This is a genomic window from Pseudomonas sp. P5_B2, assembly GCF_056400445.1.
Genome location: NZ_JBFULH010000008.1, coordinates 1 through 41,992, shown reverse-complemented (window position 1 = coordinate 41,992; position 41,992 = coordinate 1). Strand labels below are relative to the sequence as shown.

Annotated in this window: 36 protein-coding genes and 1 pseudogene; 17 read left to right on the top strand and 20 right to left on the bottom strand. The window is 59.6% G+C overall.

Translation table 11 applies throughout. The annotated features are described in order from the left end of the window. Positions 1 to 55: 55 nt before the first annotated feature. The 3 genes from AC1DRJ_RS02265 to AC1DRJ_RS02255 form a co-directional block, all read right to left on the bottom strand. Positions 56 to 1,744, bottom strand: coding sequence for an ATP-dependent DNA ligase (locus tag AC1DRJ_RS02265; RefSeq protein WP_477800624.1), 1,689 nt, complete (start codon positions 1,742 to 1,744; stop codon positions 56 to 58). Continuing rightward, the gene (locus tag AC1DRJ_RS02260; RefSeq protein ID WP_477800623.1) at positions 1,741 to 2,775 is read right to left on the bottom strand and encodes a ligase-associated DNA damage response exonuclease; all 1,035 of its coding nucleotides are present in this window, start codon (positions 2,773 to 2,775) and stop codon (positions 1,741 to 1,743) included. Before AC1DRJ_RS02260 ends, AC1DRJ_RS02265 begins: the two co-directional genes overlap by 4 nt. Positions 2,776 to 2,975: 200 nt before the next feature. Further along, entirely contained in the window at positions 2,976 to 5,426 is a 2,451-nt protein-coding gene (locus tag AC1DRJ_RS02255; RefSeq protein ID WP_477800622.1) for a penicillin acylase family protein, read from the bottom strand. Between the two features lie 404 nt (positions 5,427 to 5,830). On the opposite strand from AC1DRJ_RS02255, the gene AC1DRJ_RS02250 reads away from it, so the two are divergent. Then, the gene (locus AC1DRJ_RS02250; RefSeq protein ID WP_477800621.1) at positions 5,831 to 6,382 is read left to right on the top strand and encodes a cysteine hydrolase family protein; all 552 of its coding nucleotides are present in this window, start codon (positions 5,831 to 5,833) and stop codon (positions 6,380 to 6,382) included. A gap of 139 nt (positions 6,383 to 6,521) precedes the next feature. Here the strand turns inward: AC1DRJ_RS02250 and AC1DRJ_RS02245 are convergent, their stop codons facing one another. The 4 genes from AC1DRJ_RS02245 to AC1DRJ_RS02230 are packed head-to-tail and all read right to left on the bottom strand — an operon-like array spanning position 6,522 to position 8,263. Beyond that, the gene (locus tag AC1DRJ_RS02245; protein WP_477800620.1) at positions 6,522 to 6,740 is read right to left on the bottom strand and encodes an SEC-C metal-binding domain-containing protein; all 219 of its coding nucleotides are present in this window, start codon (positions 6,738 to 6,740) and stop codon (positions 6,522 to 6,524) included. Continuing rightward, positions 6,737 to 7,231: an LEA/WHy family protein gene (locus tag AC1DRJ_RS02240; RefSeq protein ID WP_477800619.1), complete on the bottom strand. Its 495-nt coding sequence runs from the start codon at positions 7,229 to 7,231 to the stop codon at positions 6,737 to 6,739. Before AC1DRJ_RS02240 ends, AC1DRJ_RS02245 begins: the two co-directional genes overlap by 4 nt. A 53-nt stretch (positions 7,232 to 7,284) precedes the next feature. Continuing rightward, the gene (locus tag AC1DRJ_RS02235) at positions 7,285 to 7,761 is read right to left on the bottom strand and encodes a YchJ family protein (RefSeq protein WP_027925655.1); all 477 of its coding nucleotides are present in this window, start codon (positions 7,759 to 7,761) and stop codon (positions 7,285 to 7,287) included. A gap of 4 nt (positions 7,762 to 7,765) precedes the next feature. Then, complete coding sequence (locus AC1DRJ_RS02230) at positions 7,766 to 8,263, bottom strand: DUF6231 family protein (protein ID WP_477800618.1); 498 nt, start codon at positions 8,261 to 8,263, stop codon at positions 7,766 to 7,768. 187 nt (positions 8,264 to 8,450) lie between these two features. Between AC1DRJ_RS02230 and AC1DRJ_RS02225 the strand changes: the two genes are divergently transcribed. The 4 genes from AC1DRJ_RS02225 (at position 8,451) to AC1DRJ_RS02210 (ending at position 11,124) form a co-directional block, all read left to right on the top strand. Continuing rightward, complete coding sequence (locus AC1DRJ_RS02225) at positions 8,451 to 9,140, top strand: PA1041 family peptidoglycan-binding anchor lipoprotein (RefSeq protein ID WP_477800617.1); 690 nt, start codon at positions 8,451 to 8,453, stop codon at positions 9,138 to 9,140. Positions 9,141 to 9,229: 89 nt separating this feature from the next. Next, the gene (locus AC1DRJ_RS02220; RefSeq protein WP_477800616.1) at positions 9,230 to 9,949 is read left to right on the top strand and encodes a PA1041 family peptidoglycan-binding anchor lipoprotein; all 720 of its coding nucleotides are present in this window, start codon (positions 9,230 to 9,232) and stop codon (positions 9,947 to 9,949) included. Positions 9,950 to 10,094: 145 nt separating this feature from the next. Continuing rightward, the gene (locus AC1DRJ_RS02215; protein WP_477800615.1) at positions 10,095 to 10,373 is read left to right on the top strand and encodes a DUF1145 domain-containing protein; all 279 of its coding nucleotides are present in this window, start codon (positions 10,095 to 10,097) and stop codon (positions 10,371 to 10,373) included. Continuing rightward, positions 10,366 to 11,124, top strand: coding sequence for a collagen-like protein (locus AC1DRJ_RS02210; protein ID WP_477800614.1), 759 nt, complete (start codon positions 10,366 to 10,368; stop codon positions 11,122 to 11,124). Before AC1DRJ_RS02215 ends, AC1DRJ_RS02210 begins: the two co-directional genes overlap by 8 nt. A 77-nt stretch (positions 11,125 to 11,201) precedes the next feature. Here AC1DRJ_RS02210 and AC1DRJ_RS02205 read toward each other — a convergent pair whose 3' ends face one another. Beyond that, entirely contained in the window at positions 11,202 to 11,666 is a 465-nt protein-coding gene (locus AC1DRJ_RS02205) for a CopD family protein (protein ID WP_477800613.1), read from the bottom strand. 98 nt (positions 11,667 to 11,764) lie between these two features. Here AC1DRJ_RS02205 and dinG point away from each other — a divergent pair, with 98 nt between their 5' ends. From dinG to pdxH, 5 genes are all read left to right on the top strand, one after another. Continuing rightward, positions 11,765 to 13,909 (top strand): ATP-dependent DNA helicase DinG, encoded by a 2,145-nt coding sequence (gene dinG, locus AC1DRJ_RS02200; protein ID WP_477800612.1) that lies wholly within the window; start codon positions 11,765 to 11,767, stop codon positions 13,907 to 13,909. 95 nt (positions 13,910 to 14,004) lie between these two features. Then, positions 14,005 to 16,515 carry a beta-agarase gene (locus tag AC1DRJ_RS02195; RefSeq protein ID WP_477800611.1) on the top strand — a complete coding sequence of 837 codons (2,511 nt, stop codon included), beginning with the start codon at positions 14,005 to 14,007 and terminating at the stop codon, positions 16,513 to 16,515. Between the two features lie 236 nt (positions 16,516 to 16,751). Continuing rightward, positions 16,752 to 17,897, top strand: a complete 1,146-nt coding sequence (locus tag AC1DRJ_RS02190) for a serine hydrolase domain-containing protein (protein WP_477800610.1) — start codon at positions 16,752 to 16,754, stop codon at positions 17,895 to 17,897. 113 nt (positions 17,898 to 18,010) lie between these two features. Continuing rightward, positions 18,011 to 19,120 carry an OmpA family protein gene (locus tag AC1DRJ_RS02185; protein ID WP_477800609.1) on the top strand — a complete coding sequence of 370 codons (1,110 nt, stop codon included), beginning with the start codon at positions 18,011 to 18,013 and terminating at the stop codon, positions 19,118 to 19,120. Positions 19,121 to 19,144: 24 nt separating this feature from the next. Next, complete coding sequence (pdxH, locus tag AC1DRJ_RS02180; RefSeq protein ID WP_477800608.1) at positions 19,145 to 19,792, top strand: pyridoxamine 5'-phosphate oxidase; 648 nt, start codon at positions 19,145 to 19,147, stop codon at positions 19,790 to 19,792. A gap of 5 nt (positions 19,793 to 19,797) precedes the next feature. Here pdxH and AC1DRJ_RS02175 read toward each other — a convergent pair whose 3' ends face one another. Next, positions 19,798 to 20,034, bottom strand: coding sequence for a hypothetical protein (locus AC1DRJ_RS02175; protein ID WP_477800607.1), 237 nt, complete (start codon positions 20,032 to 20,034; stop codon positions 19,798 to 19,800). Between the two features lie 166 nt (positions 20,035 to 20,200). Between AC1DRJ_RS02175 and AC1DRJ_RS02170 the strand changes: the two genes are divergently transcribed. Further along, positions 20,201 to 20,665 (top strand): outer membrane lipoprotein, encoded by a 465-nt coding sequence (locus tag AC1DRJ_RS02170; protein WP_477800606.1) that lies wholly within the window; start codon positions 20,201 to 20,203, stop codon positions 20,663 to 20,665. An 81-nt stretch (positions 20,666 to 20,746) separates the two neighbouring features. Here the strand turns inward: AC1DRJ_RS02170 and AC1DRJ_RS02165 are convergent, their stop codons facing one another. The 3 genes and pseudogenes from AC1DRJ_RS02165 to nhaA form a co-directional block, all read right to left on the bottom strand. After that, positions 20,747 to 20,977: a DUF7683 domain-containing protein gene (locus AC1DRJ_RS02165; protein WP_477800605.1), complete on the bottom strand. Its 231-nt coding sequence runs from the start codon at positions 20,975 to 20,977 to the stop codon at positions 20,747 to 20,749. Continuing rightward, positions 20,974 to 21,510: pseudogene (locus AC1DRJ_RS02160) on the bottom strand (colicin E3/pyocin S6 family cytotoxin); the annotation flags it as partial. The gene AC1DRJ_RS02165 and the pseudogene AC1DRJ_RS02160, both read right to left, overlap by 4 nt. Positions 21,511 to 21,718: 208 nt before the next feature. Then, positions 21,719 to 22,906, bottom strand: coding sequence for a Na+/H+ antiporter NhaA (gene nhaA / locus AC1DRJ_RS02155; protein WP_477800604.1), 1,188 nt, complete (start codon positions 22,904 to 22,906; stop codon positions 21,719 to 21,721). Between the two features lie 245 nt (positions 22,907 to 23,151). Between nhaA and AC1DRJ_RS02150 the strand changes: the two genes are divergently transcribed. Beyond that, positions 23,152 to 24,249, top strand: coding sequence for a PLP-dependent cysteine synthase family protein (locus AC1DRJ_RS02150; RefSeq protein WP_477800625.1), 1,098 nt, complete (start codon positions 23,152 to 23,154; stop codon positions 24,247 to 24,249). Positions 24,250 to 24,382: 133 nt separating this feature from the next. Here the strand turns inward: AC1DRJ_RS02150 and AC1DRJ_RS02145 are convergent, their stop codons facing one another. From AC1DRJ_RS02145 to AC1DRJ_RS02135, 3 genes are all read right to left on the bottom strand, one after another. Continuing rightward, positions 24,383 to 25,996 (bottom strand): NAD(P)/FAD-dependent oxidoreductase, encoded by a 1,614-nt coding sequence (locus tag AC1DRJ_RS02145; protein ID WP_477800603.1) that lies wholly within the window; start codon positions 25,994 to 25,996, stop codon positions 24,383 to 24,385. Between the two features lie 95 nt (positions 25,997 to 26,091). Beyond that, positions 26,092 to 26,745: a COG3650 family protein gene (locus tag AC1DRJ_RS02140; RefSeq protein ID WP_477800602.1), complete on the bottom strand. Its 654-nt coding sequence runs from the start codon at positions 26,743 to 26,745 to the stop codon at positions 26,092 to 26,094. Between the two features lie 59 nt (positions 26,746 to 26,804). Continuing rightward, positions 26,805 to 27,404: a short chain dehydrogenase gene (locus AC1DRJ_RS02135; RefSeq protein WP_477800601.1), complete on the bottom strand. Its 600-nt coding sequence runs from the start codon at positions 27,402 to 27,404 to the stop codon at positions 26,805 to 26,807. A gap of 104 nt (positions 27,405 to 27,508) precedes the next feature. On the opposite strand from AC1DRJ_RS02135, the gene AC1DRJ_RS02130 reads away from it, so the two are divergent. Continuing rightward, positions 27,509 to 28,423 (top strand): LysR family transcriptional regulator, encoded by a 915-nt coding sequence (locus tag AC1DRJ_RS02130; protein ID WP_477800600.1) that lies wholly within the window; start codon positions 27,509 to 27,511, stop codon positions 28,421 to 28,423. A gap of 75 nt (positions 28,424 to 28,498) precedes the next feature. Here the strand turns inward: AC1DRJ_RS02130 and mapR are convergent, their stop codons facing one another. The 3 genes from mapR to AC1DRJ_RS02115 form a co-directional block, all read right to left on the bottom strand. Next, on the bottom strand, positions 28,499 to 29,908 hold the full coding sequence (mapR, locus tag AC1DRJ_RS02125; protein ID WP_477800599.1) for a GntR family transcriptional regulator MpaR: 1,410 nt from the start codon (positions 29,906 to 29,908) through the stop codon (positions 28,499 to 28,501). A 133-nt stretch (positions 29,909 to 30,041) separates the two neighbouring features. Further along, a complete protein-coding gene (gene ccoG, locus AC1DRJ_RS02120; protein ID WP_477800598.1) occupies positions 30,042 to 31,472 on the bottom strand; it encodes a cytochrome c oxidase accessory protein CcoG in 1,431 nt (476 codons plus the stop codon). Between the two features lie 195 nt (positions 31,473 to 31,667). Beyond that, entirely contained in the window at positions 31,668 to 31,901 is a 234-nt protein-coding gene (locus AC1DRJ_RS02115; protein WP_477800597.1) for a DUF3203 family protein, read from the bottom strand. Positions 31,902 to 32,024: 123 nt separating this feature from the next. Between AC1DRJ_RS02115 and AC1DRJ_RS02110 the strand changes: the two genes are divergently transcribed. Continuing rightward, positions 32,025 to 32,525 (top strand): MgtC/SapB family protein, encoded by a 501-nt coding sequence (locus AC1DRJ_RS02110; protein WP_477800596.1) that lies wholly within the window; start codon positions 32,025 to 32,027, stop codon positions 32,523 to 32,525. 10 nt (positions 32,526 to 32,535) lie between these two features. Here the strand turns inward: AC1DRJ_RS02110 and AC1DRJ_RS02105 are convergent, their stop codons facing one another. Continuing rightward, positions 32,536 to 32,700, bottom strand: coding sequence for a hypothetical protein (locus AC1DRJ_RS02105; protein WP_477800595.1), 165 nt, complete (start codon positions 32,698 to 32,700; stop codon positions 32,536 to 32,538). 197 nt (positions 32,701 to 32,897) lie between these two features. Here AC1DRJ_RS02105 and AC1DRJ_RS02100 point away from each other — a divergent pair, with 197 nt between their 5' ends. The 3 genes from AC1DRJ_RS02100 (at position 32,898) to glgB (ending at position 40,599) form a co-directional block, all read left to right on the top strand. Next, on the top strand, positions 32,898 to 34,892 hold the full coding sequence (locus tag AC1DRJ_RS02100; RefSeq protein ID WP_477800594.1) for an alpha-1,4-glucan--maltose-1-phosphate maltosyltransferase: 1,995 nt from the start codon (positions 32,898 to 32,900) through the stop codon (positions 34,890 to 34,892). A 131-nt stretch (positions 34,893 to 35,023) separates the two neighbouring features. Next, on the top strand, positions 35,024 to 38,365 hold the full coding sequence (gene treS, locus AC1DRJ_RS02095) for a maltose alpha-D-glucosyltransferase (RefSeq protein ID WP_477800593.1): 3,342 nt from the start codon (positions 35,024 to 35,026) through the stop codon (positions 38,363 to 38,365). A gap of 2 nt (positions 38,366 to 38,367) precedes the next feature. Continuing rightward, the gene (gene glgB / locus AC1DRJ_RS02090; RefSeq protein ID WP_477800592.1) at positions 38,368 to 40,599 is read left to right on the top strand and encodes a 1,4-alpha-glucan branching protein GlgB; all 2,232 of its coding nucleotides are present in this window, start codon (positions 38,368 to 38,370) and stop codon (positions 40,597 to 40,599) included. A gap of 141 nt (positions 40,600 to 40,740) precedes the next feature. On the opposite strand, the gene AC1DRJ_RS02085 is transcribed toward glgB, so the two are convergent. Then, complete coding sequence (locus AC1DRJ_RS02085) at positions 40,741 to 41,814, bottom strand: autotransporter domain-containing protein (RefSeq protein WP_477800591.1); 1,074 nt, start codon at positions 41,812 to 41,814, stop codon at positions 40,741 to 40,743. Positions 41,815 to 41,992: the final 178 nt, after the last annotated feature.

Here is a 41,992-nt window from a genome sequence, read left to right as displayed (position 1 = left end):
GGATGTGGCTGACACTCCCTCTTCGCGAGCAAGCCCGCTCCCACAAGGAATCAGGTCAGCCCAACAATTTCTGCAATGTGCCCAAGTCGTCAGCCTCTTCAACCGACTTGTCCTGGCGCCAGCGAAGCATCCTCGGAAAACGCACGGCGATCCCGCTCTTGTGCCGTTTTGACAGGGCAATGCCTTCAAATCCCAGCTCAAAGACCAGGCTCGGTTTCACACTGCTGACCGGGCCGAATTTCTCTACGGTGGTTTTGCGCACGATGCTGTCGACCTGGCGCATTTCTTCATCGGTCAGCCCTGAATAGGCTTTGGCGAAGGGCACGAGCGTGCGTTCGCTGGCGTCGGCTGGACCATCCCAGACTGCAAACGTGTAATCGCTGTAGAGGTTCGCTCGGCGTCCGTGACCTCGTTGCGCATAGATCAGCACCGCGTCGACGCTGAACGGGTCGACTTTCCATTTCCACCACACGCCCATGTCCTTGGTGCGGCCGACGCCGTACAGCGCATCTCGCGCCTTGAGCATCATGCCTTCGACGCCAAGACGGCGGGAGGCTTCTCGTTGGCGTGCGAGGTCGAACCAGCTTTCGCCGGTGAGTACCGGGGAGGCGAGTAACACCGGGCTGTTGCAGGTGGCGACGACCGTTTCCAGCTGAGTGCGACGCGTGGCCTGCGGTTGATTGCGCCAGTCGGCACCTTGCCATTCCAGCAGGTCGTAAGCGAGGACCACCACGGGCACGTCGTCGAGGATTTTTTTGCTGAGGACTTTACGTCCGATTCGCTGTTGCAACAGGGCGAACGGTTGTACGGCGGGAGCGGCAGGTGAGGAGGGATCAAAGGCATCTTCGGTGTCGGGATGCGCAGTTTTCCAGGCTACGATTTCGCCGTCGATTACGGTGCCGTCGGGCAAGCTATGAACCAGATGCTCAAACTCGGGGAAGCGCTCGGTCACCAACTCTTCTCCCCGCGACCAGATCCACAAACGCCCGTCGCGCTTGACCACCTGGGCACGGATGCCGTCCCATTTCCATTCCACCAGCCATTGGCTCGCGGGGCCGAGCAACGCTTCGAATTGCTCGACCGGTTGCGACATCGCATGGGCCAGGAAAAACGGATAAGGCTGCCCTCCACGCTGGGCGTGTTCATCACTGGATTCAGCCGCGATCAATTCCAGGTAGCTGGCAGCACTTGGACGATGTGACAGGTCGGTATACCCCACCATTCGCTGCGCCACGCGCTTGCTGTCGAGCCCGGCCATGGCTGCGAGGGCGCGAGTTACCAGCAGCTTGGAAACGCCCACACGAAAACTGCCGGTGATCAGTTTGATGCAGAGCATCAGGCTGGTGCGGTCCAGCTGCGACCAGAGTGTGGGCAGTTGTTGGGCAAGCACTTCGGGGGACTCGCCGCGCAAGGGCAGCAGCTTGTCTTCAATCCATACTGCCAACCCGTCGGTGGAACGGTGTGGCGATTCGGGCAGTACCAGCGAGATGGTTTCTGCCAGATCCCCTACCGCTTGATAACTCTCTTCGAACAACCAGGGTTGAAGGCCGGAAAACTCTACGGCCAGTTCTCGCAGCACGCGCACGGGTACCAATTGCCGAGGTCGCCCACCGGACAAAAAATAAACTGCCCATGCGGCGTCTTGCGGGGCGGCCTGCGCAAAGTAATGTTGCATGGCAGCCAGTTTGGCGTTGCTCGACGTGGTGGCGTCGAGTTCGGCATACAACTCGGCGAAGGCCTTCATGGCAACGCCTTGTCTTGCACGGGGTCGACCCCTGCGTTTTCTTCGTCGTCGTCGCCGTACTCGGTGTTGAAGCTCTGGGCATCCAGACCCTGTTCACGCAGATGGCGCACCAGCACGGCGACCGAACCGTGGGTCACCATCACTCGCTCGGCGCGGGTTTGTTCAATCGCCCAGAGCAGGCCCGGCCAGTCGGCATGGTCGGACAGCACAAAACCCCGATCGACACCGCGCCGACGGCGGGTGCCACGCAAGCGCATCCAGCCACTGGCGAAGCCATCGCTGTACTCACCGAAACGACGCATCCAGGTACTGCCACCCGCTGAAGACGGCGCGATCACCAGCGCTTTGCGCATCATCGGGTCATTCTTTTGAACGTCACCGGCATAGATCGTTGGCGGCAGGTAGACGCCGCTTTGGCGATACACCTGGTTGAGCGGTTCTACAGCTCCGTGCACCAGAATGGGGCCGAGACTGGCGTCGAGACCGTGAAGAATTCGCTGAGCTTTGCCGAACGAGTAGCAGAACAGCACGCTGGCTATGTCGGCGGCGGCGTTGGCCTGCCACCACTGATTGATCTCGGTGAATACCTGCGCCTGAGGTTGCCAGCGATAAATCGGCAGGCCGAAGGTCGATTCGGTGATGAAGGTATGGCAACGGACCGGTTCGAAGGGCGCACAGGTGCCGTCCGCTTCGGTCTTGTAATCCCCCGAGGCGACCCAGACCTCGCCACCGTATTCCAGCCGCACCTGGGCCGAGCCGAGCACGTGGCCGGCGGGATGAAAGCTGAGGGTGACGCCATGATGTTTGAGGGGCTGGCCGTACGGCAGGGTTTGCAGGTTGATGTCTGCACCGAGGCGAGCTCGCAAGATGCCTTCGCCGGCTGATGCTGCCAGATAGTGTTGATTGCCGCTGCGGGCATGGTCGCTGTGAGCGTGGGTGATGACCGAGCGCTCGACGGGCCGCCACGGGTCGATGTAGAAATCCCCGGCAGGGCAATACAAACCTTCAGGACGCGCGATAACAAGATCCATGGCGTTGCCAAGATGGAGGGACTTGTTAGGTATGAGGTAGGTGTGAAACCAGAAGTTCTATCGAGATGTCATCGGCGAACAACATTCCAATGTGCGAGCCTGCTCGCGAATGCGGTGTGTCAGTTACCAGAAATGGTGACTGACACACCGCTATCGTCGGAACGCCGCCCGGAGCCGGCTCACTCCTACAGGGTCGGGGGTTATTTGCCAGGTGTCAGGGTCAATTGTGTCTTGCCATACACCTTGTCAAAGTTCTGCGGCTGCATCGGCAGGCTCATGTATTGCCCTTTGAGCCAAGGTTCGATGCTGTTGAGGTAGTTCGGGCTGGCAGGGTTGCCCGACTGACCGGTGCTGTTCTGGCCCATCAGTGGCTCGGCCTGGCCGAAGTCGACGATAAAGCGCATGGCCGGCGCCAGCGTGGTGTTGAAGTCTTGACCCCAAGTGAAGGCCGCCGTGTTCAGCGTAGTGTGGTCCCCGCCCGCCGCGACTGGGCCGCGAACTGTCTGGCCGTTGGCGTTTTTCCATTCGTAGCGGTGCAGTTTGCCCCACTGCCAGGCTTTGTGATCGCTGCCCAACTGACTGTCACCGGCGCTGATCGCCGCTGCCAGACTGCGAGCGAGGATCGCCGGCTTGTCTTCTTTTTGCGGTGTGCGCGCGTCATCCCAGAATGGGCTGTCTTCGCGCCCCAGCAGATGATCGGCCTGAGCGGCGTAGGACAACTTGCCATTGGCCACGAAGGCTTTCCACGCCGGGCTACTTTGCGGGCCGAGTTCGTCGAGGAATATTTGTTTCATGCTTTCTTGCAGAAACAATTCATACATTGCTGCATCGGCGGAGGTCGCGCTGAGCTTGCCGTCGAACGCCATCAGGCGTGTATATGCCTCACGCGCCAAGCCACGCTCTGTCGCCGGCAACGCTTCAATCGCCTGCTTGAGTGGCTGGGCCATGCCCGGGGCTTCAAACATTTTCTTCAGTTTCGCGGCGAAAGTGGTGGTCTGGTCATACTGCATCGCGATCACGCTGCGCGCGTCGTGTTTGCCCGCGCCCGCCAGTTCTGCCAAGCGCTCGCCACGCTCCGGTGCGGCCCAGGAATTGGACAATTGCATGCCGTAGCCATGGGGGATGACGCGCTGGTTGGCGGTGCCGAGCCAGCCTTGGGCCGGGTCCTGGTCGTAGGGATGCAGCATCGGGTCGGCGTAACCGTCCCAATCGTAGCGACCTTCCCAGCCCGGCGACGGCAACAGGCCTTCGCCTTCGCGGCGGTTCGGGTAGCGGCCGGTCACTTGCCAGGCGATGTTGCTGGCGTTGGCGAAGACCAGGTTCAGTGGGATGGCGCGGATTTCGCGGCTGGCGTCCGATGCTCTCTCGACGGTCTGGGCCCGGGACAGGTCGAAAAACGCGTCCAGGGTTTTGTCGTCGGTGAAGTTCGGCATTTGCAGGGCCAGGCCGAAACCGTTCGCCAGCGTCGTGCCTTGGGCACTGTTGAGCAGCGGACCGTGACGGGTTTCGTACACGACTTCGCGAATGGGCCGCTGGCCTTTGACAAAGTAGGTTTCGTTGCGCACGACGGCGGGCTGCCATTTTCCGGCCACTTCGTACGTGAGGCTGTTGCCCTGACGTTTGATTTTTTCCAGGAACAGGTCCTGGTTGTCCCCCATGACCGCGGTCATGCTCCAGGCCACTTTGCCGTTGAAACCACCGAGCACCATCGGCAAGCCCGCAATGGTCACGCCCGAGGCCTGATATTTCGGCGCGCGCAGCTGCACGTAACTGAACAACGACGGCACACCGAGCGAGCCATCGCTGTCGCTGGCCAGCAGGCTTTTACCGCTGCGGCTGCGTTGCGGACCGATCGCCCAGTTGTTCGACGAACTGGCGCCCAACAGATTCAGATCGGACAGTTGGCCCGTGGCTTTGTTGATCTCGGCCAGCCCAGGGATGGCCCCGTTGAGCTTGATCCCTTGCAGTTTTTCGGCTTCAGCCAGTGGCAGCTTTTCATCGGGCGCGGACGGCGTCAGCCAGGAGAGTTTGTCGGTGGTGACGGTCTGCGCCAGCATCAGCGAGGAAATTTCTTCCGGCAGGTTGGCTGATTGACTGAAGTTCAGCAGGCAAAAAATCAGCGCCGAATCTTCCGGTTTCCAGTATTCCGGTTTGTAACCGGTGGCCGCGAGGTCCGCCGGCAGTTTGTCGCGGTAGCGGAACAGGTAGGCGTTGACGCCGCGAGCATAGACTTCGAAGAAGCGTTTGAGGCGCGGCGAAGAGGCTTTATACAACTCGCCCGCGCTTTTTTTCAGGTTGACCGCGCGCATATAGCGATCGGCATCCAGTAAATCAGCGCCGGACATTTCCGCCAGACGTCCTTCGGCCAACAGGCGCAATGTGACCATTTGCGTGATGCGGTCGCTGGCATGGACGTAACCCAAGGCGAACAACGTGTCGTGGAAGCTATTGCCTTCAATCAATGGCATGCCCATGGCATTGCGACGCACCGAAACGTTTTGCGCCAAGCCCTTGAGCGGCTGCACGCCGGAGGTCGGCGGGAGGGTGTCCTGAGCGTTCATGGTCTGACAACCGGTCAGACTCAAGACACTGGACACTGCTGCGGCAACGCCGAACCGGGGAAGAAAATGTGTAAGGGCTGGCGAGGCCATGGCAAAGCTCCTGCGGGGGGTAGAGGCGCAATAAAGGCGCTACGTTAGTGAGCAGGAGGAGGGCGCGCAAGCGGCGGGCGGGGTTATTTCAAGATTTGCCTGATAAACCCCAAATTCAAGGTCGCTGAGGTCCTTGTGGCGAGGGGACTGCTGTGGCAAGGGGGCTACTGTGGCGAGGGGGCTTGCCCCCGTTGGGCAGCGCAGCGGCCCCAAAAGCTGGGAGCGCTGCGCACTCCAACGGGGGCAAGCCCCCTCGCCACAGGGGTTGCGTAGCTCTCAGGATTCTGGAGTGATTGAACCGACGCAATAGATTCGGGAGTCCTCCAGCGTTCTATGCCTTGMCTGTTAAAGGAGGTGATGCTGAAGTGCGTGAAACTCAATGACCTTGCATGAGAGAAACCGGCATGGAGCTCAAGACCCACGCAGCGCTGATCATCATTGATCAACAAAAAGGCATTCTGCATCCGCGACTCGGTCGCCGAAATAATCCACAGGCCGAGGAACGAATCCTTGAATTGTTGGCGTTTTGGCGTCGAACCCGGCGACCGGTGATTCATGTGCAGCACCTGTCGCGCTCAGCGGATTCAGTGTTCTGGCCGCAGCAATCAGGCGTGGAATTTCAGCAACGGTTTGAGCCCATGGCGGGCGAGCAGTTGATTCAGAAACAGGTGCCGGATGCTTTTAGTGCAACGGGGCTGGAGGCGCATTTGCGCGAGGCGGGAATCGAGCAATTGGTGATTGTCGGCGTGGCAACGAACAACTCGGTGGAGTCCACGGCGCGAACGGCCGGAAACCTGGGGTTTGAAACGTGGGTGGCGGAGGATGCGTGCTTTACCTTCGACAAGGCGGATTATTTTGGTAATGCCCGATCAGCCGAGGATGTGCATGCGATGTCGCTGGGGAATTTGCAGGGGGAATATGCGACGGTCGTCAGCACTGCGCAGATCCTGAATTGATGTGACTTTTAGTCAGTCATCGCGAGCAGGCTCACTCCTACATTTAACCGAGTTCTTCCAGGAAGAGTGCGATCCAATGTGGGAGTGAGCCTGCTCGCGATAGCGATTCAACAGGCGAAGAAACTCTTCGCCCGCAACATCAAGCGCCGTGGCACTTCTTGAATTTTTTGCCGTTGCCGCACGGGCAAGGGTCGTTGCGGCCGACGTCTTTCAGGGCGTTGCGCACCGGTTCCTGAGGGGCGTGGCCACAGTTCGGGCCGTGAACATGGCCGTGGTCGTGATCATGGTGGTCGTGATGGTCGTGATGGTCATGATCGTGGTTGCAGTCAGGGCCATGGACGTGGGGTTGCTGGGTCATTGGATGTGCTCCGGAATTAAATCGGCGGGGATTATCACGCCATTGCGCACCAGGTGCACGTCATGAGGGGTGAAAAAACCGGTTTTCAGTTCACCTTCCAGACGATAGGGAATGGATTGGTCGGGATTTTTCAGCATTTTCACCAGGTCTCGCACCTTGGGCCACAGGTTGGTACGGATCGGCACTTTTACGTAGGCGCTGTGCTTGGGGCCAATGGTGAACCAGTTGTCGTACTCGCCTTCAGTCAGCAGGATGTCACCCAAGTGAATCCGGTATTCGAGGCTGCGCACGGTCAATTCGCTGTCGTTGGGGTTGTCGATACGAAAGTGCAGGAGGAATTTCTGTTCCAGCAGCTTTGCCCGCACGACTTCAACCTTGACCAGATGCACCTCGGGGTTCGGCTCATCGTCATAGAACCAGGATGCACAGCCGGTGAGCCCCAAAAACAGCAGCAGGCTGAGCAGATAAAGTGCGTGTCGCCGGGTGATCATGGTCGTGTATCTCCCTTGTAGCAGCAGGCTTCGCCAGCTGCAGGTCACTCACCTCAACTGTTGAAGTACCCCGCACAACACTTCTTGAATTTTTGCCCGCTGGCGCATGGGCAAGCGTCATTGCGCCCGGCCTTGAGTTGCACAGTAGGGTCAATGAAATACCAGTGGCCAGCATTCTGTACGAATGACGAGCGTTCGCGGTGGCTGTGTTCGCCGCTGCCATCGTGCCAGCGCGCGGTGAAGGTCACGAAGGCATGCTCCGGTTGGCCGCCAAAGACTTCGGAACTTTCGACTTCCAGGCCCAGCCAGGTGCTTTGCGCACTCCAGTCGCTGATGGACTGACGATTCAGGCCGGCCTGTTGCGCAGGCAGTGTGGTCGCCACCAGATAGTCGATCAGCCCCAGCACGTAGGCGCTGTAGCGCGAACGCATCAAGGCTTCGGCACACGGCGCCGGATGTCCGGCATGGTAATGACCGCAACAGGCATCGAGCAGGGTGCCGCTGCCACAAGGGCAAATGGATGTACTCATGGCATTACCACCAATATTTCCCGAAGTTTTCCGGATTGGCCCAAAAGCGTGAGTTGAGCCAGTCGGGTACTTGCTTGTATTCAAGCAGATCGTAGGTAAACAGCGTCAAGACTTGTTCGTCTCGCTGGAAGCGCTCGCTCGCTTGCAGGGCCAGGGAGAAAAAATCCGTCTCCTGCCAGCCACTGGCCGACAAGTCCGCCAGCACGGCAATTCGGCTGGCGTTGAGGTTGCGGATCCCGCCGAGCAGGTTCAGGCCATCGCGCTTGGGCAAATGTTCGAGGCAATCGACTGCCAGCGCCAGGTCAAACCGGCGCGCCGCCAGCTCCTCCGGCAGCGGCCCCGGTGCCGCATGGGCCACACACGTATCCGGGTGGGCAAGTTTGAATGCTGCCAGCGCGGGGAACTCACTGGCGCCGATCAGCAACAGCTGTGCGGGGGCATAACGATCCAGCAAAGCAGCCAATGCCTGCTGCGGTGTGCGCGAAGAAATACCTGCAATCATCAAAGATCCTCAATCAGAGCGCCAAGACTAGCGTGCCTAAACGTCCGGGCCTAGCGCAGGTTTACAGCAAATACACCAATCCTTGGTGAACACGCTTAAAACAGCCATGGCGGTTGCTGGCGCAGATTAATACTCGGGTCTTTACTACCAGAATCGGTTCTAAGCCGATCCCTCAGGAGAAAACTAGATGAGCATAGTTCGGACAGCATTACCCTTGGTTCTGCTAACCAGTGTGTTGACTGGTTGCGCAGGTTTGCAGAAAACCGACTGGCCGACCTGTGCGTTGGTCGGTGGTGTCGTGGGTGCGGGTCTCGGCGCGACCGAGAGCGCGGCATGGGCAGGCTATGGTGCGCTGCTTGTCGGCGGCACGGCAGCGGCCTATTGCTGGGTGCACGGTGATGGCGACGAAGATGGCGATGGTGTACCGGATAGCCGCGACAAATGCCCAGGCACACCTCACGGCGTGCATGTCGATGCCAACGGTTGCCCTCCACCTGCACCTGTGGTCGAAGAGGCTGTTGTGGTCAAGGAAGAAACCATCGTCATCCGCGATGTTCACTTCCAGTTTGACAAAGCTACGCTCACCGAGTCTGACAAGGAGGTACTCGACAAGATTGCCACTCGCTTGAAAGCCGAAGCACCTACTGCTCGATTGACCGTTACCGGTTATACCGACAGCGTGGGCAGCGACGCCTACAACCAGAAACTATCGGATAAACGCGCTCACTCGGTGGTTGAATACCTCATCCAGGAAGGCGTTCCACGCAGCAGCTTCGTGTCTGTGGTCGGTGCGGGTGAAAGCAATCCGGTCGCCGATAACAGCACCGCTGACGGCCGCGCGCAGAACCGTCGCACGGAAATCCATATCGAGCGCTAAGCCCCTCCGCTCCGCGGCTTGTGTAGTCGCGGATGCGGGTCTTTACTCCTGTGTAACCGGTATAAGCCGGTACCACAGGAGCTTTCAACATGAGCGTTCTCACAAGGACCGTCTTGCCGATTTTGCTACTTGGCAGCCTCTTGACCGGTTGCGCAACTCACAGTGATGGCACCGCCCCTCTTAATCAACGAACCTGGCCGATCTGCAGCGTCATTGGCGGTCTGGTGGGCGGAGGTTTGGGCGCCATCGAAAGTGGTGCCTGGGCGGCCGGAGGTGCAGCGCTCGGAATCTTGACCGGTGGCTTGATCTGTTACGCCCAGGATGGTGACCAAGATAGCGATGGTGTCTTCGATCGACGTGATCGTTGCCCCGATACCCCTGCCGATACGCCCGTCGAACATCATGGTTGTCCGCGGCCGCAATACCCGGGCGGCGTGACAGAACCGGTTATTGAATCGCAAGTCATCACCCTCAGCGATGCGGGCGATGTGCTGTTTGCCACCAACCAATCGGACCTGACCCCAGCAGCGAAAAGTCAGCTGGATGCCCTGATGTCCAGGTTGCAAGGCGCCGATGTAGCGAGTATCAAAGTGATCGGCCATACCGACAACGTCGGCACCGATGCCTACAATCAGGCGCTTTCGGAACGGCGCGCCAACAGTGTGGCGGACTACCTGTTGAGTCAGGGCGTGGCGCCGAACAAAGTCAGCAGTGAAGGCAAAGGCGAAAGTGAGCCTGTGGCTGATAACGATACCTCGGAAGGACGCGCGAAAAACCGTCGCGTGGATTTGCACATCAATGTGACCTGAGCCACGAAACAGAGCCGTCGATCACCCGCGCGGCGGGCCGACGGCCATTCGGCAGACTTCATGAAGATTTTTCTGTTGCCCTATGGCGTATTCCTCGTGGAAGCCGCTACTGTGCTCGCAAAGAATAATGATCTGCGGGGGGCGTATGAAGGTGTTTTGGTGGCTAGGGAAGTTATTGACCCTGCTGTTCTGGTTGGTGGTACTGGTCAATCTGCTCACGCCGTTTGTCTATCCCCTGCACTCGTTGGTCGAGCTGGCCGGTGGCGCGCTGGCACTGTTCCATCTTCTGGAGCTGGTGTTCTGCAACCGCAGCCTCAAAGGCCGCGCCCATCCTTGGCGTGATCGACTTCAGATTGCCATTTTCGGCGTGTTTCACTTGCAAACCATTCCAGCTCCCTCCGCATCTAAGGCTTCCCATGCGTAATCTCTGTCTGCTCGCCGCCTTTATCAGTCCACTGGCCTGCGCTCAGGTTGTCAGCGTCGAAACCAATTCGCTCATGCGCCTGCCCAACACGACCAGCACGCTGCAACTGGAACGGCTGGAAGTCGCTGATTACGGCACGTTGCTGATCCCTTCGAATGTGACGGAATTGACGGTGGGCGAATTGCATCTAGGGCGTGAGGCGCGAATTGCCATAGTGCCGAGTGAACAAACGCTGGCATTGAAAGTGCACCGTGCCGAGTTGTCTGAAGGCAGCCAGATCACCGCGAGGGGCGCACCGGGAAGTTTCCAGAAAGCGGCACGGTCGGGGCGCAATCTGAACTTGCAGATCCATGCGTTGAATGCACCGCAACTGTCGGTAGACGCTCGCGGCGGCGCCGGCGCACCGGGGTTTTTCGGTCTTGATGGCGCCAATGGCCAGGCACCGGGTTGCACCTGGGGTCAGGCCGGTCGCGGTGCCGATGGCAGCGATGGCAGTGACGGTCAGCCGGGTGCATCGGGTGCGCAGGTGAGGCTGGAAGTGCCGCGCGAATACCCGGCGGATAAAATCAAGGTGCAGGTGGCGGGTGGTGCCGGTGGCCTTGCCGGTCCTGGCGGCAAACCCGGGGCGGGTGGCAAGGCCAAGGGCTGTCTCGTGTACACCACCGATGGTGGCAAGAGTGGCCATCCGGGTGCTGATGGCCAGCCGGGGCCTGCCGGTGCGGCGGGGTCGGTGACGGTCCAGCGTCTATAAAAACAACCAAAGTCCACTGTGGTGAGGGGGCTTACCCCCTCACCACAGAACCCCCCTCACCACAGGATTTGAAGGGTTCAGAACATCGGTCGCGCCGAAGCAACGGCCACCAGCAACAGACCCACCAGCAGATTAATCCCCACCAACCGCCGAATCTTCCCGAGCACCGCCGCCCCTGCCGGCCAATCCTGTGCCGTCACCGCTGCGCGCAACTGCGGCAACATCAACGCCTGGATCCGGATAAACATCGCCGTCATCACCACGTACAACCCCATCATCACCTGCACATAGCGCGGCGCGGTCTCGAACCCGATGTGTTGCAGATGAATCATGCCGACACCGCTGATCGGCAACAGCACCACCGCGAGCCAGACCCAGCGGAAAAATCCTTGAAACACTTCCACCCACAACTTCAACCGGGCTGGGCCTTCCAGCGCTGACACTGCGGCGGGGCGCAAAACCATCCAGGCGAAAAACATGCCGCCCACCCACACGAGGGCGGACAGCACATGCAGGGTATAAACGATGCCAAAAGGTGTCATTGGGGTACTCCGTTCTGCGCAGGATTAATTAGCGGGGTATGATAGCGGCGATCCGAACCACTGAAAATTTATCCAGCGTTTTTTGCGCCCGACAATCCATGATCAGCACCGAACTCAAAACCACGATCCAGGGCGCCTACTCGCGTTTTCTCGAAGCCAAGAGCCTCAAGCCACGCTACGGCCAACGCCTGATGATCGCCGAAATTGCCAAGGTCCTCGGGGATATCGACACCGACGACGAAGGTCGGCGCAGTGGCGACCCCGCGATTGTCGCGGTGGAAGCCGGCACCGGTACCGGCAAAACCGTGGCCTATAGCCTGGCGGCGATTCCCACAGCCAAGGCTGCCGGGAAGCGCCTGGTGATCGCCACGGCCACCGTGGCCCTGCAAGAGCAGATCGTCTACAAGGATTTGCCCGACCTGATGCGCAACAGCGGTCTGAATTTCAGCTTCGCGTTGGCCAAGGGGCGTGGGCGCTACATGTGCCTGTCCAAGCTCGACATGTTGTTGCAGGAAGGCCACGCGCAAACCGCTACCTCGCAGTTGTTCGAAGAAGAAGGTTTCAAGATCGAGGTCGACGAGGCCAGTCAGAAGCTGTTCACCAGCATGATAGAAAAGCTCGCCGGCAATAAATGGGACGGTGACCGTGACAGTTGGTCCACGGCCCTGGAAGACGCCGACTGGGCGCGCCTGACCACCGATCACAGCCAGTGCACCAACCGTCATTGCCCGAACTTCGGCCAGTGCGCCTTTTACAAGGCCCGCGAAGGCATGGGCAAGGTGGACGTCATCGTCACCAACCACGACATGGTACTGGCCGACCTGGCCTTGGGCGGCGGCGCGGTTCTGCCGGACCCGCGCGACACCATCTACGTGTTCGACGAAGGTCACCACCTGCCGGACAAGGCGATCGGCCACTTCGCCCATTACACGCGCCTGCGCTCCACCGCCGACTGGCTGGAAACCACCGCGAAGAACCTCACCAAATTGCTCGCCCAACACCCGCTGCCAGGTGACCTCGGCAAGCTGATCGAGCAAGTGCCGGAACTGGCCCGCGAGATCAAGACCCAGCAGCAATTCATGTTCACCGCCTGTGAACAGGCCGCCGATTTCAAACCCGGTGAAGACGTCGAAGGCCGCGAGCGGCCGCGTCACCGGTTCGTCGGCGGGGTGATTCCCGAGCACATGCGCGAGATGGGTGTTGAGTTGAAGAAGGGCTTTGCCCGTTTGACCGACCTCTTCACCCGGCTCACCGAGTTGCTCAAGGAAGGCATGGACGGCGAGGTCAACATTGGCATCGCCAGCAATCAGGCCGAAGAGTGGTATCCACTGTTCGGCAGCCTGTTGTCCCGCTCCTCTGGCAATTGGGAGTTGTGGGTGGCGTTCACCGCTGAAGACCCGGAAGACAACCCGCCCATGGCCCGTTGGCTGACGTTGGCCGAAAGCGGTTCGCTGTTCGACATCGAGGTCAACGCCAGCCCGATCCTCGCGGCGGAAATGCTCCGTCGCAACTTATGGAACGTCGCATATGGCGCACTGGTGACCTCGGCGACGTTGACGGCCCTTGGCACCTTCGACCGTTTCCGCATGCGCGCCGGCCTGCCGAAAAAAGCCGTGACCGCCGTGGTCCCAAGCCCGTTCCACCACGCCGATGCCGGCGTGCTGAGAGTGCCGGATCTGAAAGCCGATCCGCGGGATGCACCGGCCCACACTGCCGCGATCATTCGTGATCTGCCGCAACTGGTTGAGGGCTCGCGGGGCACGTTGGTGTTGTTCTCCTCCCGCAAGCAGATGCAGGACGTGTTCGACGGCCTCGACCGCGACTGGCGCAAGCAAGTGTTCATTCAAGGCAACCTGTCGAAGCAGGAAACCTTGAACAAGCACAAGGCACGCGTCGATGGCGGGGACTCCAGTGTGCTGTTCGGCCTCGCCAGTTTCGCAGAAGGCGTCGACTTGCCGGGCGCGTATTGCGAGCACGTGGTGATTGCGAAGATCCCGTTCTCGGTACCGGACGATCCCGTCGAAGCGGCGCTGGCGGAGTGGATCGAAGCCCGTGGCGGCAATCCATTCATGGAAATCTCCGTGCCCGATGCCTCGCTGAAACTGGTCCAGGCCTGCGGTCGTTTGCTGCGCACCGAAGAAGACCGCGGCACCATCACCTTGCTGGATCGACGTCTGGTCACGCAGCGTTACGGCAAAGCCATCCTCAATGCGTTGCCGCCATTCCGTCGCGAAATTTCCTGATACACCGGTGGGCACATTTGCCCACCGCGCTGTCTATCTCTCTACCATCGCTTTTCCACTGACCATTGAAGGTCGTTAGGGAGAAACACGTTCCTATGATTCGCCGTTCGTTGCCCGTTGTATTTGCCCTGATGTTCGCAGCCCCTTTGCTGGCGGCGCCCGCCAGCCAACAGACGCTGTTCAACTTTGTACGCCCGGCCGACGTGGTCCAGGTGACGACTCAGGATGCCAGCCTGCCGCAATCCAATGCGGAGCAAACAGCCGAAGGCGAAGTCTTGCGCCGGGTCACGTTCAATCCGGTGGCCCAGCCGAGTCTGCGACTGACGCCGCAAACCGGTGCCTGGGACTGGTCGCAGTCGGGCGTCATGAGCTTGCGAATCCAGAGTGCGATGGACTGGGCCGTAACCCTTTACGTAAAAATCCAGAGTAATGACGGCAAGACACTGTTCAGTCGCGTCGATTTGCCGGCCGGCCCTGCGCAGACCTTGCTTGTGCCGTTAGTGGCAAGCTCACCCTTGAGCCAGGGCATGAAAGCCGGGCCACCGATGCCGATGACGGTCGACGGGCAGCGCATTTTGCTGGCCAGCAGCGCCGGGCAACTGGATCGCGGCCAAGTGGTGTCGGTGACCTTGTCGATGGATCAACCGAAAGTGGCCCAGAACATTTTGCTGGAACGTTTTGGCGTGCAGGACGGCGAGGCGGTGATCCACGATGTCTATGGCGGATTGGTGGATGCGTACGGTCAGTCGACCCGAGCCAAATGGCCGGAAAAGGTCAGCAGCGATGAGCAGCTCAAAAGCGCTGCCGCCAAGGAACAGCAGCAACTGAAAACCTGGCTGGCCGAGCGCGAAAAATCATCTCTGGACACCTTCGGTGGCTGGACCAAAGGCCCGACGTTCAACGCCAGCGGCTTTTTTCGCACCGAAAAGCGTGACGGTCGCTGGTATCTGGTGACCCCGCAAGGGCATCCGTTCTATTCGCTTGGGGTCAACACCGTGACCCCGGACGTAAACCAGACCTACGTCGCTGGTCGCGAGTGGATGTTCGAATCCCTGCCAAAACCCGATGAAGCGCTGGCTAATCATTTTGGTGAAGGTAACAACCGTGGCGGCAATGGTGCGGACCAGGGTCGCAGCTACGACGCCGGTCGCTGGTACGACTTTTATGGCGCCAACTTGCAGCGTTTGTATGGCGAGCCTTGTGTATTGGGCAGTGACACCAAGGCCGGCGTAGCCGCCGCAGCCAAGGCCGATGCGGTCGAAGCAACGGTCGAGAAGTCCACCGAGCCACCTGTGATCCCGTCGACAGCCGAATCCGGCGTTGCCGAAGCCGCCAAGACCGGCGCCGTTGACGCGACTGTCGCGAAAGCTGCACTGAACACACCCGCCGAACCCTGCATAGCGGTGGTGGATGAACAACGCTGGACCGGTCACACCCTGGATCGCTTGCAAGCCTGGGGTTTCAACACCATAGGTAACTGGAGCGCTGCGGCGCTGGGCAATGCTGATCGAGTGCCTTACACCTTGCCGCTGTCGATCGTCGGTGATTACGCCAGTATCAGCACTGGCACCGACTGGTGGGGTGGTATGCCCGATCCGTTCGATCCGCGTTTCGCCATGGCCACCGAACGAGCCGTGGCCATTGCCACCCGCGACCATCGCGACGATCCGTGGCTGATCGGCTACTACGCCGACAACGAATTGGCCTGGGCCGGTCCCGGTGATGACCCTAAAGCCCGTTACGCCTTGGCTTACGGCACCTTGAAAATGACCACCGATGTGCCGGCCAAACGCGCGTTTCTCAAGCAACTGCGGGATAAATATCGCAATCAGGCCGGTCTTTCCAAAGCCTGGGGCATCGACTTGCCTGCCTGGGAATTGATGGAAGACCCGGGCTTCGTGCCGCCGCTGCCCAGCGCTGATCACCCGGAAATCGAAGCCGACTTCAAATACTTCCAGAAGGTCTTCGCCGACACCTATTTCAAAACCATTTCCGATTCGCTCAAGTGGCATGCACCGAACCAGTTGTTGCTAGGTGGCCGTTTCGCCATCAGCACCCCGGAAGCCGTAGACTCCTGCGCCCAGTATTGCGACGTATTGAGTTTCAACATGTACACCCTGCAACCGCAAGACGGTTACGACTTCGCCAAACTGCGCAGCCTCGACAAACCGGTGCTGATCACCGAATTCAACTTCGGCTCGACGGACCGCGGCCCGTTTTGGGGCGGTGTGACGCAATTGGCGAAGGAAGAAGACCGTGGGCCGGCCTACGCAAACTTCCTTAAACAAGCGCTGAGCGAGCCTTCGATTGTCGGTGTGCACTGGTTCCAGTATCTGGACCAACCCGTGACCGGGCGTTTGCTGGACGGTGAGAATGGCCACTTCGGTCTGGTGGGCATTACCGATCTGCCGTTCCAGGGTTTTGTCGAGTCTGTGCGCAAGAGCAACCTGGCCACTGTCGACCACTTGGGCAAAGCCGCCGAGAAAGCGGCGACCGAGGCCGACAAAGCCAGCCACGATGCCGAAGGCGGCAGAAAGGCCGAGGCCGGAAAAGGCTCGGGGAAGGGCGCCGGGCAGGCGGGTGGGCATTCTGGTAATGGTCATTAAGAACTGAAACCGAGTCATCGTTCATCGCGAGCAAGCTCACTCCTACACTGGATCTCCGTCACACCAAAGATCCCCTGTAGGAGTGAGCCTGCTCGCGATGGCGTCCGAAAAGACACCATAAATTTCTAATCCAATCCATGGGCTATCGACCGCCCGGCCCAACCCCATTCCCAAAACCCTCAAGGGCTGGAACAATGCGGGCCACTTTGTATAGCGATTTTTCGGGAGCAATGCGGGTGCAGATTCAGGGTCATTACGAGCTTAAGTTCGAAGCAGTGCGCGAAGCTTTCGCGGCGCTGTTCGACGATCCTCAGGAACGTGGTGCAGCCTTGTGCATCAAGATCGGCGGCGAAACCGTCCTCGATCTCTGGTCCGGCACCGCCGACAAAGACGGCAGCGAAGCCTGGCACAGCGACACCATTGCCAACCTGTTCTCCTGCACCAAGACATTCACCGCCGTTACGGCCCTGCAATTGGTGGCTGAAGGCAAGCTGCAACTGGATGCGCCGATTGCCCGCTACTGGCCCGAATTTGCCGCTGCCGGCAAAGAATCCGTGACCCTGCGTCAGTTGCTCTGCCATCAAGCCGGCTTGCCGGCGTTGCGTGAGTTGCTAGCGCCGGAAGCGCTTTACGACTGGCAAACCATGGTCGATGCCCTCGCGGCCGAAGCACCTTGGTGGACGCCGGGTCAGGGCCACGGCTATGCCGCGATCACGTATGGCTGGCTGGTGGGCGAGTTGTTGCGCCGCGCCGACGGTCGTGGGCCGGGCGAGTCCATCGTGGCGCGGATTGCGAAGCCATTGGGACTGGATTTCCACGTCGGCCTGGCCGATGAAGAGTTTCATCGTGTGGCGCACATCGCCCGTGGCAAGGGCAATGTCGGCGATGCAGCGGCCCAGCGCTTGTTGCAAGTGATGATGCGCGAGCCCACTGCAATGTCCACCCGCGCCTTCATCAATCCGCCATCGATCATGACCAGCACCAATAAACCCGAGTGGCGGCGCATGCAGCAACCCGCTGCCAACGGCCATGGCAATGCGCGCAGCCTGGCCGGCTTCTACGCCGGTCTGCTGGATGGCAGCCTGCTGGAAAGCGAAATGCTCGACGAGCTGACCCGCGAACACAGCCTCGGCGACGACAAGACTTTATTGACCCGGACCCGATTCGGTCTGGGTTGCATGCTTGATCAACCGGACGTTCCCAACGCGACTTACGGCCTCGGCCCACGTGCGTTTGGTCATCCGGGCGCTGGGGGCTCCATCGGTTTTGCTGACCCGGAACGTGATGTGGCCTTCGGTTTTGTGACAAATACCCTGGGGCCGTACGTCTTGATGGATCCACGCGCGCAAAACCTTGCGCGAGTATTGGCCACTTGTCTGTAAAACACGCTGCCGGGTTCCAGAACGGAACCCGGCAGCCTTTTCTGATTCAAAGCGTCAGTTTAAGCGGACCGCTCCGGTCTGACTTTTCATTACTTCAATTTTGTGGATATCCAATGTCATCCAAATCAACACTCGCCCTGGCCCTGTGCTTCGCTATCACCGGTTGTGCACAGACCCCACAAAGTGATTCCGATGGCAGCAGCTGGTGGCCGTTCGGTTCGTCCGACAAAGTCGCCGCTAAAGAACCGACCCCGGCCCCAGCCCCGCTGAAACCTGCCGCCACAGCACCCGTTGTCAAAAGTGAGAGTGCCAGCACTTGGTACTGGCCGTTTGGTTCCGATGGCGCCGCTGAAATGACTAATGCAGAGCTTGCAGTAAAACCTGCAGCCAAGCCGGCCCAAGTGGCCAAGGCTGATGCAGACGCGGGTAGCAAGTGGTACTGGCCGTTCGCTGGGGAGGGAAAAAGCAGCACCAAAGCCGTGCCGATGCCAGACCCTAAAGTCACCCAGGCCTGGCTTGACGACTACGAGCCGCGCCTGCGCGAAGCGATCAAGGACAGCAACCTGAAACTTGAACGCCGTGAAAACGTGTTGGTGGTCATCGCGCCAGTAGAAGGCTCGTTTAACCCGGATCGTCCGTCCATGCTGATGCCGGTCACCCTCGGCCCGTTCACCCGTGTTGCGAAAATGCTCGAAGTCGACCCGAAAACTGCCGTGCTGGTCTTGGGCCACAGTGATACGTCGGGCGTCGCATCTGCCAACGTGAAACTGAGTCAGGAACGTGCACAAGCAGTGGCCGCAATCTTCCGTCTCAGCGGTTTGCAGCGTGATCGCCTGATGCTCCGTGGTATGGGCGGTGACGCCCCGCGTGCGGCCAACGACAGCGTTGAAGGTCGTGCCCTGAATCGTCGTGTGGAATTGCTGGTAACCCCGCAAAACACCATGGTGGCGCTGCTTAGCAAGTACAACATGCCGGCCCCTGCGCCCGTGACCATGGTCGCTGCCAAGGACATCAAGCCAGTCGCCACCCCGGCCACACCGGTCACTCCGGCGCCCGCCGCGAAGAAAGCAGCTGTACCTGCCACGAAAAAGGCCCCGGCCAGYAAAACCACCGCCAAGAAAGCGCCCGCTAAAACCGCAACACCGGCGAAGAAGACTGCGCCGGCCAAAGCAGTTGCCGACACCAAGAAAGTTGACGTCGCCACTGAAACCGCCAAGAAGTGATTCGTTAACCAAAAGGACTGCGCCATGACCCAGCGCCTGGCTGATATGCGTCGTGACTACACCCGTGATGGCCTGACCGAGGCTCAAGCTCCGGTAGAGCCATTCGGGCTGTTCCACCAGTGGTTTGCCGACGCGGTGAAAACCGAACAAGCGCCGGTGGAGGCTAATGCCATGACCTTGGCGACGGTCGATCAGGACGGTCGACCGCATTGCCGCATTCTGTTGCTCAAAGGTCTGGACGTGCAGGGCTTTACGTTCTTCACCAACTACGAAAGTGCCAAGGGACAGCATCTGGCGGCGAATCCGTTCGCAGCCATGACCTTTTTCTGGCCGGCCCTGGAGCGCCAGGTGCGCATCGAAGGTCGGGTGGTGAAAGTATCGCCTGAAGAGTCCGACGCCTATTTCCAGGTTCGTCCATTGGGCAGCAGACTGGGTGCCTGGGCGTCACCGCAGAGCCAGGTAATTGCGGATCGTGCGGAACTGGAAGCGCTGCTCAAGAACACCGAGCAACGTTTCAGCAACACGGCGCCTCACTGCCCGGATCACTGGGGCGGTTACCGCTTGCTGCCGGAGCGCATCGAGTTCTGGCAAGGTCGCGCGAGCCGCTTGCATGATCGCCTCAACTACCGCTTAAAGGGCGCCGACTGGATTCTTGAACGTCTGGCACCCTAGGCAGTCTACCGTTCGGGATACCTTGCAGCAGCGGCTTCAAGCCACTGCTGTAAGTCTCGACGCTTGATTTTCTGCGCTTGAGCGTTTTCCAGTTGCTGGAGCATGAACGCTTTTTTAAGCTCGTCTTTCCCCGCCAAAGCCAACGCCAGGTCGCGGTCCATCCAGCGTTTTATCCGCACGTACAGCCACCCGTGGAAGTACAGCCCCGCGACGGTAGTGACGACAATGATGAAGTAGTCCATGAAAATCCTTGGGGCGGCGTGGATTCGGGCAATTGCCGCTAACCGGTTGGTGAGTTATTCGAGGCGCCTGTATCGGGCCTGAATCAAACCATTTTTATCCGGGCGATGCCGTGACACGCGTCAAGCTGCGGGGTTTAATGAAGACCTGTCCTTTGGAGTTGATGTTATGCGTAAGTCTGTTTTGTTGGTTGCTTCCTTTTCCACGATGGCGATGTTGCTCACCGGCTGCCAATCGAGCCTGACCGGTGACTCCTACTCCCGTGATGAGGCGCGTCGTGTTCAAACGATTCGCATGGGCACCATCGAAGCGCTGCGCCCAGTGAAAATCGAAGGCACCAAAACCCCAATCGGCGGCGCTGCAGGGGCAGTGGTCGGCGGTGTAGGCGCTAGCTCCATCGGTCAAGGCAACGGCAGCATCGTCGCCGCGGTCATCGGCGCAGTCGCCGGCGGCCTGTTGGGCTCGGCAGCCGAAGAAGGCCTGACCCGCACACAGGGTGTTGAAATCACCGTACGCGAAGACGACGGCAGCACGCGCGCCTATGTTCAGCAGGTTCAGGAGAATGAAATTTTCCGTGTGGGTGAGCGGGTGCGGATTGCTACTGTTGATGGGACTAGCCGCGTTTCGCACTAAGCGGGAAACGGGTAAAGGAAAACCCCGATCAGGTGACTGGTCGGGGTTTTTATTTGAGATGAAAATTGAGTGCTGTTGTTTCTAGGCGTTGCAGGTCAGCTGAAATAGATAGGCTGGATCATAAATTTTCTTGCCGAGTACTCCTTCCAACGCAGCAAGCTGGTCGGTAGTGAGGTTGTATCCCTCCCATCCTTGTTGGTCTGTCGTCCATCCCATAATTTCTTTCAGTTCTTTTTCGTAGCCGCTCGGCAATTCTTCTTCGAATGCGATGAGCTCGGTTTTTTTATCAAATACTTCTATGACGTAAATCATGGTTCAACACTCCTGGTCTTATCTGCGGGATTGGTCTGCTCGCCCGTGGTTGGATCATATTCACCCAGATGACGGCCACGTCTGTCGTACATCTCGACAGCTGCGTGCTGCGAGTCCCATTCGAAAATTATCCCCTTTGGGTTTTTCCATCGCTTCCTAAGACCGCCACCGCCTTTTACGGAAGTCTTACGATTTGATTTTGTCGCGTCAGGAAAAGCAGTAAGTCCTGTTGGTGCCGGATGGTAATTGTGGTCAGAAACACTCACCACAATGTAAACCGGCTTCACCCCCGAGTCCGCCGGGAACACAAGAATGAAATCCTTGTACTCAGGCGGATACACCGGGTTCACGATAATGCTGTCCGCCATCGGCGTCGGCGGATACACCCAGATATGTGGCGCTTGCGGCGCAGCCTCCAGCGCTGGAATACCGAGGGTGTCCGAGCCATCCACCACTGGTGTCCAGATCAGTTCAACACCCTCTCCGAGATCCGCCACCTGCTGACTGCCGCGCAGTGTGAACTCGGCCAGTTCGGTAGTTGTCATGAAGCGGTGGGTGACGTGATGACCGTCACCGGAGGGCGGGTTTTTAACCCGAGGAACGTCCTTGTTGCCAGCCACTGATCTTCCTTGCGTTCGTCTGTCGACAGCTCCGAAAAAAGGAGCTGTGCGACGTTAACGAACGAGGTTAATCGTGGCTGTAGGACGAATCCTGAATGCTGCTAAGAGAGTTCTCTATCGCTCAGGATTTCAGCACGGCGCTCTTGCGGCTCGCCATCGCCGTCACGGCATAACCGATCAACGCTGCCAGAATCGAACCGGTCAAAATTCCCATCCGGTCCATCCCGGCGTAATCGCTGACGCCAGGTTCAAACGCCAGTGAACCGACAAACAGGCTCATGGTGAAACCAATCCCGCAGAGGATCGCCACACCCAGCACATGGCCCCAGTTAGCGCCTTGGGGCAGGGCAGCGATGCCGATTTTCACCGCCAGCCAGGTCAGGCCGAACACGCCAACGGTTTTACCCAGCAACAGGCCCGTCGCAATGCCCATCGGTACGTGGTGGGTGAAGCTTTCAACGGTGACACCGCTCAGGGACAGGCCGGCATTGGCGAAAGCGAATAGCGGCAGGATTCCGTACGCCACCCACGGGTGCAGGGCGTGTTCAAGGGTCAGCAGTGGCGAAGTTTCGGCGTTTTTGGTGCGCAGCGGGATGCAGAAGGCCAGCGTCACCCCGGCGAGGGTCGCGTGAACGCCGCTCTTGAGCACGCAAACCCACAGGATCAAACCGATGATCATGTACGGCCCGAGCTTCACCACGCCGAGCCGGTTCATGGCGATCAGTGCGATGATGCAGGCGCCAGCCAGTGCCAGCGACAGCGTCGACAGCGTCCCGGAATAGAAGACGGCGATGACGATGATCGCGCCCAGGTCGTCAATGATCGCCAGGGTCATCAGAAACAGCTTCAGCGACACCGGCACGCGTTTGCCCAGCAAGGCGAGTACGCCGAGGGCGAAGGCAATGTCGGTGGCCATCGGGATGGCCCAGCCACCCAGGGCTGCCGGGTCTTCACGGTTCAAGAACCAGTAGACCAGCGCTGGCACGACCATACCGCCAATCGCYGCGGCGCCGGGCAGGACGATTTGCGAGGGGTTCGACAATTGGCCGTCGAGGACTTCACGCTTCACTTCCAGGCCGATCAGCAGGAAGAACATCGCCATCAGGCCGTCGTTGATCCACAGCAGCAACGGCTTGGCGATTTTCAGCGCGCCGATCTGTGCGACCACAGGGGTGTCCAGCAGCCCGCTATAGAGCCACGACAGGGATGAGTTGTTGATGATTAAAGCCAGGGCTGCAGCGGCGATCAGTAACAGACCGCTGGCAGCTTCCAACTGAAAGAAGCGAGTGAAAGTGCTACGCAGAGGCAAGGTCGCTCTCCATCGATAATTCAAAAGGTGGCACACCCTAACCCGTACCGTTAGTTGTTAAAACAAAAGTTATATTCTTTTTTGTTATATACCGTAACAATGTGAAGGACGGGACCGGACTTGAGCCTAGCAGTTGCCGGCCGTATTGAGCGTCAGCTGTACCTGTGCGTGCTGTAGGTTTTTTCCTAAGCTTGGGGCTGAGCCTTGCAAAAAGGCTGACTCTTGCCTGATTCCACGAGAAAACCATCATGAGCGACAACCGACAGTGGGCCCGCGAAGCCATCCGGATCATCGAAGCGGACTTCCAGCGCAGCGCCGATACCCACCTGATCCCCTTGCCGCTGCCGGGTTTTCCGGGTATCGAGTTGTATTTCAAGGATGAATCCAGCCACCCCACCGGCAGCCTGAAACATCGTCTGGCGCGTTCATTGTTCCTCTACGCCTTGTGCAATGGCTGGTTGAAGCCCGGTGCGCCGGTGATTGAAGCGTCCAGCGGCTCGACGGCGATTTCCGAGGCGTATTTCGCCAACCTGTTGGGTTTGCCATTCATTGCTGTGATGCCAGCGACCACCTCCAAAGAGAAGATCGCGCAAATTGCTTTCTATGGTGGCCAGAGTCATCTGGTCGATGACCCGACCCAGATCTATGCCGAGTCCGAACGGCTGGCGCACGAGCATGATGGTCATTTTATCGACCAATTCACCTACGCCGAACGCGCCACCGACTGGCGGGCGAACAACAACATCGCCGAATCGATCTTCCATCAAATGCGTTTCGAGCAGCACCCGGAGCCGAGCTGGCTGATCTCCAGCCCCGGCACGGGCGGCACCACCGCGACGCTTGGCCGATACGTGCGTTATCGCCAGCATTGCACCCGTGTGCTGTGCGCCGATGCTGAACGATCGGTGTTTTTTGATTACTACCAGACCGGCGATGCCAGTCTGCGTCTGGACTATGGTTCGCGGATTGAAGGGATTGGCCGGCCACGGGTGGAAGCGTCGTTCCTGCCCAAGGTGATTGATGCCATGGTCAAAGTGCCGGACGCGTTGTCCCTGGCGGCCATGCACTATCTGGCGCAACGACTGGGGCGACGGGTGGGCGGATCGAGCGGGACCAACCTGATCGGCGCCTTGATAGCGGCTCAGCAAATGGCGGTGGTGGGGGAGTCGGGGTCGATCGTGGCGATTCTGTGTGACGGCGGTGAACGCTATGCCACCACCTATTACGATCAGGCTTGGCTCAAGGGCCAGGGGTATGAGTTGAGTGGTTTGATGGATGCCGTGGCGGCGAGTGTCGAGCGCGGTGAGCCGCTGCCATCGACGGTACTACGCGCCAACATTTGACACCGAAGATCAAATGTGGGAGCGAGCCTGCTCGCGATGGCGGATTAACATTCAATACATGTTTTGAATGATCTACCGCTATCGCGGGCAAGCCCGACTCCCACATGTGCTCGTTTGTATCTGTTACCGCCTATCAGGCCTCGAGGCCGAGGATGTCGCGGGCAACCGCTTCTGCAATCCGAATCCCATCCACACCCGCCGACAAAATCCCGCCCGCATAACCCGCGCCTTCGCCCGCCGGGAACAAGCCCTTTACGTTCAGGCTCTGCATCGACTCGTTACGGGTAATGCGTAGTGGGGACGAGGTGCGAGTCTCGATCCCGGTCAACACGGCGTCATGCAGCGAGTAACCGCGAATCTGCTTCTCGAACGCTGGCAACGCTTCACGAATGGCTTCGATGGCAAAGGCTGGCAAGGCCAACGCCAAATCACCCAATGCAACGCCTGGTTTGTAGGACGGTTCAACGCTGCCCAGTTCAGTGGATGGCTTGCCAGCAATGAAGTCGCCGACCAGTTGCGCCGGTGCTTCGTAGTTGCTGCCACCCAGCACAAAGGCGTGGGATTCCAGGCGTTCCTGCAATTCGATGCCGGCCAGCGGGCCGCCCGGGTAATCGACTTCCGGGGTGATCCCGACGACGATCCCTGAGTTGGCGTTGCGCTCGTTACGCGAGTACTGGCTCATGCCGTTGGTGACCACGCGACCCGGCTCGGAGGTCGCCGCGACCACGGTGCCGCCCGGGCACATGCAGAAGCTGTAGACCGAACGACCGTTCTTGGCGTGGTGCACCAGCTTGTAGTCGGCAGCCCCGAGTTTCGGGTGGCCGGCGTACTTGCCCAACCGTGCGCGGTCAATTAGCGACTGCGGGTGTTCAATGCGGAAACCCACGGAAAACGGCTTGGCTTCCATGAACACGTCCCGGCTGTGGAGCATGCGGAAGGTGTCCCGGGCGCTGTGGCCCAAAGCCAGAATCACGTGTTTCGAATGAATCTGCTCGCCACCATTGAGTTCGACGCCGACCAATTGACCGTCTTCGATCAACACGTCGGTAACGCGTTGCTGGAAGCGCACTTCGCCGCCCAAGGCGCGAATCTGCTCACGCATGTTTTCCACTACACCGGTCAGACGGAACGTACCGATGTGAGGCTTGCTGACGTAGAGAATTTCTTCCGGTGCACCGGCTTTGACGAACTCGTGCMGGACTTTGCGGCCGATGAACTTCGGGTCCTTGATCTGGCTGTAGAGCTTGCCGTCGGAGAAGGTCCCCGCGCCGCCTTCACCGAACTGCACGTTCGATTCCGGATTCAGTACGCTTTTACGCCACAGACCCCACGTGTCCTTGGTGCGCTGGCGCACTTCGGTGCCGCGTTCGAGGATGATCGGCTTGAAGCCCATTTGCGCGAGCAGCAGCCCGGCGAAAATCCCGCACGGCCCGAAACCCACGACAACAGGACGTTGCTGCAGATCGGCCGGCGCATGGCCGACCACTTTGTAGCTGACATCCGGCGCCACGTTGACGTTACGGTCATCGGCGAATTTGTGCAGCAACGCGGCCTCATCTTTGGCAGTGAGGTCGATGGTGTAGATGAAGCACAGTTCGGAGGACTTTTTGCGCGCATCGTAGCTGCGCTTGAACAAGGTGAAATCGAGCAGGTCATCGCTGGCGATGCCCAGGCGCTGCACGATGGCAGGGCGCAGGTCTTCTTCGGGATGGTCGATCGGCAACTTCAGTTCAGTGATTCGTAACATGGCAGGACCCGGTTCGCGGGGCGCACAACTGCGCCAAGGCGTTTGAAACGGGCGATTATAAGCCCCAAAGGCGGATTCCCGTGAGGCCTAAACGATCAGTCGTTACGCGAACCGCCGAAATACCCGCAACCGCGCTGTACCTGGCCATTGATGCGCAGTTCCGCGCTCATGTGCTGGACGCTGCCGGTGGTGCTGTCGACGCAACGTTGTGGCGTGACCCACAGTTCGATGTGCTGGTTATTGGCCTCGGTGCCGAGGTTGAAACGGCCATCGCCCAGTTGTTCTTCCACGTAAGGCAGGGCCAGAGGCGGTTGGCCGGCGCGATCAATCACCATGCCTTTGCCGGTGACCTTGACGTTCCACTCAGGCGAGTGACCGGCTGCGCGCAGAGTCTGCAGTTTGAAATTGGGATCGTCGCACGCCGTGCCCGAGCGTTCGACGCGGTACAGCTGCTCAAGGTCGAGACGACTGTCGACGATGCGCCCGCGCACGTCGGCGAACAACTTGCCCTTGGTATCGGCCAGGGATGCAGCCTGTTGCAGCACGCTGGTATTGCCGGTGTCGTTGACCACAAAGCTGCGTGTTTCATTGCATGGCTGGAACAGCAATTTGCCATCCGCTGCCGTCAATTGGCCTTGCATGCGGGTCTGACCCACGTGGGAGGCGCTTTCACGCGGGCCATCAAACAACTGACAGGCGGCAAACAGCGGCAGCAGGGCAACAACGATTAAGGAACGGGCAACACGCATCTTCGACTCTCCAGACAAGTGTCGCCACGTTACTCAGCCTGACCGTTCATCACAAGGGTTCAGCCCACATGAAAAGTCTGACCTGTCTGCAAGCCTTCCACGCTTTTGGCGTAGGCCAATGCCACATCAGCTGCAGGAACCGGTTTGAAACCACGGAAGTAGGGAGCGTATTTGCCCATGGCTTCCAGCAGCACATTCGGGCTGATCGAGTTCACGCGCAGGCCGCGAGGCAGTTCGATGGATGCGGCGCGCACGAAGCTGTCCAGCGCACCGTTGACCAGCGCTGCCGAGGCGCCGCTGCGAATCGGGTCATGGCTGAGTACGCCCGTGGTGAAGGTGAACGAGGCGCCGTCGTTGGCGAACTCGCGGCCGATCAGCAGCAAATTGACCTGACCCATCAGCTTGTCTTTCAGACCCAGCGCGAAGCTGGCTTCGGTCATTTCAGCCAGTGGTGCGAAGGTCACGTTACCTGCCGCGCAGATCAGCGCATCGAATTTTCCGGTCTGTTCGAACAGTTTGCGGATCGAGGCGCTGTCGCTGATATCCACCTGAAAGTCGCCACTGCTGCGGCCGATGCGGATGATCTCGTGACGCGGGGACAGTTCCTTGTCGACCGCCGAACCGATGGTGCCGCCTGCGCCTATCAATAGAATTTTCATCGTGCTGTTCCTCGATTGGTTGAATGAGGTCTCAGTCTAGAGTGGTTTTTTCTGTTGATAAGCGCACTAATAGGCAACCTTTGGTTTTCAAATGGAAACAATCCATGAGCGAGATGGATGATCTGGCGGCGTTCGCGGTATTGATCGAAGCGGGGAGTTTTACCCTGGCAGCGCAGCAACTGGGTTGCAGCAAGGGCCAGCTGTCCAAGCGAATCAGCTTGCTGGAGGCGCGGTTTTCCGTGGTTCTGTTGCAACGCACCACCCGCCGTTTAAGTCTGACGGCGGCGGGAGCGGCGCTGTTGCCCCAGGCTCAGGCGTTGGTCGTGCAGGTCGAGAGAGCACGCCAGGCGTTGGCGCGGTTGAAGGACGACATGGCCGGGCCGGTGCGTATGACCGTTCCTGTGTCGTTGGGGGAAACCTTCTTCGACGGTTTGTTGCTGGAGTTCTCCGGCAAATACCCCGAGGTGCAGATTGAACTGGACCTCAACAACCAGTTTCACGACCTGTCCCGCGATGGCTTCGACCTGGCGATTCGCTCCGAGGTAGGCAAGGACGAGCGTCTGGTAGCCCGACCGTTGCTGGCCTGGCACGAAATGACCTGCGCCAGCCCGGCGTATCTTGAACGGTTTGGCGAACCGCTGACGCCCCAGGCGTTGGCCGAACACCGTTGTTTGCTGAACAGTCATTACAGTGGTCGCGAAGAATGGCTCTATCACCAGCAACACGAGTTGTTGCGGGTGCGGGTCTCGGGTCCGTTTGCCAGCAACCACTACAGCTTGTTGAAAAAAGCCGCGTTGGCGGGTGCCGGTATTGCGCGTTTGCCGTCGTATCTGCTGCAGGCGGAATTGGCAGATGGTCGGTTGCGCTGGCTGCTGCGCGATTATCAGACGCGGCGCATGCCGATGTACCTGGTTCATCCGTATCAAGGCGGCCTGCCGAAGCGCACGCAAGTGTTGGCGGATTACCTGATCGGCTGGTTCAAGCGCAGCGGTGAAGCGCTGGACCGGCTTCAGCGCTAGATTCCGAACCTGCATTCAAATTAAATGTGGGAGCGGGCTTGCTCGCGAAAGCGTAAGTAGGGACACCAAAAATTTTTAGAACGACCGCACAATCCGCCCCAACGTCTCCATCGCCTTCTCGGAATCCTCGGTCCACGGGCTGCCGTAATTCAACCGAATACAGTTACGAAACCGCTGCGTCGGCGAAAAGATCGGCCCCGGCGCGATGCTGATGCCTTGTGCCAACGCCATCTGGAACAACTTCAGCGAATCCATCTGCGGCGGCAGTTCCAGCCACAAAAAGTAGCCGCCGGCCGGTTGACTGACGCGGGTCTGTGCCGGGAAGTAGCGGGCGATGGCGGCGAGCATGGCGCTTTGCTGTTCTTCCAGGGCGTAACGCAGTTTGCGCAGGTGTCGGTCGTAACCGCCGTGTTGCAGGTAATCGGCGATGGCCGCTTGCGCTGGCATCGAGGCGCACAGTGAGGTCATGAGTTTCAGGCGTTCGATCTTCTGCGCGTAACGCCCGGCAGCCACCCAGCCGATGCGATAGCCGGGGGCCAGGCTCTTGGCGAACGAACCGCAGTGCATCACCAACCCTTCGGTATCAAACGCCTTGGCCGGTTTCGGCGCCTGTTGGCCGTAATACAGCTCGGCGTAGACGTCGTCCTCGATCAGCGGCACTTGATGATGGCGCAGCAACTCCACCAGTTCCTGCTTTTTTGCCTCGGGCATGGTCGCGCCCATCGGGTTCTGGAAACTGGTCATGCACCAGCAGACTTTGATCGGATGACGCTCCAGCGTCTGGGCCAATACTCCAAGGTCGATGCCGTCCCGAGGGTGCACCGGGATTTCCACGGCCTTGAGTTTCAGCCTTTCCAGGATTTGCAGGCAGGCGTAGAACGCGGGCGCTTCAATCGCCACCAGGTCGCCAGGCTGCGTGACCGCTTGCAGGCACAGGTTCAAGGCTTCCAGGGCACCGTTGGTGATCAGCAGTTCTTCCATCGGCAGCATCAGCCCGCCGACCATGTAGCGCAGGGCGATCTGCCGACGCAACTGCGGGTTGCCCGGCGACATGTCGGTGACGACCATGCGCGGGTCCATGTCCCGGGTCGCGCTGGCCAGCGAGCGCGACAGGCGCTGCAACGGGAACAGGGTCGGGCTGGGGAAAGCTGAGCCGAACGGGACGGTGTTCGGGTCTTTGATCGAGTCGAGTACCGAGAACACCAGTTCGCTGACGTCGACTTCGGTGGATTCGTTGCCCTGGCTGCTGATCACTGGCTCCGAAAACGGGCTCGGTGCGTGGACGTTGACGAAGTAGCCGGAGCGCGGTCGGGCGCGGATCAGCCCACGACGCTCAAGCAGGTAGTAGGCCTGGAACACCGTGGACGGGCTCACGCCATAGGTCTGGCTGGCGTAGCGCACCGATGGAACGCGCTGGCCGGGGCCGAGGACGCCGGAGCGGATCAGTTCAGCGATATCGTCGGCGAATTTTTCGTAGCGTTTCATCAGCATCCCGCAATCGAATGGGTTCAATTAGCTGTTGTTGCGAGGGGGCTTGCCCGTGGCAAGCCCTTTCACCACAGGTAAGTCCCTTTCCACAGACAAGCTCCCTTTCCACAGGGCACCGCAGTCTAAGGGATCAACGGTTCATCGGCGCAACAAACCGGCTTTTGGCCTCGCTGTAGACGTCCGGTTCATCGCTATCGACAATCCTGAACGTAATCGACTGCGAACTGCTGCTCGGCCGTTCCGCGGTCATTGCCACCGACACCGGCACATCGACAATCTCGCCGGGGGCCAGGCTCAGCTGTGTCTTGCCTTGCAACTGGAAGCCGTCGCCCTCCACCAGACTCAAACGATAGTCCTGGCGCAGCTGGGTTTTATTGATGACCTTGAGGCTGTAGATATTTTCGATCTGCCCCTGACTATTTTCACGGAACAACCCACGGTCCTTGCTCACATCCAGCGACACCATCGGCCGTTCCACAAGTGCGAGGGAGAGGGCACCGATCATCAGCAGCAACACAACGGTGTAACCGATCAGCCGTGGCCGCAGCAGGTGCGTCTTGCCACCCTGCAATTGATGTTCCGAGGTATAGCTGATCAGCCCCCGGGCATAGCCCATTTTGTCCATGATCGAATCACAGGCGTCGATGCACGCGGCGCAGCCAATGCATTCCATCTGCAAGCCGTCGCGGATGTCGATGCCGGTCGGACAGACCTGCACACACAGCTGACAGTCGATGCAATCACCCATGCCGACTTCGGCCGGTTTCACCTCACGTTTACGTGCGCCACGGTTTTCGCCACGGGCCGCGTCATAGGAAATGGTCAGGGTGTCTTTGTCGAACATCACGCTCTGGAATCGTGCATACGGGCACATGTGCATGCACACCGCTTCGCGCAGCCAGCCGGCGTTGATGTACGTGGCGCCGGTAAAGAACAGCACCCAGAACAGACTGACACCGCCCATTTGCCAGGTCAGCAGCTCTTCGGCCAGCGGCCGGATCGGGGTGAAGTAGCCGACGAAAGTCAGGCCGGTGAGCAGGCTGATCGCCAGCCACAGCGTGTGCTTGGCCGAGCGCCGCAGCAGTTTGTTCAAGCCCCACGGCGCGGCTTGCAGCTTGATGCGCTGGTTGCGCTCGCCTTCGGTGATCTTCTCGCACCACATGAAGATCCAGGTCCAGGAACTCTGTGGGCAGGTGTAGCCGCACCACACCCGGCCGGCGAACACGGTGATCGCAAACAGGCCAAACGCGGCGATGATCAACAGGGCCGAGAGCAGGATGAAATCCTGCGGCCAGAACGTTGCGCCGAAGATGTGGAATTTGCTTTCTGAAAGGTCCCAGAGCACCGCCTGGCGGTCGCCCCAGTTCAGCCACACGGTGCCGAAGAACAGTAAAAACAGAAATCCCGTACCGCTCAGACGTAAAGTGCGGAACAGGCCGGTGAAGCTACGTGTGTGGATCAGGTTGTCGCTGGACTTGGCCTTCATCTTCGGACGCGAAGGCTCAAACGTCTGTACCGCAGGGGTGCTTTCAACTAATCGGACGGGGATTCTATCGCTCATGGTCTGTCGCTCATCAGCCTCCATCAGGCCAGCGAACTATGAGCGTCGATCTGTTTGCATAACAGACTCAGGTATTGCAATAAAAAGCGGATCAGATGACTACTGATCCGTCGCCTGCGACAACTTGAAGCACCTGCTCTGGCGGGACACAAACGCCTATATCACGCCTGCGCAGGTGTGATTGATCTGTATCTGTCAGATCACCGAATCACTGTCCGTGGCCTTCAAATGCCGACGGCCGTCCACCGCGCCTGCTACGGTCAATGCATCGGCTTCTGCTTCGGTGATGTAGATACGCTGGCCGTCGAGTTCCACCGCCGACATGGCTTTTTCAGCGTCGGTGAAGATGGTGACGTCGGGGCACAGCCGAATTTCTTCGCCGTTGGCGGTGATGAAGAAGCAGGTCTCATTTTCGATGCGCACAGTCATGGTGAGGTCCCTTTTTTCTGCGAATACGTAAACGTTAGGGCGCCTGCAACGGCCATCGTTCGGTGCAACCGATTAATGGTCGGCGCGGTCCATCCTTTAACAACCACGCACAAGGACAACGGCATGAACGCCTGGTGGCATGAGGTTTGGGTGACGCTGCAAGCGGAGTTTGCCGATATCGGCGACGCATCCCAATTGACGCGCATAACCGTGCGCTTGCTGATGGCGGCGGTGCTGGGTGGCATCCTCGGGTTCGAGCGCGAGCACAAGGGCAAGGCCGCCGGGGTCCGCACCCATATGCTGGTGGCATTGGGGGCTGCGTTGTTCGTGCTGGTACCGCAGACGTCCGGCGCTCAAGCCGACGCCATGAGCCGGGTGGTGCAGGGTGTCATCGCCGGGATCGGTTTTCTCGGTGCCGGGACCATACTTAAAAACACCGAGGGCGATGAGGGGCAGGTCAAAGGCCTGACCACCGCCGCCGGGTTGTGGATGACCGCAGCCATCGGCGTGTCGGCCGGGTTGGGGCGCGAGGCGACGGCGGTGTTCAGTACGCTTCTGGCATTGGCTATTTTCAGCGTGATGCCAAGGATCGTGCGGCTGATCGACAAGGATCACACCCCGTAAATTGTCATGATCACGGCGTCACAATCACCGGCGGCATCGTGCCCGGCGGTTCTTCCCGAGGCGGTGGTTGGGTACCCGGCGGATCTTCTTCAGGCACGGGTTGCGGCTCGGTGGGTGGAATGACCGGGCTGTCGATGTTCGGATCAGGCGTTTCGGCAGGGATTGGAATACTCATTGTGTAAGCCTCCAGTGGCACATGGCGTAAGTCGTGCTTAAGTGGATTGACCTACTGATGCGCGAATTGATTCCCCGTGACCGCTTGGGCAATTCCCTCTGAACTTTTAGCCCGCCCGGTGGCTCCCAACCTAAGTGAGTCTATTCAGGGAACACCCGGTACAAGAGCGTCCATGGGGCGTAAAGGAGAGATGCTCGATGACTGCTGCTAAACCGACAGAGCTGAACTACAACCCTCATATGCCGCTGTCGCAGGCGTTACTGCTACCGCGAATCGCGATTGAAAACACCGAGCCGACCCTTGAAGGCGGACAGTTTGCCGTCAAATCCGTAGTGGGTCAGGACGTGTTGGTGACCAGCAAAGTGTTTGCCGACGGCCACGACAAGCTGGCCGTGCGGGTGCGCTGGCGAGACGAAGGCAACGACGTTTGGCAAAGCGAAGTCATGGAAGACCTGGGTAACAACGGCTGGCAAGGCCAGTTCCGTGTCGAGCGTCAGGGGCGCTATCTGTTCTGCATCGAAGCCTGGATTGATCAGTTCGCCAGCTTCTGCTACGAGCTGGAAAAGAAGCACGCCGCGCGTGTCCCCGTCAGTCTGGAATTGCAGGAAGGGCGCACTCAGGTGCAGCAGGCGGCCGAGCGCAGCGAAGGCGCACTGAGCGAACACCTGTCGGCATTGCACCATGAGTTGTCCGGTCTGCTCGAAAACGAGCAGGTGGCCCTGTTTCTGCACCAACGTAGCGCCGAGCTGATGGCGCAGGTCGACCATCACGCTTTTGTGAGCCTGAGCCCGGAATACCCGTTGGATGTCGAGCGCGAGTTGGCGCAGTTCGCCAGTTGGTATGAGCTGTTCCCACGCTCGATCACCGATGATCCGGCCCGTCATGGCACCTTCAACGATGTGCACGCGCGGTTGCCGATGATCCAGGACATGGGGTTCGACGTCCTGTACTTTCCGCCGATCCACCCGATCGGCCGCAGTTTCCGCAAAGGCCCGAACAATTCACTGACCGCCGGTCCCGACGATCCCGGCAGCCCCTATGCGATTGGCAGCGAAGAAGGCGGGCATGAGGCGATTCACTCGCAGCTTGGTACCCGCGAAGACTTTCGCCGCCTGGTCGCGACGGCGGCGGACTATGGGCTGGAGATCGCCCTCGATTTTGCGATTCAGTGTTCCCAGGACCACCCTTGGCTTCAACAGCACCCCGGCTGGTTCAACTGGCGGCCGGACGGCACGATCAAATACGCCGAGAATCCGCCGAAAAAATATCAGGACATCGTCAACGTCGACTTCTATGCGACCGAGGCCATTCCGAGCCTGTGGGTCGAATTGCGCGACATCGTGGTCGGTTGGGTCGAAGAGGGCGTGAAGATCTTTCGCGTCGACAACCCGCACACCAAACCACTGCCATTCTGGCAGTGGCTGATCGCTGATGTGCGAGCGCTGTACCCTGAGGTGATCTTCCTCGCCGAGGCCTTTACCACCCCGGCGATGATGGCGCGGCTAGGCAAGGTCGGTTATTCCCAGAGCTACACCTATTTCACCTGGCGCAACACCAAGCATGAGCTGGCGACGTATTTCACCGAGCTCAATGAATCGCCGTGGCGCGAATGCTACCGGCCGAACTTTTTCGTCAACACTCCGGACATTAACCCGGCGTTTCTGCATGAGTCCGGACGTGCCGGTTTTCTCATCCGTGCAGCGCTGGCGACCATGGGCTCCGGCCTGTGGGGCATGTACTCAGGCTTCGAATTGTGTGAATCGGCGCCGATTCCGGGCAAAGAGGAATACCTCAATTCCGAGAAGTACGAAATCCGCCCACGGGATTTCAACGCGCCGGGCAACATCATTGCCGAGATCGCTCAGCTCAACCGCATCCGCCGGCAAAACCCGGCCCTGCACACGCACTTGGGCCTGAAGGTCTACAACGCGTGGAACGACAACATTCTGTACTTCGGCAAGCGCAGCGCGGACGGCAGCAACTTCATTCTGGTGGCCGTCAGCCTCGATCCGCATAACGTCCAGGAAGCCAATTTCGAATTGCCGCTATGGGAAATGGGCCTGCCCGACGACGCCAGCACCCAGGGCGAAGATTTGATGAACGGCCACCGCTGGACCTGGTATGGCAAGTACCAGTTCATGCGCATCGACCCGGCCTTCCAGCCGTTCGGGATTTGGCGGATTACTGTTTAACACGATCGTCCCCACGCTCCGCGTGGGAATGCAGCCCGGGACGCTCGGCGTCCCCTCCAGAGCCGAACGCGGAGCGTCCGTAGAGGCATTCCCACGCAGAGCGTGGGAACGATCATCAACAGGAGTTTCAAATGGCGAAGAAACCCAAGGCAGCCACCTTTATCAAGGACCCGCTCTGGTACAAGGACGCAGTGATCTATCAGGTTCACGTCAAATCGTTTTTCGACTCCAACAACGATGGAATCGGCGACTTTCCCGGCCTGATCGCCAAGCTCGATTACATCGCCGACCTCGGCGTCAATACCATCTGGCTATTGCCGTTCTATCCCTCGCCACGCCGTGATGATGGCTACGACATCGCCGAGTACCGTGGCGTGCACGCGGACTACGGCACGATGGCCGACGCCAGGCGCTTCATTGCCGAGGCGCACAAGCGTGGCCTGCGGGTGATTACCGAGTTGGTCATCAACCACACCTCGGACCAGCACGCCTGGTTCCAGCGAGCGCGCAAGGCCAAACCCGGTTCGGCAGCGCGGGACTTCTATGTCTGGTCCGATGACGATCAAAAGTACGACGGCACTCGCATCATCTTTCTCGACACCGAGAAATCCAACTGGACCTGGGACCCGGTGGCCGGCCAGTACTTCTGGCACCGTTTCTACTCCCACCAGCCCGACCTGAACTTCGATAACCCACAGGTCATGAAAGCCGTGCTCTCGGTGATGCGCTACTGGCTCGACATGGGCATCGACGGTTTGCGGCTGGACGCCATCCCGTACCTGATCGAGCGTGACGGCACCAACAACGAAAACCTCCCCGAGACCCACGACGTCCTCAAGCAAATCCGCGCCGAGATAGACGCCAATTACCCGGACCGCATGCTGTTGGCCGAAGCCAATCAATGGCCGGAAGACACCCAACTGTACTTTGGTGCCACCGACAAAAAGGGCTTGAACGGCGACGAGTGCCACATGGCTTTTCACTTTCCGTTGATGCCGCGCATGTACATGGCGCTGGCTCAGGAAGATCGCTTCCCGATCACCGACATCCTGCGCCAGACCCCGGAGATCCCGGCCAACTGTCAGTGGGCGATTTTCCTGCGCAATCACGATGAACTGACCCTGGAAATGGTCACCGACAAAGAGCGCGACTACTTGTGGAATTACTACGCGGCCGACCGTCGGGCCCGGATCAATCTGGGGATCCGCCGCCGACTCGCGCCCCTGGTGGAGCGTGATCGGCGTCGCGTGGAGCTGCTCAACAGTTTGCTACTGTCGATGCCCGGCACGCCGACCCTGTATTACGGCGATGAAATCGGCATGGGCGACAACATCTACCTCGGTGACCGAGACGGTGTGCGCACGCCGATGCAGTGGTCGATTGACCGCAACGGCGGGTTCTCGCGCGCCGACCCGGCCAGCCTGGTGCTGCCACCGATCATGGACCCGCAATACGGCTACCTGTCGGTCAACGTCGAAACCCAGGCCGGCGATCCGCATTCGCTGCTCAACTGGACCCGGCGCATGTTGGCCGTGCGCAAACAGTCCAAGGCGTTCGGGCGCGGCACGCTGAAGATGCTCTCACCGAGCAACCGCCGGATTCTGGCTTACACCCGTGAATTCACCGGGGCCGATGGCAAGCACGAGATCATTCTGTGCGTGGCCAACGTGTCGCGCAGCGCCCAAGCGGCGGAACTCGACCTGTCGGCGTACGTCGGCATGGTGCCGGTGGAGATGCTCGGCGGGAATGCCTTCCCACCGATTGGCCAGTTGAATTTCCTTTTGACCCTGGCGCCTTACGGTTTCTATTGGTTCGGGCTTGCGGCGGAAAACCAGATGCCGAGCTGGCACGTGGAACCGGCGCAAAGCTTGCCGGATTTCACCACGCTGGTATTGAAGACCCGTATGGAAGAACTGCTCGAAACGCCGTCCCGTGGCACGCTGGAGCAAGGCATCCTGCCGAACTGGCTGCAGAATCGCCGCTGGTTTGCCGGCAAGGACGCAGCCGTCGAACAAGTCAACCTGGCCTACGGCGTGCGATTCGGCGATCCGTTGCACCCGGTGCTGCTGAGCGAAATTGAAGTCACCAGCGCTGGCCAGACTCATCGCTATCAGCTGCCATTCGGCTTTATTCCCGAAGATCAGGTCGGCGCCGCGTTGCCTCAGCAATTGGCTTTGTCGCGGGTGCGCCGTGGGCGTCAGGTGGGTTTGATCACCGATGCCTTCAGCCTCGAACCTTTTATTCATGCCGTGTTGCAAGGCATGCAGAACACCACCGTGTTGTCATCGAGCGCGGGCGACATCCGTTTCGAGCCTACGGCAGAGCTGGCGAAACTGGGTCTGACGGAGGAGTCAGCGGTGCGTTACCTGTCCGCCGAGCAATCTAACAGTTCGGTGGTGATCGGCAACAGTCTGGTGCTCAAACTGATCCGCAAACTCGCCTCGGGTGTGCACCCGGAACTGGAAATGAGCGCGTACCTGACCAACGCCGGGTTCCAGAATATTTCGCCACTGCTGGGCTCGGTGGTGCGCCGCGACGAGCAAGGCGAGGACACGTTGTTGATGATCGCTCAGGGCTATTTGAACAATCAGGGCGATGCCTGGGAATGGACCCAGAACAACCTCGAACGCGCGCTGCGAGACGAGATGGCCGATGCCATTTCTGAGCAGGAACAGCACTACAACGCACTGGGTGAGCTGAAGGATTTTGCCGGCATGCTCGGTCAGCGTCTGGGGGAAATGCACCAGGTACTGGCCGCTCCGACCAAAGACCCGGACTTCGCCCCGCAGGTCACCACGCAGAAAGAAGCGCAGGCCTCGGCCAAGGACGTGTCGGCGCAGCTGGAGCACGCACTGAAGTTGCTCAAGCAGCATCAAAACCAACTGAGCCCTGCGGATACCGCGTTGGTCAGTCGTTTGCTGGAGCACAAAAAAACCATCCTGAGCCATGTGCAGGAACTCGGCAAAAAAGCCGCCGGTGGTTTGCGCATCCGCGTCCACGGCGACTTGCACCTGGGGCAGGTGCTGGTGATCAAGGGCGATGCCTACCTGATCGATTTCGAGGGCGAGCCGGCGCGGCCGCTGCGTGAACGKCGGGGCAAGCACAGCCCGTACAAGGACGTCAGCGGGGTGTTGCGTTCTTTCGATTACGCCGCCGCGATGACGATCAATGTGCATAACGTCGATAACACAGCCGAGGCCCAGGCTGCTCGCGAACGGGTCGCCCAGCGCTACCTGATTGAAGCAAAACAGGCATTTGTTGACGCTTATCGGTTAGCGGCAGCTAGTCTTGCTCATGCATGGCAAGATCCGGAGGGCGAGGACGCCGCGCTAGCGTTGTTCGGTCTGGAGAAGGCGGCCTATGAAGTGGCGTATGAGGCTGAAAATCGACCCACTTGGCTGCCGGTGCCCCTGCACGGCTTGTATGGATTATTGAGTGGGCTTAAACCCTTTTCCGATCTTGGTGGAGAGTAGTCATGAGTTTCTCGAACAAGGAACAGGGTCATGCTAAAGAGGCGTTACTGCCCAGATCGCGAGACATCGACGCGTTGGTGCGCGCCGAACATCACGACCCTTTTGCAATTCTGGGGCCCCATGGCGATGGCGCCGATGGGCAATTCATTCGCGCCTATTTGCCTGACGCATTGAGCGTGCAGGTGTTGGCCAAGGACTCCGGGGAAGAGCTCGGTAACCTGGAAGCGACCCAGACACCGGGGCTGTTTGTCGGGCACTTCGAACGGGCCCAGCCGTATCTGCTGCGCACCCGTTGGGCCGGCGGCGAACAAATCAGCGAAGACCCTTACAGCTTTGGTCCGCTGCTCGGCGAGATGGACTTGTACCTGTTCGCCGAAGGCAATCACCGCGACCTGAGCAGTTGCCTCGGCGCGCAACTGAAAACGGTCGACGGTGTCGACGGCGTGCGTTTCGCCGTGTGGGCGCCCAACGCCAAACGTGTATCGGTGGTTGGTGACTTCAACAACTGGGACGGTCGCCGTCATCCGATGCGTCTGCGTCATCCGACCGGGGTCTGGGAGCTTTTCATCCCGCGCATGCGAGCGGGTGAGGCGTACAAATACGAAATCCTCGGCACCCACGGCATTTTGCCGCTCAAGGCTGACCCGATGGCGCTTGCCACCACCTTGCCGCCGGACACTGCCTCCAAAGTCGCCTCACCGCTGAACATCGATTGGCAGGATCAGGCGTGGATGCAGTCGCGTGGCGAACGTCAGCGACCCACTGCGCCGCTGTCGATCTACGAATTGCACGCCGGTTCCTGGCAATGTGAACTGGACGATCTTGGCGAAGTCGCCCGCCAGTACACCTGGCACGAATTGGGTGAACGGCTGATTCCTTATGTGAAGGACTTGGGCTTCACCCACATCGAACTGATGCCGATCATGGAGCACCCGTTCGGCGGCTCGTGGGGCTATCAATTGTTGTCGCAATTTGCCCCGAGTGCCCGTTACGGTTCACCGGATGATTTTGCCGCATTCGTCAACGCCTGCCACCAGGCGGAAATCGGCGTGATTCTCGACTGGGTGCCGGCGCATTTCCCCACTGACGAGCATGGTCTGGCGCAATTCGACGGCACGGCGCTGTATGAATATGGCAACCCGCTGGAAGGTTTTCACCAGGACTGGGACACGCTGATCTACAACCTGGGCCGCACCGAAGTGCACGGTTACATGCTGGCGTCGGGGCTGCATTGGCTCAAGCATTTCCATGTCGATGGCCTGCGCGTGGATGCCGTGGCGTCAATGCTCTATCGCGACTATTCGCGCAAGGCCGGCGAATGGGTGCCGAACCGTCATGGCGGACGGGAAAACCTGGAAGCCATCGACTTTTTGCGTCACCTCAACGACGTGGTCGCGCTGGAGGCGCCCGGTGCGCTGGTCATCGCCGAAGAGTCCACGGCGTGGCCGGGCGTCAGCCAGAGCACGCAACAGGGCGGTTTGGGTTTTGCCTACAAATGGAACATGGGCTGGATGCACGATTCGCTGCATTACATCCAGCAGGATCCGGTGTACCGCGCCCACCACCACAACGAACTGAGCTTTGGCCTGGTGTACGCGTGGTCCGAGCGCTTCATCCTGCCGATTTCCCACGATGAAGTGGTGCACGGCAAGCATTCGTTGATCGACAAGATGCCCGGCGACCGCTGGCAGAAGTTTGCCAATTTGCGCGCCTACCTGAGCTTCATGTGGACGCACCCCGGTAAAAAGCTGTTGTTCATGGGCTGCGAATTCGGCCAGTGGCGAGAATGGAACCACGATCAGCAACTGGACTGGTACTTGCTGCAATACCCCGAGCACCAAGGGGTGCAGAAACTGGTCGGCGACCTCAATCGACTTTACCGCGAAGAACCGGCGCTGCATGAGCAGGACGATGCCCCGCAAGGTTTCCAGTGGCTGATCGGCGACGATGCGATCAACAGCGTTTACGCGTGGCTGCGCTGGAGCAAGGAGGGGCGGCCGGTGCTGGTCGTGGCCAACTTCACCCCGGTGCCGCGTGAGGGTTATCGCGTCGGCGTACCGTTTGCCGGGCGCTGGACCGAGGTGATCAACAGCGATGCGGCGATGTATGCCGGTTCCAACTATGGCAACAGTGGCGGGGCGCTGACTGAAGATGCACCGAGCCATGGGCAGGCGCTTTCACTGGCTCTGAATCTGCCACCGCTGGCGGTGCTGATCTTGCGGCCGGAGGGCTGATCTGACACCGCGTTGCTGCCTTCGCGAGCAAGCCCGCTCCCACATATAACCGAGTTCTTATATGAGAATGCGGTCGAATGTGGGAGCGGGCTTGCTCGCGAAGGGGCCAGTCAAGACAACACACCCAGTGAACTCAAACGCTCACCACCGCATCCGCACCCCCAAACTCCCAATCAACCCGTTCAAATCATTGTCATCCACATCACTGCTGTAATCCGCGCTGACGTACAAACTCACGGTGGGCGTTACCCTGGCCACCAGCCCCAGACCCACTTCGACGGTCGATGATTTACGGCTGCTGCTGATCTTGTCGACCTGATCGAGGGTCACGGTGCCGCCGGTGTTCACGGTGTGCCACAAGTTAGTCCGCACATAGGGTTCGACGCCAAGGCCATTGATGTCGTAACTGCCTTTCAATCGGGCGCCAACCCGACCGCTCCAGGACGTCAGCTCACTCGAGGACGCATTCCCCGCACCGGCATACGGCGTATCCAGCGAAATGCGCTGATTGATCAATTGCGCTTGGGGTTCGACCACCCAGTTCTCGCTCAGGCCAATCGGGAATCCGCCTTCCACCGACAATGTCATCGCCGTGCCTTCAGTGGCCTGCCGCGCGCCTTGGTCGTTACGGCTGTAGCCGTTGACCCGGCCACCGCTGGCGGTCAAGTCCACATGCCAGCCTTGAGGGCCGGTCAGGCTCCAGTAAGCGCCGAGGCTCTGGCCTTGAAGGTTGAGGGTGTCGTGGTCGGGGTTGGCCAAGGCTGGATTGGCCAGCAAGCCGTTGCCATTGCCTTGTAACTGGGTGGTGCCGCCGATCAGCCCGACCTTTTGGGTATGACCACTACCGCTCTGCAAGGTGAGGATCGCCGGGCTTTTGAATTCTGTAGTGCCAGGGATCGAAGATCCCAGTGAAAGATAGTCGGTCTGCGCTTGTCGCGACGCTTTTCCGTATACCTGATCCCAGGCTGAAGGCGCTTCGTCTTCGATGGTCAGGTCTGAGCTGGTTGTATCGGATGCGGCACCGAAGTGACCGGGGTAGGGGGCGTTGATACGGGTGGGTGGCAAGGTGAAGGCCGGAACATCCTGGCGATACCATGGAGCGATTTCTTCTTCCGTCGGTCCCGCCTGGGTCTCCAGGGTCGAGCACAACAGGAGGGAGCTGGTAACAGTGCAAAAAGTGACTTTGATCTCTTGTTGGTTGAATGACGTTTTCATGGAGGTCTACCTTGTAATCGCATGGAGTCTCTCGCTGTGGCGTCTCTCCTACCCCGAGTGAGGGGCGACCGAGTGGATTAGGGGCACGCCTTTGGGCGCCCGTATTTGGCGGGTGTCTGGGGTGTCCCCTGATATTACTTCGGGGGTAGTAAAGTTGAGCTAAGAGGAACGCTGACAG

Excerpts from the sequence above, each read along its gene's own strand:
- pdxH (WP_477800608.1), top strand. The coding sequence starts at position 19,145 with ATGACCCAGCGCCTGGCTGATATGCGTCGTGACTACACCCGTGATGGC.
- AC1DRJ_RS02165 (WP_477800605.1), bottom strand. The coding sequence starts at position 20,977 with ATGATTTACGTCATAGAAGTATTTGATAAAAAAACCGAGCTCATCGCA.
- AC1DRJ_RS02235 (WP_027925655.1), bottom strand. The coding sequence starts at position 7,761 with ATGAGTACATCCATTTGCCCTTGTGGCAGCGGCACCCTGCTCGATGCC.
- AC1DRJ_RS02260 (WP_477800623.1), bottom strand. The coding sequence starts at position 2,775 with ATGGATCTTGTTATCGCGCGTCCTGAAGGTTTGTATTGCCCTGCCGGG.
- ccoG (WP_477800598.1), bottom strand. The coding sequence starts at position 31,472 with ATGAGCGATAGAATCCCCGTCCGATTAGTTGAAAGCACCCCTGCGGTA.
- AC1DRJ_RS02195 (WP_477800611.1), top strand. The coding sequence starts at position 14,005 with ATGATTCGCCGTTCGTTGCCCGTTGTATTTGCCCTGATGTTCGCAGCC.
- AC1DRJ_RS02210 (WP_477800614.1), top strand. The coding sequence starts at position 10,366 with ATGCGTAATCTCTGTCTGCTCGCCGCCTTTATCAGTCCACTGGCCTGC.
- AC1DRJ_RS02205 (WP_477800613.1), bottom strand. The coding sequence starts at position 11,666 with ATGACACCTTTTGGCATCGTTTATACCCTGCATGTGCTGTCCGCCCTC.
- AC1DRJ_RS02110 (WP_477800596.1), top strand. The coding sequence starts at position 32,025 with ATGAACGCCTGGTGGCATGAGGTTTGGGTGACGCTGCAAGCGGAGTTT.
- AC1DRJ_RS02225 (WP_477800617.1), top strand. The coding sequence starts at position 8,451 with ATGAGCATAGTTCGGACAGCATTACCCTTGGTTCTGCTAACCAGTGTG.
- AC1DRJ_RS02245 (WP_477800620.1), bottom strand. The coding sequence starts at position 6,740 with ATGACCCAGCAACCCCACGTCCATGGCCCTGACTGCAACCACGATCAT.
- mapR (WP_477800599.1), bottom strand. The coding sequence starts at position 29,908 with ATGAAACGCTACGAAAAATTCGCCGACGATATCGCTGAACTGATCCGC.
- AC1DRJ_RS02105 (WP_477800595.1), bottom strand. The coding sequence starts at position 32,700 with ATGAGTATTCCAATCCCTGCCGAAACGCCTGATCCGAACATCGACAGC.
- AC1DRJ_RS02140 (WP_477800602.1), bottom strand. The coding sequence starts at position 26,745 with ATGCGTGTTGCCCGTTCCTTAATCGTTGTTGCCCTGCTGCCGCTGTTT.
- AC1DRJ_RS02215 (WP_477800615.1), top strand. The coding sequence starts at position 10,095 with ATGAAGGTGTTTTGGTGGCTAGGGAAGTTATTGACCCTGCTGTTCTGG.
- AC1DRJ_RS02230 (WP_477800618.1), bottom strand. The coding sequence starts at position 8,263 with ATGATTGCAGGTATTTCTTCGCGCACACCGCAGCAGGCATTGGCTGCT.
- AC1DRJ_RS02240 (WP_477800619.1), bottom strand. The coding sequence starts at position 7,231 with ATGATCACCCGGCGACACGCACTTTATCTGCTCAGCCTGCTGCTGTTT.
- AC1DRJ_RS02085 (WP_477800591.1), bottom strand. The coding sequence starts at position 41,814 with ATGAAAACGTCATTCAACCAACAAGAGATCAAAGTCACTTTTTGCACT.
- glgB (WP_477800592.1), top strand. The coding sequence starts at position 38,368 with ATGAGTTTCTCGAACAAGGAACAGGGTCATGCTAAAGAGGCGTTACTG.
- AC1DRJ_RS02170 (WP_477800606.1), top strand. The coding sequence starts at position 20,201 with ATGCGTAAGTCTGTTTTGTTGGTTGCTTCCTTTTCCACGATGGCGATG.
- AC1DRJ_RS02175 (WP_477800607.1), bottom strand. The coding sequence starts at position 20,034 with ATGGACTACTTCATCATTGTCGTCACTACCGTCGCGGGGCTGTACTTC.
- AC1DRJ_RS02100 (WP_477800594.1), top strand. The coding sequence starts at position 32,898 with ATGACTGCTGCTAAACCGACAGAGCTGAACTACAACCCTCATATGCCG.
- dinG (WP_477800612.1), top strand. The coding sequence starts at position 11,765 with ATGATCAGCACCGAACTCAAAACCACGATCCAGGGCGCCTACTCGCGT.
- AC1DRJ_RS02130 (WP_477800600.1), top strand. The coding sequence starts at position 27,509 with ATGAGCGAGATGGATGATCTGGCGGCGTTCGCGGTATTGATCGAAGCG.
- AC1DRJ_RS02135 (WP_477800601.1), bottom strand. The coding sequence starts at position 27,404 with ATGAAAATTCTATTGATAGGCGCAGGCGGCACCATCGGTTCGGCGGTC.
- AC1DRJ_RS02115 (WP_477800597.1), bottom strand. The coding sequence starts at position 31,901 with ATGACTGTGCGCATCGAAAATGAGACCTGCTTCTTCATCACCGCCAAC.
- AC1DRJ_RS02250 (WP_477800621.1), top strand. The coding sequence starts at position 5,831 with ATGGAGCTCAAGACCCACGCAGCGCTGATCATCATTGATCAACAAAAA.
- AC1DRJ_RS02265 (WP_477800624.1), bottom strand. The coding sequence starts at position 1,744 with ATGAAGGCCTTCGCCGAGTTGTATGCCGAACTCGACGCCACCACGTCG.
- AC1DRJ_RS02220 (WP_477800616.1), top strand. The coding sequence starts at position 9,230 with ATGAGCGTTCTCACAAGGACCGTCTTGCCGATTTTGCTACTTGGCAGC.
- AC1DRJ_RS02255 (WP_477800622.1), bottom strand. The coding sequence starts at position 5,426 with ATGGCCTCGCCAGCCCTTACACATTTTCTTCCCCGGTTCGGCGTTGCC.